Source organism: Arthrobacter sp. Y3225209 (genome assembly GCF_059090685.1).
In genome coordinates, this window is record NZ_JBNHFW010000002.1 from 169489 (window position 1) to 225687 (window position 56199).

The window sequence follows — 56199 nt, forward strand, 5'->3', positions numbered from 1 at the left end:
TGTGTGAGTACAGATAGCAGACACAAAGGACTACTCAACGTTAGGTGACACCCGGGCACCAGTCAAACCGGCGGTCCACCGGCTGTGCACGCGTATTTTTCAACACCTGTGGACAACTGCTGTGGGTATCCTGCCGCACAGTCGCCTGTGAGAGAGCCGACAGCCCCTTGATCCGGCGGATTTCCAGCTACCACGACGGTAAATCATCCTTTAGGCTTGGCGACGGGTACTTTATCCACCAACTGTGTATAACTCTGTGGATGAAGTGCCATGGGTCCCCGCCGGGATCCCTGGTTTTCTTAGACAGCCGCGAGGCGTCATGAGAGGTTTTTGTGGGTACGGACGAAATCAACGATGTTGGCAGCTCCTGGCGCAAGGTCATTCGGACCCTGGAGACGGATGACCGGGTCACCCCGCGACAGCGTGGATTCGTTGTGCTTGCCCAGGCCCAGGGCCTGATTGGGACCACCCTGCTGGTAGCTGTTCCCAATGAGCTCACCCGGGAAGTACTGCAGACCCAGCTGAAGAACATCCTTGACGAAGTACTGCGCGGGGTCTTCCAGGCGGACATCCAGTGTGCCTTCGTTATTGACGCCGATCTCACACCGGTCGCGGAACCGGAGCCCGAACCGGAAGAACAGCCCGCCGCTCCGAGCCCCGTGCCGTCCGGGGAAAGCGCGCCGTCGCCCACTCCGCCCAGCACGAGCCAGGAATTCGGCCGGCTGAACCCCAAGTACATCTTTGAGACGTTCGTCATCGGTTCCTCCAACCGCTTCGCCCACGCCGCGGCCGTAGCCGTGGCCGAAGCTCCGGCCAAGGCCTACAACCCGCTGTTTATCTACGGTGACTCAGGGCTGGGCAAGACCCACCTGCTACATGCCATCGGCCACTATGCCCGGCACCTCTACACCGGTATCCGGGTCCGGTACGTCAATTCGGAGGAGTTCACCAACGACTTCATCAACTCCATCCGGTATGACGAAGGCGCCAGTTTCAAGCAGCTCTACCGCAACGTGGACATCCTGCTCATTGATGACATCCAGTTCCTGGCCAACAAAGATGCCACCCAGGAAGAGTTCTTCCACACCTTCAACGCACTGCACAACCACAACAAGCAGGTGGTTATCACCTCCGACCTTCCGCCCAAGCAGCTCTCCGGGTTTGAGGAACGGATGCGGTCCCGGTTCGAATGGGGCCTGCTGACCGATGTGCAGCCGCCGGAACTGGAAACCCGCATCGCCATCCTGCGGAAAAAGGCCATTGGGGACAGCCTCAGCGCGCCGGACGACGTACTTGAGTACATAGCCTCGAAAATTTCCACCAACATCCGCGAACTCGAGGGTGCCCTGATCCGCGTGACGGCGTTCGCCAGCCTGAACCGCCAGCAGGTGGACGTCGGACTTGCCGAGATTGTGCTTAAGGACCTGATTACCGACGACGGCGCGCAGGAGATCACTGCCGCGTCGATCCTGGGACAGACGGCTGCCTACTTCCAGATCAGCCTGGAAGAGCTTTGCAGCAAGTCGCGGACGCGCACCCTGGTGACCGCACGCCAGATCGCCATGTACCTGTGCCGGGAGCTGACGGATATGTCGCTTCCGAAAATCGGGCAGGAGCTGGGCGGGCGCGACCACACCACGGTTATCCACGCCGACCGGAAGATCCGCGAACTGATGGCTGAGCGCCGCGCCATCTACAACCAGGTCACGGAGCTGACCAACCGCATCAAGCAGCAGCAGCGCGAGGCCTGAACCACGGGGAAGGAGAGCCCCGCAGGGGCTCAAAATTAACATTTGTGGACAAGGGTGTGGATAACTCGGTGGACAACCCGTGGTTACCCACACTTCCCTGTGGATACGCGGAATCCCAAAAAAGTTTCCAACAGCCCCGCGGACAGCCCGTGCGGCGGATCCACAGGTTATCAACAGGCTTAAACAGCCGGGACGCGGCGCTGAGGCAGGTTATCCACAGTATCCACAGGAGTTATTAACACTACGGATCTTAAGAAATTCGGTTCCACCAAATAACAACTAAGCTCAAGCACCCCTCGGACCAACCGACACGCACACCAAAAAACGCCTGGACGGGACAGACCCCTTTGTTCCGCAGGTCCACCTGCTGCAGGTAGAGGAACTCCGGTGCGGTCCGGCACCGGACCGGGCTAAGCTGTCACAGAGTATGGTTGTCATTCGCATGCACCTCGGTACGGCTCTTACCCGCCGCACCGCATCGCGGATGCTGCCCCAAGTACCACCCACCACAGCTCAAGATGAGCTGGAGACACATTCAGTTGTACTGAGAAGTACGTTGCGAAAGGCGGCACCCTTCAGTGAAGTTCAGAGTTGAGCGGGATGTCCTGGCTGAGGCCGTTACGTGGACAGCACGTTCCCTGTCCCCGCGTCCGCCGGTTCCGGTCCTTTCGGGGCTGCTGATCAAGGCTGAAAACGGTTCACTGAGCCTTGCAAGCTTCGACTACGAAATCTCAGCGCGTCTGCAGATCCCTGCGGATGTGGCCGAAGAAGGCACCATCCTGGTGTCCGGGCGCCTGCTCGCCGAAATCTGCCGCAGCCTTCCCTCCGCTCCCGTTGAGGTGGAAACCGACGGTGCAAAGGTGACGCTGACCTGCCGCAACAGCCGGTTCAATTTGGCTACCATGCCTGAGGCCGAGTACCCCGAACTGCCGGCGCTGCCTGATGTCAGCGGCGTAGTCGACGGCGATGCGTTCGCACAGGCTGTCTCCCAGGTGATCATCGCTGCCAGCCGCGATGACACCCTGCCGATCCTCACCGGCGTCCGGATGGAAATCGAAGACGATCTGATTACCTTCCTGGCCACTGACCGATACCGGCTGGCACTTCGCGAACTGGCCTGGAAACCCACCACACCGGGCATTTCCACCAGTGCCTTGGTCAAGGCAAAAACCCTGAACGAGGTAGCCAAGACCCTTGGCGGTGCAGGCGACCTGAACATTGCCCTCTCCGAAGACAGCGAGCTGATCGGCTTCGAAAGCGGGGGCCGGCGGACAACGTCTCTGCTGGTGGACGGTGACTACCCGAAGATCCGTTCCCTTTTCCCGGAGAACACACCCATCCACGCAACGGTGGAAACCCATGCCCTGGTGGAAGCTGTCCGCCGTGTTTCCCTCGTAGCCGAACGCAATACGCCGGTACGGCTGGCCTTTACCGACGGTCAGCTCACCCTTGATGCGGGTACCGGTGAAGACGCCCAGGCTTCGGAAGCCCTGGAAGCAGCACTGGTGGGCGACGACATCACCGTGGCCTTCAACCCGCACTACCTGAGCGAGGGTCTGGGTGCGTTCCCGAGCAAATACGTTCGTTTTTCCTTCACGACACCTCCCAAGCCGGCGGTCATTTCGGCGCAGGAAGAACTCACTGGTGATGACCAGGCTGACTACCGTTACCTGCTGATGCCGGTGCGCCTGCCAAACCAGTAGTCCGCCGCGGCGCATAACCGCAGTCCCGGGAGCCAAACAGAGAGAAGCTGACATGCATATCGGCCTCATTGGACTCGGGAAAATGGGCTTCGGCATGCGCGAGAGATTGCGACGTAACAATGTCGACGTAACAGGATTTGACAGGGACCCGGTCCATAGTGACGTTTCCTCGCTCACGGAACTGGTGGATGAGCTCCCTGTCCCGCGGATTGTCTGGGTGATGGTTCCGGCCGGGGATTCGACCGCCGGCACCATCACCGCGTTATCCGAGGTCCTGAGCCCGGGGGACCTGGTGATTGACGGGGGCAACTCCAGATTCACCGACGACAGCGAGAGCGCCCGGATACTTGGAAACCGGGGCATACGCTTCCTTGACTGCGGCGTCTCCGGAGGCATTCGGGGCCGGGACGAGGGCTATGCGCTGATGGTGGGCGGTGCTGCCGATGATGTACAGCGGGCAATGCCGCTCTTTGACGCGCTGCGGCCGGACGGCGAACGCGGGGACAGCTTTGTCCACGCCGGGAAAACCGGTGCCGGGCACTACGCCAAAATGGTTCATAACGGGATCGAATACGGTCTGATGCAGTCCTACGCCGAGGGATACGAACTCCTGGCAGGACAGGATGTGGTTGATGATGTTCCCGGGATCCTGGCCGCCTGGCAGCACGGCACCGTAGTGAGGTCCTGGCTGCTGGAACTTGCCGTCCAGGCCCTGAAGGAGGATCCGGATCTGGCCGGCGTCGGCGGACACATTGAGGATTCGGGGGAGGGCCGCTGGGCGGTGGAGGAAGCCGTTGCCCGCGGCATTCCCGCACCGGCCATAACGGCCGCCCTCTATGCACGGTTTGCCTCCCGCCAGCAGGACGCGCCGGCCCTTCGCATGGTCGCCGCGCTGCGCCGCCAGTTCGGCGGACATGAGGTGCGCCGCCCGGAGCACGGCGGGCCGGACGCGGGATAAGCAGTCCGCGTACAGTGGAAAGGGAGCCTGCACAGGCCACGGGGACGGGAAAGGACGAAAGAAGCACAGATGTATGTTGACCACCTGTCCCTGACCGGATACCGGAGTTATCCCCAGCTGGACGTCCGGCTTGAGCCCGGAGTGACCGTGTTCGTCGGGCCCAACGGCACCGGCAAAACGAACATTGTTGAAGCGATCGGCTATTTGGCCGGGCTTTCCTCGCACCGTGTCAGCAGTGACGCGCCGCTGGTCAATTTCGATGCAGCGCAGGCACTGATCCGGGCGCGGCTGGTCCGCGGATCCCAGGCCACCGGCGTCGAACTGGAAATCAACCCCGGACGCAGCAACCGCGCCCGCATCAACCGGGCCAATCCCGTTCGTGCCCGGGACATTCTGGGTCTGTGCAAAACGGTGCTGTTTGCCCCGGAGGACCTTGCCCTGGTCAAGGGCGATCCAGGGAGCCGACGGCGGTTCCTTGATGAGCTGATCGTTTCCCTGGTCCCCCGCCACGCCGCAACCCGTTCGGACTATGAACGGGTCCTTAAACAGCGCAACGCCCTGCTGAAATCGGCACGCGCCGCCGGCCGTTTCACCTCTGCCCATGAGGCAACGCTCGAAGTCTGGGACCAGCACATGGCAGTTGCCGGCGCCCAGCTGGTGGCGGCACGGCTGGAGGCACTGCAGCGTCTGCAGCCGCACCTGTCAGACGCGTACCGGGATCTGACGGACGGCTCGAAAACTGCCCGGGCGGTCTACCGGTCCACGCTGCAGGGTTCGGTCAATGACGACGGCGCCGTGGAAGGCGAACAGGATCCGGACGAGCTGTACGGCCTGGACGTGCCCGCCCTGACCGAGCGGTTCCTGGCTGCCTTCACCGCAAACCGGCGGCGCGAACTCGACCGGGGCATCTCCCTGGTGGGTCCCCACCGTGACGAGCTGGAACTGATCCTGGGCCAGGCGCCGGCGAAGGGCTATGCCTCGCACGGGGAAACCTGGTCCTTCGCCCTCGCGCTGCGGCTGGGCTCGTATTACCTGCTCACCAGTGACGATCCCACTCCGGGCGCAGGCCCCATCCTGATCCTGGACGATGTTTTCGCCGAGCTGGACGTGCAGAGACGGCGCAGGCTTGCCGGAATCGTCGCCGGCGCCGAACAGGTCCTGGTCACTGCTGCCGTGGGAGATGACATCCCCGAAGCACTGGCCGGCCGGATCATCACTGTGGTTCCCGGAGGCATCAGTGTGCCCGTTGCCTGAGGCTGATCCGCCGCTGCCCCCGTCAGGGGCGGGCGGTTCCCGGTTTGAGGACGCCGATGACCGGCCGGACGCCGCGCGGGAACAGCTGAACCGGATGCGCCAGGCCGCCCAGGCGCGCGGAAACCAGCGCACCCCGGCGACGCGGCGCAAGACCGGCCGCCGCCAGCAGATGCCTTTTGTCCCCGGCGAATACGTGGGACGGGACCCGCAGGGCCTGGGCAAGGTCTTCACGCGTTTTGTCAGCGAACGCGGCTGGAACTCCCCCGTGGCGGTGGGATCGGTCATCTCCCGCTGGGAGGAACTCGTGGGCAGCGAGGTCAGTGCCCACTGCACGCCTGAATCGTTCTCCGACACCACCGTGCAGGTCCGCTGCGATTCCACCGCCTGGGCCACCCAGCTGCGGCTGTTGCGGGACACCCTGATTGCCCGGTTCGATGCGGAACTCGGTCCCGGCGTCGTCACGAAAATAGACGTGATTGGCCCGGCCGCGCCAAACTGGCGCAAGGGCCTGCGCAGCGTCAAGGGCCGCGGTCCACGGGACACCTACGGATAAACCTGCGGACAAGCAGGAACAGCTTCCGGGCACCTGGCGCAGTCCGGCGGGCCGAAATCAGTGCCCGGACAGGAGCCGCCTGGGGGCCGGGAAACCCCCTGGAGCGTATCCGGCCCTATCCAGGGCGCTCCAATTCGCTGCAAAGCGTCATTATTGGCTTGTCAGAGGGTGTTTTGGACATGTTTGCCGCCTCTGGCGCGGTAGAATTGAGAGTGGAGATGCCTGTCCGCTGGGGAGGCTCAATTCTGACGAACACAAGAGGAGTCGACAGCACCTGTGGCTAACGACAATGAGATGGACAACTCAGAGGTAACACCAGAGGACCATAGTGCCCCGGAAAAGGCCACCCCCGTGGAATACGGCGCTAATGAAATTACGGTCCTTGAAGGCCTTGAAGCCGTCCGTAAGCGCCCCGGCATGTACATCGGTTCCACCGGCCCGCGCGGCCTGCACCACCTGGTCTATGAAGTGGTGGACAACTCGGTGGACGAGGCGCTGGCGGGCTACTGCGACCACATCGAGGTTGTTCTGCAGGCCGACGGCGGCGTGCGCGTCACGGACAACGGCCGCGGCATTCCCGTAGATATGCACCCCACCGAGGGAATTCCCACGGTGCAGGTGGTCATGACCATCCTGCACGCGGGCGGCAAGTTCGGCGGCGGCGGCTACGCTGTGTCCGGCGGCCTGCACGGCGTTGGCATCTCCGTGGTCAACGCCCTCTCCGCCCGGGTGGAGACTGAAGTGCGCCGGCAGGGCTTCGTCTGGCGCCAGAGCTTCGCCAACGGCGGGCATCCCGTGGGCGAGCTGCGCAAGGGCGAGCAGACCGAGGAAACCGGCACCACCCAGACGTTCTACCCGGACCCGGAGATCTTCGAGACCACCGAGTTCGACTTTGAAACCCTGCGCGCGCGTTTCCAGCAGATGGCCTTCCTGAACAAGGGCCTGCGGATCCGGCTGACCGATGAGCGCACGCTGGAAGAGGAAGCCGAAGAGATCACGGATGCTTCCGAGACGGCCGAAGATGCTGCGCCGAAGCACCGCAGCGTGGATTACCTCTACGCCGACGGTCTGCTGGACTACGTCAAGCACCTGAACTCCTCCAAGAAGGTCGAGGTTGTACACAACGACGTCATTGCCTTCGAAACCGAGGATTCGGATAAGAAGATGGCCGTGGAAATGGCCATGCAGTGGACCACCGCGTACTCCGAGAGCGTCCACACCTACGCGAACACGATCAACACCCATGAAGGCGGAACCCACGAAGAGGGTTTCCGCGCCGCCATGACGTCCCTGATCAACCGGTATGCGCGCGAGAAAAACATCATCAAGGAAAAGGATGACAACCTCACCGGTGACGACATCCGTGAGGGCCTGACCGCCGTTATCTCGGTCAAGCTTGCCGAACCGCAGTTCGAGGGCCAGACCAAGACCAAGCTGGGCAACTCCGAGGTCAAGGGCTTTGTGCAGCGCGTGGTCACCGACCAGCTCGGTGACTGGTTGGAGCGCAACCCGGGTCCGGCCCGCGATGTCATCCGCAAGTCCATCCAGGCCTCCCAGGCCCGGCTCGCGGCCCGCAAGGCGCGCGAATCCACCCGCCGCAAGGGGCTGCTGGAATCCGGCGGCATGCCGGGCAAGCTCAAGGACTGCTCCTCGAAGGACCCCTCGAAGTCCGAAATTTACATTGTGGAGGGTGACTCGGCCGGCGGTTCCGCCGTTCGCGGCCGCAACCCCGAAACCCAGGCCATCCTGCCGTTGCGCGGCAAGATCCTGAACGTGGAGCGCGCCCGTCTGGACCGCGCGCTGAGCAACGCCGAAGTCCAGGCCATGATCACCGCCTTCGGCGCGGGAATCGGCGAGGACTTTGACGTGGAGAAGGCCCGCTACCACAAGATCGTGCTGATGGCCGATGCCGACGTTGACGGCCAGCACATCACCACGCTGCTGCTCACGCTGCTGTTCCGCTACATGCGCCCGTTGATTGAAAACGGCTACGTGTACCTGGCCCAGCCGCCGCTGTACCGCATCAAGTGGTCCAACCACGCCCACGATTACGTCTACAGCGACCGGGAGCGGGACGAGGTTATTGCCCGCGGCCTGGCCAACAACCAGCGCCTGCCCAAGGACAACGGCATCCAGCGTTACAAGGGCCTGGGCGAGATGGACTACACCGAGCTCTGGGACACCACCATGGACCCGGATCACCGCACGCTGCTGCAGGTCACCATGGATGACGCGGCCGCCGTCGACCAGGTCTTCTCGGTCCTGATGGGCGAAGACGTGGAGTCCCGCCGCAGCTTTATCCAGCAGAACGCCAAGGACGTGCGCTTCCTGGACATCTAGCAGTACCGGGAACCGGCCCCGCAGCCGGTGGGCAAGGACTTAGCGAACTTAGAACGGAAGCAGAACCAATGAGTGATGAGACTCCCGAGGTAACCGGGGACGAGACTCCCCTGGCCGGGACCGCACTGACTGACCGAGTCGAGCAGATTGACCTGCAGACCGAGATGCAGCGCTCCTACCTTGACTACGCCATGGCGGTCATCGTCGGCCGCGCCCTGCCGGACGTAAGGGACGGCCTGAAGCCCGTGCACCGCCGCGTGCTCTACGCGATGTTCGACGGCGGCTACCGCCCGGACCGCTCCTTCAACAAGTGCGCCCGCGTGGTCGGCGAAGTCATGGGCCAGTACCACCCGCACGGCGACTCGGCGATTTACGATGCCCTGGTCCGCCTGATCCAGGACTGGACCATGCGCTACCCGCTGGCGCTGGGCCAGGGAAACTTCGGTTCCCCCGGTAACGACGGCGCAGCCGCCCCGCGGTACACGGAAACCAAGATGGCCCCGCTGGCCATGGAAATGGTCCGGGACATCGACGAGGAAACCGTCGACTTCCAGGACAACTACGACGGCCGCAACCAGGAACCGACCATCCTGCCCTCCAGGTTCCCGAACCTGCTGGTCAACGGTTCCTCCGGTATTGCCGTGGGCATGGCCACCAACATTCCCCCGCACAACCTGCGGGAGGTGGCCGACGGCGTGCAGTGGTACCTGCAGAACCCGGACGCCCCGAATGACGTCCTGCTTGAGGAACTGATCCGCCGCGTCAAGGGTCCCGACTTCCCCACCGGCGCCACGATCCTGGGCCACAAGGGCATTGAAGACGCCTACCGCACCGGCCGCGGCTCCATCACCATGCGCGCCGTGGTCAACGTGGAGGAACTCCAGGGCCGTACCTGCCTGGTGGTCACCGAGCTCCCCTACCAGGCCAACCCGGACAACCTTGCAGTCAAGATTGCCGAACTGGTCAAGGACGGCAAGATCACCGGCATCGCCGACATGCGCGATGAAACCTCCGGCCGCACCGGCCAGCGCCTGGTAATTGTGCTCAAGCGCGACGCCGTGGCCAAGGTGGTGCTGAACAACCTCTACAAGCACACCCAGCTGCAGGAAAACTTCGGCGCCAACATGCTGGCCATTGTGGACGGCGTGCCCCGCACCCTGTCCCTGGACGCCTTCATCCGCCACTGGGTCACCCACCAGCTCGAGGTCATTGTCCGGCGCACCCGCTACCGGCTGCGCAAGGCCGAGGAAGCAGCACACATCCTGCGCGGCCTGCTCAAGGCCCTGGACGCCCTGGACGAGGTCATCGCCCTGATCCGCCGCTCCTCCACCGTGGAGGATGCCCGCACCGGCCTGATGGGCCTGCTGGAGATCGACGAGATCCAGTCCCAGGCCATCCTGGACATGCAGCTGCGCCGCCTGGCCGCACTGGAACGCCAGAAGATCCAGGACCAGCACGCCAAGCTCGAAGCCGAAATCGCCGAATACAACGTCATCCTGGCCTCCGAGGAGCGCCAGCGGGCGATTGTCAGCGAGGAACTGCAGGAAATCTCCGACAAGTACGGCGATGACCGGCGCACCAAGATCCTCATGGGCTACGACGGCGACATGAGCATGGAAGACCTCATTCCCGAAGAGGAAATGGTGGTCACCATTACCCGCGGCGGTTACGTAAAGCGGACCCGCAGCGACAATTACCGCCAGCAGGCCCGCGGCGGCAAGGGCATCCGCGGAGCCCAGCTGCGCGGCGACGACGTCGTTGAGCACTTCTTCGTCACCACCACCCACCACTGGCTGCTGTTCTTCACCAACCTGGGCCGCGTTTACCGGGCCAAGGCCTACGAACTGGCCGAGGGCGGCCGCGACGCCAAGGGGCAGCACGTAGCCAACCTGCTGGCCTTCCAGCCGGATGAGCACATTGCCCAGGTCCTCGCCCTGCCGGACTATGACACCGCCCCGTACCTGGTGCTGGCCACCAAGCGCGGCCTGGTGAAGAAGACCCGCCTGGCGGACTATGACACCAACCGCTCCGCCGGCGTCATCGCCATCAACCTGCGTGACGGCGACGAACTGGTCTCCGCCCAGCTGGTCTCCGAAACCGATGACCTCATGCTCGTTTCAAAAATGGGCCAGTCACTGCGCTTCACCGCCACCGATGAGGCGCTGCGGCCGATGGGCCGGGCAACCTCCGGCGTCACCGGCATGAAGTTCCGCGAGGATGACGAACTCCTGGCGGCCGACGTCGTCACCGAGGACTCCTTCGTCTTCACCGTGACCGAAGGCGGCTACGCCAAGCGCACCAGTGCGGATGAATACCGGGTCCAGGGCCGTGGCGGTCTCGGCATCAAGGTCGGCAAGCTGGCCGAGGACCGCGGACACCTGGTCGGTGCCATGGTGGTACAGGAAGAGGACGAAGTCCTGGTGGTGATGCAGGGCGGCAAGGTGGTCCGCTCCTCCGTGACCGGTGTGCCTGCCAAGGGCCGCGACACCATGGGAGTTATCTTCGCCAAGCCGGATAAGAATGACCGCATTATCGCAGTTGCCCGGAACTCCGAGCGGGACCTGGCGGTAGTGGAGGACGAGGACGGCGAGGGCGTAACTTCCGAGCCGGCTCCGACATCCGAGGGTGTGGAACCTGTAGCCCCCTCGGGCGATGAAGTACCGTTGTCTACAGACAAAACGGCTGAGCCAGATGCACAGCCGGAACAAGATGGAGGTAACGAGTGAGCTCGACCAACTCAAGCCCTAGGTCGTCCTCGGGCGGCGGACCGCGGGTGAAAACCCCCGCCCGTCCCGCCCAGCGTCCTGGAGGCGGTCAGAGCGCCTCGGCCAACCGCCAGCCGCTGGTAAAGCCCGTTCCGAAGGCCAAGGCCCGCAAGGCGCGCCTGCTGGTCAGCAAGATCGATCCCTGGTCCGTCCTGAAGATGGCGTTCCTGCTGTCCGTGGCCCTCGGCGTCGTTACCGTGGTGGCAGCCATTGTCCTGTGGACCGTCCTGGACCTGACGGGGATCTTTGACCGTGTCAATACCCTGTTGGGTGAGATTGCCGGTAGCGAATCCGGCGGATTCGACCTGCGTGACTTCGCCTCCCTGGGTCAGGTGGTCTCCTTTGCAACCATCATTGCGGTGGTCAACGTTCTGCTGCTGACGGCCCTGTCCATGCTCGCTGCAGTGCTGTACAACATCGCCTCCACTCTCGTGGGCGGCATTGGCGTCACCCTGACGGACGACTGATTGTGCCGGTTCCGGACGGGCTGTGACAGCCCGTCCGGAACCGAAAAACACCTCGATTTGGCGCCGCGCGGAAGGTGCGGTAAAGTCATATCTCGGCCCGAAGAGGTTCGGGGCGTATAGCTCAGGCGGTTAGAGCGCTTCGCTGATAACGAAGAGGTCCCAGGTTCAAGTCCTGGTACGCCCACGGAACACCTTGAAAAAGGTGGACCACAACGGTAAGGAGAATTCCGTGAAAAAGTTGCTCGCACTAGCGGCGGCAGCGGCCGCGGGAATCTTCGCTTTCAAGAAGTGGCAGGAAGCTGCCGCAGAGAAGACCGTATGGAAGGAAACGACCGACAAGGTCGAATAACTTCGAAGAATTATCTGGCACACAGACCGGAAACGGTAGGTTATACTGGATAAGTTCTCATTTCGGGGGCATGGCGCAATTGGTAGCGCACCTGCTTTGCAAGCAGGGGGTTCGGGGTTCGAGTCCCCGTGCCTCCACCGAAACAGAAGGTCCCCGCTCTCCGGAGCGGGGACCTTCTGCGTTAAACGGCAGACCCGGAATCCCGGCCCCGGCAACGCGCTGCACTGCACTACTGTTGGCCTGTGAATATTTTCCTCGCCCTGGTGGGCGTGCTGGGTGTCTCAGCATCCGGGCCCATCATGGCGGCTACCGCCGCACCGGCCCTGGCCATCGCTTTCTGGCGCAACGCCATCGGCGCCGTATTGATGGGTGCCCCTGCGGCAGTTGTCCACCGGCGCGCCTTCCGGGCGCTTACCGGGCGGGACTACAAATGGACGGCCGTGGCAGCCATTGCCCTGGCCCTGCACTTCGCCTGCTTTATCACTGCCCTGCAGATGACCTCTGTGGCTGCGGCAACGGCACTGGTGTGCCTGCAGGCAGGGTGGATCGCCCTGTTCAACGTGCTGCGCGGCATCCGGGTGGCGCCCGTGGTGCTGGTGGGGCTGGCAGCGGCCTTCGCCGGCGTCGTCGTCATTTCCGGATTCGACCTGGGACTATCCCGTGAAGCGCTGATCGGTGACCTGCTCGCCGTTGCCGGCGGCGCCCTGGCCGGCGTCTACACGATCGCCGGGGGCAAAGCCCGCGAAACGATGGCTACGGGGACGTACACCACGCTTTGCTACGGAGCCTGCGCCGTACTCCTGCTGGGCCTCTGTGCGGCCTTCAGGCAGCCGATAGTCGGTTTTCCACCGGCAGCATGGCTGGGGATCCTGGCCGTCACGCTGGTAGCCCAGATTCTGGGGCACACCGTGTTCAACCACCTGCTGGCAGTGATCAGCCCGCTGGTGGTGTCAATGATCATCCTGCTGGAAATCCCGGGGGCTGCCATCCTGGCGGCAGTGTTCCTCCACGAGCAGCTGCCGGCAGGCACCTATGCGGGGCTGGCCCTGATTCTGGCCGGTCTTGCCGTGGTGGTGGCCGGACAGGGCCGCAACCGCAGGCGCGCCGCCGCTGCCGCCCCCGCGGTTCCCCCGGCGCCGCCGGCCCTGGGCGGAGAGCTCTAGGGCGGGGGGCTCTAGGGCGGGGGGCTGCAGACAGAGAAGGAGGGCCCCGCAGGCGGGACCCTCCTTCTCTGTGTCTGCAGTTACCGTGTCTGCAGTTACCGGCGAACCGGCAAGCTGCGGACTACTTCTTGCCGGTGTTGTTCTCCGAGTGCGCGCCGGAAGGCTTTACAGCTTCCTTGGCTTCGCTGGCAGCTTCCTTGGTGTGCTTGCCGGCTTCGGAGACCTTGTCGCCGGAGCGGGAGGCAGCGCGCTCGGCTGCTTCCTTGATGCTCGCAACGGTTTCCTTGGTCTCGGAACCTGCGGTCTTGAGGTTCTCTGAAGCCTTGTCGGCTGCCTTGTCAGCGGGCGCGGCGGCGGGCTTCGGCTTGGGTACCTCAACGGGGGCCGGAGCAACCGGCTCGGCGGGCTTGGGCGCGGTAGCCGCCGGGCTGGAGGCCGGGGACGTGCGGGCCGGCTGGGGAGCCGGAGTCTTCCACGGGTCCTCGACCGGACGGGAGGCACGCCAGGCGGCAACGCCGGCTGTGAGGGCTGCGGCGATGATGCCGAAGATCAGCCAGCCCTTTCCACCCTTCTGGTTCTTCCGTGCCTTCTTGGCAGCCTCGGCGGCGGCCTTCTGTGCGCGCTTCACAGCCTTCTTGTTACCGGTCACCTTGGCGACGGCGGTCTGTACCGGCACGTTTGCGGCCGTGAGGCTGCGCGAGACGTTGTCGGCAGTTTCACCGATGCGGGTGGACAGGGTCGGAAGGAAATCATCCACCACACGGTCCTTGGCGGTGTTCAGCGCCGGAGTTGCCCGGTCCAGAGTGCTCTGGATCCGAGGGGTGGCTTCATCCACGGCATGGCTGATGCGCGGGCCTACCTTCTCCAGTCCGCCCTGAATACGGGGCGTGACGGTGGCAACGCCGTGGGCAATCTCGTCAGCGGCGCGCTTGATGCCGTCTTGGATTTTGGGAGAAGCAGTCTCTATCCCCTTCTCGATGCGCGGAACGGCCCAGCCTTTGGCTGCCTCGACCTTGGGCGTTGCCCAGTCCCGTGCGGTGCCAAGGCCTGCGGCGACGTTGGCTTCCAGATCATGCGTGATGCGGTCCTTCTTCAAAACTACCTCCCGGGATAGTGTCGTTTCAGCCTTAGCCTACGTGTTCCCGCGACTCTCTGCTATTGACAGCCCCAGCGAGGCCCGGTTTTCACTGTGCGCTGAACAATGCCGTTTCCGCCCATGTAAACAGGCGTCGTGGAAGAATGTCCTTATGACTGCTATTCCTACAGCAAAAGCAACCATCCACACGTCCATGGGTGACATCCGTGTCAACCTGTTCGGCAACCACGCGCCCAAGACGGTCAAGAACTTCGTCGGCCTGGCCACCGGTGAAATCGAGTGGACCGATCCGGCGACGGGTGAGAAGACCAGCCGTCCGCTCTACGACGGAACGATCTTCCACCGGATCATCAAGGACTTCATGATCCAGGGCGGCGATCCCCTCGGCCGCGGCACCGGCGGTCCCGGTTACCAGTTCGACGACGAAATCAATCCTGATCTGGACTTCTCCGCGCCGTACAAGCTGGCCATGGCCAACGCCGGAGTACAGATGGGCCGGGGCACCAACGGTTCCCAGTTCTTCATCACCTCCGTGCCCACCACCTGGCTGCAGGGCAAGCACACCATCTTCGGTGAAGTGGCCGACGACGAGTCCCGCGCCCTGGTGGACCAGCTCAACGCAGTAGCCACCGACGGCCGCGACAAGCCGACCGAAGACGTGGTCATCAACAGCATCACCGTCGAGCAGCTCTAGCCTGTCCGGCACTGCCCCGGCCGGATTCTCCGGCCGGGGCATTTCCTCTATCCGGGAGTTCTGAGCAATGTCATATGGTGTGCCGGCCGAGGTGCCGGCGTCGAAGGTACCTGTATGCCCCCGCCATCCGGATCGGGTCAGCTATATCCGCTGCCAGCGGTGCGGGCGCCCGGCCTGCCCGGAATGCCAGCACAATGCCGCAGTAGGCGTCCAGTGTGTGGACTGCTTCAATGCGCAGAAAAAAGACCAGCCGGTCTACCGCACCCCGTATGGAGGACAGGTAGCCCGGAACGGAAAACCCGTTGTCACCATCACCATCATGGCGGTCTGTGCAGCCGTATTCCTGCTGCAGCAGGTGGTGCCGTCCTTTACCTCCGCCTTCCAGTACGTTCCCTGGGCGACTGATGCCGAGCCGTGGCGGATGCTTACATCCGCGTTCCTGCACTCCCAGACCGGGATAGTCCACATCGCGTTCAACCTGTATGCGCTCTGGTTCCTGGGCCGCAGCCTGGAACCGCTCTTCGGCCGGACCAGGTTCGCGCTGCTGTACCTGATCTCGGCCTTCGGCGGTTCCGTGGGCGTGATGTACCTGGCCGCGGCAAACGTGGCCGTGGTGGGAGCTTCCGGGGCGGTCTTCGGGCTCTTCGGCGCGCTCTTTGTGGTAATCCGCCAGCGCCGCGGTGAACTTCGCTCCCTGCTGATCCTGCTGGGACTGAACCTGGTCATAGGTTTTGTTTTCCCCGGAATTGCCTGGCAGGCCCACGTGGGCGGCCTCCTTACCGGCGCAGCCTGTGCCGCCGTGCTGGCCTACGCACCCAAAGGCAAACACCGGACCGCGATCCAGTTTGCCGGGCTGGCAGCCATTGCGCTGGTGCTGGTGGCCGCTGCCGTGCTGTGGGCACCGCCGCTCTGGGTTTCACCGGTCTGAACCGCCGTACGGTCCCCGCTGTGCCCGCCGGTCAATCCGGCGGGCACAGCTGTTTAAGCCGAGGGAAGCCCGCAAAAGTTATCCACAGGGATACCCACAGTGTTAATAACTAACAGTGGTGTAGTTCTGGTTCGGTGGAGACCATCCACAGGGTTATCCATAGCCTGTGAAGACTTACACACATGTAATTCCACAGGTGTGGATAACCTCGATCCCTTTATTTGCAAGGAAGTTGGCAAAGTAACCCACAGAGTTTCCCACACCTGTGGATAACTCCGTGCACAAGCTGTGAACAACGTGGTTTAAGGGGATAGTGCGTGCCTGAGGCACAAAAAAACTCCCCGACGCCCGTTAGGGCACCGGGGAGCAGGGGTCCGCGAAGGGCTATCGCCAGCGGGTTGTCATAAGGAACCCGACGATGGCGATGCCGAATCCGACCAGAATGTTGCTGGCGCCCAGCGCCGGGATCGGGAACTGTCCCTGGGTGATGTAGTAGGTGATGATCCACAGCAGGCCGACGATCATCAGGCCGAACATGACGGGTTTGTACCAGACAGGGTTCGGCTTGGGCGCTGACGGTGCAGCAGCGGGGGCAGCAGCGGCCTTGGCGGACTTCTTGCGGGATTTGGACTCAGGCACGGATCCTCCTGGGGAACCGGCTTACACAAATGCCGGTGGTTTTGTAGTCGCGGACTGGGACGGGGCCGGTGCGCAGCGAGGCATTGCTGGTCAACACTGTCTGCGATGCGGCCTGCTCGGATGCTCCCCTTCCTGCCATCCTAGCGAATTCCCGGCGCAGAGTATCCTTGGTTCGTCGGACGGTGCCAGCTGTCCGAAACTAAGGAGAGTCCTTGGCCGAGTCCCCAGCCACCGAACAGGCCCGTCGCGGTGCCCGCAGCACACCTCCCCGGTACCGCAGGCAGTCCGGGGGCAAAGTGCGCATGGCCGTTCAGGTGGCCGGCGAACTGCTGATTACGGCAGGACTTATCCTTGTCCTCTTTGTGGCCTGGCAGCTGTGGTGGACGAACATTGAGTCCGGCCGTGCCCAGCAGGACGCCATCCGGGACCTGGTGCAGGATTTCGAGCTGCCCGCGGACGATCCGGCACCGGCCGGCCAGGACTACGGTGATCCGGTGGTTCTTGCTCCGGTGGATACCGAGGGCGACACTTTTGCCATTGTTTACGTTCCCCGGTTCGGTTCTGACTATGCCGTGCCGGTCAGCAGCGGGGTGGGCACAGCGGTCCTGGACCGGCTGGGACTGGGACACTACCCCGCCACGGCCATGCCCGGTGGCATAGGCAACTTTGCGGTGGCCGGCCACCGGCAGACCCACGGTAAATCCCTTGACGCCATCCACACCCTGGTGCCCGGCGACCGGGTTTATGTTCAGACCCGGGACGGGTATTACACCTACGTCTACCGCAATACCCAGGTGGTGCTGCCCAACCGGGTGGATGTGATCGCGCCCGTCCCTACGGATCCTGCCGCCGTACCCACCGAACGGTTCCTTACCCTGACCAGCTGCAACCCGCGCTTCGGTTCCCAGGAACGCATCATTGCCTATGCGGCGATGGACTCCTGGCTGCCGCTCTCCGCCGGTCCCCCGGCCGAGATAGCGGACACGGTTGCCGCCAACACCACCGGAGGTCGCTAAAATGTATGGATGGATCTTCCGGCACCTTCCGGGTCCGCTGTGGGTCCGGATTCTCCTGTCCGCGGTGCTGATAGCAGCGGCCGTGCTGGCGCTCATGGAGTATGTCTTTCCATGGCTCGCGGAGAACAGCTTCTTCCCCTCCTCTGAGGACTCAACGATTGGCGGTTCCTAGCACTATGAGCACCCGTATCCTGGTGATCGATAATTACGACAGTTTTGTCTATACCCTGGTGGGCTACCTTCAGGAGCTGGGCGCCGACACCACTGTTGTCCGCAACGATGACCTCAGCATCGGGGACGCGGTAAAGCTCGCTGCCGAACACGACGGTGTGTTGGTCTCCCCCGGGCCGGGTACACCTGCGGAGGCCGGCGTCAGCGTGGAGCTGATCCGCTGGTGCGGGGACACGGGAACACCCATGCTGGGGATTTGTTTGGGGCACCAGGCACTGGCAGAGGCCTACGGCGGGACGGTTACCCATGCCCCGGAACTGATGCACGGGAAAACCTCCCGGGTGGAACACGGCGGCCGGGATGTGTTTGCCGGACTGCCCAGTCCCCTGACCGCCACCCGGTACCACTCACTGGCTGCGGTGGCGGACAGCATTCCCGCTGATTTGGAAGTAACCGCACGCACTGCCAGCGGAATCATCATGGGCCTGCGGCACGCGGCGGCCCCCCTGTCCGGAGTGCAGTTCCACCCCGAATCAGTCCTGACCGAAGGCGGGTACCAGATGCTGGGCAACTGGCTCGAATCCGCCGGCCTCAGCGGGGCAGCGGCCCATGCCGCCACCCTCAGCCCGCTCATTTCAACCACCGCAGCGTCGGCGTAGGAGAAATCCTGCGGCCGCCGCCGTCGGTTGGCGGCGGCCCCGCCAGCTTCAATTAGCGGCGGCGACCCTGGGATGCGCTGGTGGACGCCGGCGTGCTGGAAGCTGACGGCGACGGGCTGGGGCTTTCCTCCGGAGCAGGTGCCTTCGCCACTGACAGGAAGACCGTGCTGCTGGGCGCTATCTTGGTGCCCGGCGCAACGCTCTGTTCTATGATCGTGCCGGGTTCAGCATCTGCGGACTCAACCTCGGTGAGCTTGGGAGTGAGGAGGAAATCCGGGCCCAGCAGGGTGTCTTCCGCCTGCTCCGCCGGCATTCCGAGCACATCGGGAACGCTGACCAGACCGTTGGAAAGCACAATATCCACTTCCGATCCAACCGGTACCGAGGTGCCGGCCGCCGGCTCGGTTCCCAGGACCCGTCCGTCCGGCACGGTGGAGCTGTCAGCTTCGGTGGTTGTTCCGCCCTTGAGGTTGAGGCTGCGCAGGGCATCCCGCGCCGCTGATTCGGTCATGCCGGCAAGGTTTTCCGGGATCACGGCGCTGGAGGGCCCCTTGGACACGAAGAGAGTGACGCTCTCCTCCAACGGAACCTTGGCACCTGCTGCCGGGGACGTGCGGATGGCCAGTCCCGAGGCCACGTCGCCGCTGTATTCCTCAGTGATGGTGGGCGGTCCGAAACCGGCTTCAATGATGGCGTTCATCGCGTCGGTCTGGGATTTCTCCTCCACAGCCGGCATCACCGCGGTGGGCGGCGCCGGAGGCTCGGCATTCAAGGTGTTCCAGCCGACGAATCCGACGACGCCGAGAACCAGCACCAGCAGGACAACAAAGACCGTGGTCCACGCCGTGCGCCGGGCTTTCTGCTGCGGATCACGGTCACCGGTGGAACCGATGGCAAGGGCCGGGTGGTCCTCCCCGTCGGAATCGTCGTGGTTGCCGTCTGCGGTCAGCGAACCACCGGCAAGGACCTTCGCCATGGCCCGGGTGCGGGGTTCTTCCACCGGTTCGGAGGAAACGGCTTCGGTTACCGGCCCGGTGCTGCCGGCCTGCCCTTCACCGCGCGAGCGGTCCCCCGCCGGAACGCTGATGGCCTGTGTGGCCGCTGTGGCGGGCCCGCCGTCACGGACGGCCAGCAGGGCCTCACGGAATTCACGGGCCGTCTGGTAGCGGTGGTTACGGTCCTTTGCCAGACCGCGCTCCAGGATGCTGTCCAGGGCGGCGGGAACCTCCGGATTCAGGCTGCTGGCGGCAACCGGCTGTTCGCGCACGTGCTGGTAGGCAACCGAGACGGGACTCTCGCCCACAAAGGGCGGCCGTCCGGTCAGCAGCTCAAAAAAGAGGCACGCAGCAGAATACAGGTCACTGCGGGCATCAACGGTTTCACCGCGCGCCTGCTCGGGAGAAAGGTACTGGGCGGTGCCGATGACGGCCTGCGTCTGGGTCATGGTGGCAGCTGAATCTGCCATGGCACGGGCGATGCCGAAATCCATGACCTTGACTCCGCCGTCGGTCGTAACCATCACATTGGCGGGCTTGATATCGCGGTGCACAATCCCCGAGCGGTGGCTGTAATCCAGGGCTGCAAGCACACCCAGGACGTACTCTACCGAGCGGTCGATGGTTAGCTCGCCGCCCTTGATCAGGTCCCGCAGGGTCCGGCCCGGCACGTACTCCATCACGATGTACGGCAGCCGGACATCGTCCCGGGTGGCCGGCGACTCCTGGTCGCCGGTGTCATATACCGAAACCACTGAGGGATGGTTTAGGCCCGCTACGGCCTGGGCCTCACGGCGGAACCGGGACTGGAAGAGCGGGTCCCTGGCCAGATCCGGACGCAGCACTTTGATGGCAACCGTCCGACCCAGCCGGATGTCCCGGCCGAGGTAGACGTCCGCCATGCCTCCGCGCCCAATCAATTCACCAACCTCGTAACGTCCGTTCAGGACGTTGTCGGTGTTGAGGGTGGGCTGCCCTCGAAGGAAGTCTGCGCTCATGTTCGTTAGTTGCCGATGGTCGAGTTGACGGAAGGCAGGGACTGCGTGGAGAAGTTTGAACTTCCGATGCTGGCACCGCCGTTGCTATCCGGGGTTTCCGCCGTCGTCGGCGTGGGCTGAGGCGTCTGGGTAGGCGCCGGAGCCGCTTCCGCAGCAGTGTAGTAGGTGACGTTGGAACCCTGCGGAACGGCGGTCCCCTCAGTGGGATTCACGGCAACAACCGTGCCGGGCCGCTCATTGGAGGGCTGGGTACCCCCGTTGACCGGGACCAGCCCGGCGTCCACAATCCGCTGCCGAGCCGCGGCCTCGGTCTGGCCCTGCAGCGAGGGCACGGAAACCATTTCCGGTCCGGAGGAGTACACCACCGTCACGGCATCCCCGCGGCTAAGCAGGCCGGAGGGATTGACCTCAATGACGAGTCCCTCGGGAATGTCCGCGTCGGAGACGGGGAGGCGGTTCACCTGCAGGCCCAGGTTGCTGAGCTCGTTTGCCACCTCGTTTACGGGACGCCCCTCGTAGGAGGCGGAATCGATGCTGATTTCCTCGTCACTGGGACTCGGCGTCTCGGACGGGGTCTGCGACGGCGAGGCGGTTCGCGACGGACTGGGGGCAGAGGAGGAAGTAGCCGGGGCAGGGTCCTCCGCCTCGTCATCGGACCCGCTAAGCACAAAGAACGTCACGACGCCGGCCAGGATCAGCACCAGCAGGGCGATCAGCGGGATGGTCCACGGGCTGCGGCCCCGCTTCTCCTCAACGTCATCCGGGGTGTCGCCGTCGTAGTCAACGTCGTCCTCATCAGACCAGTCACGGGATGCCTCGAGCTGGCCCGTCCGGGCGTCGTCAGCTGCGACTGAGGCGCCGGCGACGGTCGGCAGGGCGGAGGTGGACGGAGAAGTGTCCACTACCCGGGTGGCAGCGGTTCCGGCAGTAGGCACCGCTTCGGTGGCCGCCGAAGCGGAGGTGCCGAAGAGCAGCATGCCAGGCACTGCCTGCTGCGCCGCGTTGATGTCTCCGCGGCGGATGGCAGCCACGGCCACGGCCAGGGCTTCGGCATCAGCCGGCCGGTCAGCCGGATCCTTAGCCAGCATGGACATGATGAGCGCGCGGACCGGTTCCGGAATGGATTCCGGCAGCGGCGGCGGCGTGTCATTGACCTGCGCCAGGGCAATGGCGATCTGGGATTCGCCCGAGAACGGACGGCGCCCGGCCAGCAGTTCGTACCCGATGACGCCGAGCGCGTAGATATCGCTGGACCCCGTGGCCTGCTGCCCGGTGGCCTGCTCCGGCGCCAGGTACTGCGCGGTTCCCATCACCTGGCCGGTGGCGGTCAGGGGAACCTGGTCTGCCAGGCGGGCAATGCCGAAGTCGGTGATCTTAACCTTGCCGTCGGGCAGCATCAGCAGGTTGCCGGGTTTGACGTCACGGTGGACCAGGCCCTGGTTGTGGGCAACGGCCAGGGCGGTGGCAGTCTGGCCGATGATGGACAGGGTCCGGTCCGGGGAGAGCACCTTGTCACGTTCAATGATGGTGGACAGCGGCTGGCCGGGGACGAGCTCCATCACCAGGTAGGCGGAGCCCTCTTCCTCGCCGTAGTCAAAGACATTGGCAATCCCCGGGTGGTTCAGCAGTGCCGTGTGCCGTGCTTCGGCCCGGAACCGGTTCAGGAACCCCGGATCGCCGGTGTACTCCTCCTTGAGGATTTTAATGGCGACAATGCGGCCCAGGACCAGGTCCCGTGCCTTCCAGACTTCACCCATACCGCCAATGGCAATACGATCGGTGAGCTGGAACCTGCCGCCTAAGGTGATACCCGATGTAGGCCTCACTTATTCAACACCGCCTCTAGGAGTTTCTGCGCGCTTGGAGTGGTTAATTGGGCACCGGTGGTCAGGTCCACGTCTTCCATGACGACGGAAATGACAACCTGGGGATCGTCGGCCGGTGCGAAGCCGGTGAACCAGGCATTGTCGCCCCGACCCTCGACTTCCGCGGTTCCGGTCTTGCCGGCCACTTCGACGCCCGGAATCCGGGCGGCACTTGCCGTGCCGTTCTCGACGACGCCGACCATCCATTCAGTGAGCTGACGCGCAGTCTCGGGGCTGACGGACTTGTTTAGTTCGGTGGGCTTCGGCTCGTCGATCACGGACAGATCCGGAGCGCGGACGCTGCGGATCAGATTGGGGGTCATCTGCACGCCGTTGTTGGCGATGGCAGCGGAAATCATGGCCACTTCCAGAGGAGTGGCGGTCACGCTTCCCTGGCCGATGGATGCCAGGGCCAGCTGTGCCTGGTCCTCGTTCTCGGGGAAGTGGCTGGCAACCACCTCGGTGGGGATGGACAGCGGCGTATCAAACCCGAACTTTTCCGCCTGTTCGGCCAGCGCGTCCTGGCCCAGGTCCAGAGCCACCTGTGCGAACACCGTGTTGCAGGACTGGGCGAGGGCAAAAGCGAAGTCAGCCTCGGACCGGGCCGAACAGGCACCCGTTGTGAAGTTCGGGAGCGAAATGTTCGTCCCGGGCAGCGGGAACGCTGCCGGGTTGGGAATTACGGAATCGGCGTTGTACTTGCCGGTTTCCAGTGCAGCGGCGGTGTCCACGAGCTTGAAGACGGATCCGGGGGCCAGCAGGGACTGGGTGGCCGGATTGGTGTAGGGGGACAGGCCGGGAACCGACGTGAGTTCTTCCATGGTGGCACCCAGCACCGCGGTGTCATGGACGGCCAGGGCATTGGTGTCATAGGTCGGCTTGGAAACCATGGCCAGGATGTCGCCGGTTTTGGGATCCATCATGACGATTGAACCCTTTTGGCCGTCCGGAATCAGGTCATAGGCCAGCTGCTGCAGTTCCGGGTCAATGGTGAGTTCCACCGAGGCACCCTGGCTCTGGGCACCCGAGAAGACCTGGACCAGCCGGTCGTAGAACTGGCGGTCGCTGTTGCCCGAAAGCTCCTCGTTCATGGCCATTTCCAGCTGGCTGGTTCCGTTCAGGTTGAAGAACCCGGTCAGGTGGGAATACAGCTGGGGGTTGTTGTAGACCCGCTGGAAGTTGAACTGGTCATCCGAGGGAACGGACTCGGCAATCGCCTTGCCGTCTACCAGGATGGAGCCGCGGGGCTCGCCGAAATCCCGGTAGAGTGCCCGGCTGTTGTTCGGGTTTTCATTGAGTTCTTCGGCGGCGAAGAACTGGACATACGTGAGCGAGCCAAGGATGAGCACGAACATTGCCAGGGCTACCACCCAGCTGTTACGGATTGCCTGGTTCATTCGACTCCTTCCTTCACGTTACGGCGGTTGCGGGCCGGGGCCCCGATGGGGGATTCCGACATGGCAGGAACCATGTCGGTTGAGACCGGACCGGAGGCAATGGGACGCCGGGAGGCGTCCGAAATCAGCAGCAGCAGCGCAACGATGATCCAGTTGGCCAGCAGCGAGGAACCGCCGGCGGACATAAACGGGGTGGTAAGGCCGGTAAGCGGGATCAGCCGCGTAACGCCGCCGATCACCACAAAACACTGCAGGGCAATGGTGAAGGACAGTCCGCATGCCAGCAGCTTGCCGAAACCGTCCTTGGTGCCGAGCGCCGCGCGGAAACCGCGGGACACCAGGAGCACATACATCAGCACAATGGCGAAGATGCCGATCAGGCCCAGTTCCTCCCCCAGGGCGGCAATAATCATGTCGCTGTTGGCAAAGGTCACCAGATCAGGCCGGCCCTGGCCCAGGCCGGTTCCCACCAGCCCTCCGCTCGCCAGCCCGAAGAGTCCCTGGACCACCTGGTAACTGCCGCCGAGCCCGTTGTAGACCTCCGGATCGAAGGCGTTGAGCCAGCCATAAATACGCTGCTCCACATGGCTGAACAGCTGGAGGGCAACAAACCCGCCGGCGGCAAGCAGCCCGACGCCGATGAGCACCCAGCTCACGCGGCTGGTGGCCACGTAGATCATGGCCATGAACAGCCCGAAGAAGAGGATGGACGAGCCAAGATCGCGCTGGAACACCAGGACCCCGATGCTGACCAGCCATGCCACGATCATGGGACCCATGTCCTGCATCCGGGGGAACTGGAGCGGACCGACCTTCCGGCCGGCCAGGAGGATCAGGTCCCGGTTGGTTGATAGATACCCGGCGAAGAATATGGCCAGGGTAATCTTGGCGACCTCGCCGGGCTGGAAGGTGCCAACCCCGACGTTGATCCAGATCCGTGCACCGTTGATGGTGGTACCCAGAGGAGTCAGGGGCAGCAGCAGGAGGATTGCACTGACGATCAGCGAGATATAGGTGTAGCGGCGCAGGATCCGGTGGTCCTTGATGAGGAACAGCACACCAATGCCCGCGGCCACCGCTACGGTGCTCCACAGCAGCTGCCGGTCGGCAGCAGTTTCCCCGGTGGTGATATCCAGCCGGTGGATCATGGCCAGGCCAATACCGTTCAGCGCGGTCACAATGGGAAGTATTACCGGATCGGCATATTTAGCCCGGAAGCGCAGGACAATGTGGAAAAGCACCACCAGGCCCATCAGCGTGCCGGCCTGGACCCAGAAGTCGGAGTCAAAGGCGCGGTCCTCATCGAGGCCCACAATCATATTGGCGCCGACTCCCACAAGAAGGGCCACCAGCAGCAGCAGGGCTTCAATGTTGCGGCGGGGTTTGGCAACCGTGGGGACGTCCGACATTACTGCTCACCTCCACAGGCGTTGTTCCCCGGCGGCTGGGCCGAGGCAGTGGCTGAGCCTGCATCCGGTGCCGGGTCCGTCGGCGGGCAGAGGACGGCCTTGGCGGTATCCCGGAGCTCGTTCACAATCTCGCCCGCATGTTCCAGGTCCCGTGCCGGAAGGGTCTCCTCCACCCGGTTGCGGTGGTATTCGGAGAGGCTGTCCACCGGAATGTCCGAGATGTCCGTGACATGGGACAGCTGGATGGGTCCCACGGTCTGCGAAACGCCGTTGTAGATGGCCACACGGTTGTCATAGGAACCCACGTAGTAGCGGGTCTGCGTCCAGGTGTAACCCAGCCACACGACGGCGACCAGCAGCAGGGCGAGCACGGTGAGGAAGGTTGGCAGCAGCCAGCGCCGCCAGCGGGGCTGCGCGTCCTGGTCCGGCTGCGGATCCTGCTGGTCCTCGTTCTCCGCTTTGTGCGTGAGCATGCGTGCGGCACGGCGTTCGGCGGAGCGCTGGGTCACAATCGGAATCTGGCCGGTTTCGGTGGCCAGGGAGGCGGCTCCCACCAGGACGTGGGGACGGGAGGACAGATCCTGCCGGATCAGTGCCGCGCGTTCCCGCTCATCCGCATCCGGGTCGGTGTCGGTACTTTCCCCGTCAGCGGAACCCGCGGTGGAGGAATCCGGAGCGGTGGCCGATGCCGCGGCGGCTGTCCGGGGCAGGGCGGCTACGGAGGTGGTGCGCGGTGGTTCCCCGGCTGCGGACGGCTCGGTGTCGACGTCGGCATCCTCGTCGATCTGGATGACCGCCACGGTGACGTTATCCGGCGACCCGCCGGCAAGCGTCAGTTCCACAAGGGTGTCAACGCACTCCTGCAGGTCGGGGGTACCCCGGAGAATGCCTTCAATGTCTGAATCCCGCAGCACGGCGGTGAGGCCGTCGGAGCACAGCAGCCAGCGTTCCCCCGGTTCCACTTCGAAAGTGGCCAGATCCAGTTCCGGGCTGGCGTCAACGTCGCCCAGGACGCGCATCAGTACGTTTTTGTGCGGGTGGACCTCGGCTTCTTCAGGCCGGAGGCGGCCTTCATCAATCAGCCGCTGCACAAAGGTGTGGTCAATGCTGATCTGTTCGAATCGGTCATTCTTCAGCCGGTAGGCACGCGAATCACCGATATGGGCCAGTGCGAGGCGCCGGTCATGGAGCAGCAGGGCAGTGACCGTGGTGCCCATGCCGGAGAGCTGCGGGCTGGTGGTGACAAGTTCGGACAGCAGGGAGTTGGCTGCCTGGATCTCGTCCGCCAGGACGGTCAGGGGCTCATCGTCATGGACCTGGCTGTCCAGATGGACGAGGTCGAGCACGGTGGATGCGGAGGCAACGTTGCCACCGGCGTGGCCGCCCATGCCGTCTGCAACGACGGCGAGGTAGCGTCCAACGTAGGCGGAATCGTCGTTTTTGAAACGAACCATTCCAACGTCAGAGCGTGCTGCGTAGCGGAGGACCAAAGCCACGGTCAGGGCCTCAATTCGATGACCGTCTTACCGATGCGGATGGGTACACCGGGTTCGACGGGCAACGCCCGGGTGAGCTGGCTTCCGCCAAGGTAGGTTCCGTTGGTGGAGCCGAGGTCTTCGATGAACCACCGGCTGCCCTGCGGAAAGAGACGTGCGTGGCGCCCGGAGGCATAGTCGTCTTCCAGGACCAGGGTGGCTTCCTGGGCGCGGCCCAGCAGGATGGGGCTGGCGGCCAGATCCAGAGTGGTTCCGCGCAGCGGCCCTTCGGTGACCACGAGTTCCTTCGGGGTGACCTTGGCGGGTGCCGGTGCGCGCTTTTCCAGCTCCGGATTTTTCCGGATCTGGCGCGCAGTAGGGGTGCCGGTCCGGTTGCGGGTTCCGACGGCGAGATCGCGGCGGATGGCTCCGACCACACTGACCACCATGATCCACAGGAGGACCAGGAAACCGTATCGCAGGAGTGTTTCGCTTAGAACGCTGAGCACTAACGTCCTCCGGTCCGGACGGGGAGTAACCGGAACACAATCCTGGTGCGTCCCATGGCAATGGTGGATCCATCGGTTAGCACTGCTTCACCCTGAACTTTCTGGCCGTTGACGAAGCTGCCGTTGGTGGAACCCAGGTCAACGGCACGGCTTGTTCCGTTCTCCGTACGTATTTCCAGGTGCCTGCGGGAGACACCCGTGTCGTCGACGAGGATATCCGCCTCGGAGGACCTCCCCAGTACGACTGACGGTGCGTTGAGTGAATACCGCTGACCGTCAATGTCCAGAACGGGCTGCATACGGGCCGAAGGTCCCTGCCGGGGTGCCGGCGGAGAGGGCATACGCGGCGTGGACCGGGGAGCGGGTGACTTCTCGGTGGAGGAGTCCACCTCCAGCACGCCTGCCTTCAGGGAAGCGTCGCGGGTAAAGGAAACCCGGACTGCGCCCTGCAGGGTGTAGGACTGGCTGCGCGCGTGCTTGATCACCACGTCGCAGAGTTCCTCCGCCAGCGGAGCGCCCCACTGCTGGGCCTGGGCGAAGTCCGACGTGGAGAGGCGCACCGTAAAGACATTGGGTGCGAGGGTTCGTCCCTGGCCGAGGACCATTGAACGCTCATCCAGTTCCCGGCGGAGGGCAATGGCGAGTTCCAGAGGTTCAACGCGGCCGGATGAACCGGACGCGAAAGCACCGCGGACCATCTTTTCGATGCCGCGTTCGACATTGTCGAGCAAGCCCATGTCCGTCTCCTCCCGCGTCCTGTCCAGTGAATTCCTATGGCTGCATTGCCTGCCCTCCTGCACATCGGTGCGGGCGGAATGGTGCACCGGGACTGGGCTTGGGACCGGTTCCGGTGGTTCACAGGTACATACGTCCACTTCGATACTACTGGCGCACGCTGAAAAATGTCTTACCGCAGCCCCGGCAGCGGCGGCCCGTCAAGCCCCGGGGGTGGTTTTCGTACCCCGCACGCCAATGTGTTCCCCCGCCTTCACCGGCAGGCCGAACGTGCTCTTTTCGCGGAACGACGGGGTTTTTGGCGGCTTCACCAGGCCGTTTAGGTGTTTCGGCAAATTGCCGGTATGCTTGATTCTGCTGTTCCCGAGGAAACGCGACGGGGATGTCTTAGATCATCTGAGATTGTCCGCACACCGTTGCCTTGGGAAACCATTTATGCGCGAGTGGCGGAACGGCAGACGCGCTGGCTTCAGGTGCCAGTGTCCGAAAGGGCGTGGGGGTTCAAATCCCCCCTCGCGCACAAGTACTAAAGAATGACCCCGGCTTAGCGGCCGGGGTCATTTTTTATGTCCTGACACGACCGGCCGCAGCCCGGCAATAGACATTGGACCCCGGCGGGATCACCCCGGCGGGATCACCCCGGAGGGCCCGCGGTTCAGGCGGGCCCTCCTCGATCCGGGGCGCAAAACGGGCCGGGACGGCGGCAGCAGGAGTCCTGCGGAGCCGGCGGACGACTAGGCTTCGTCGGCCTGCGTAGTGCGGGGGGCTTTCTTTGCCTGGGCTTCCTTGACCCGCTGTGCCTCGGCGCGGACGGCGGCGAAACTCGCGCGCTCCTCCACCAGCCAGGCCGGGGGCTCAGCCAGCAGTGCCTTGATTTCCTCGGTGGTCAGCGGCTCGGTAATCCCGGAGCGGGTCAGGCCGCCGATGGAGATGTTCAGCTTCTGGGCAACCACCGGGCGCGGGTGCGGGCCGGTACGGCGGAGTTCAGTGAGCCATTCGGGCGGATTGGACTGCAGTTCATCAAACCGGGCCCGTGAAATAGGCCCGTCCTGGAAGTCCTGCGGCGCTGCGGGCAGGTATATGCCCAGTTTCTTGGCTGCCGTGGCAGGTTTCATGGATTGGGAGGATTTCTCGGAGGTCATATTCCAAGGGTATCCGCCGCCGGAGGCAGGGCCGGTGGGCTAAGGTGTTCTGATGCCCACAGACACTTCAGCTCCCCATGACGGGCCGGCCCCGCGGCCGCTGACCGTGGCCTACGTTCCGGGTGTCACGCCGGGCAAATGGATTACCCGCTGGCGTGAACGCCACGAGACCGAACTGCGGACCTTCCAATGCGAGGAGGGAGCCGCTCTCGAGGAACTGGCGTCCGGGCGTGCTGATCTGGCATTTGTCCGGCTCGCCCCGGAGGGGTTCGTCCGTCCGGACGGAATGAACCTGATTCCCCTATATGAGGAGCAGCCGGTGGCTGCGGCGTCGAAGGATCACCCGATCGCGGCGTTTGATGAGATTGACCTCGCGGACCTGGACGGCGAAGCCCTCCTGGACGCGGATGAAATGGGCGGCGCCGCCGTCGCACTGGAAGTAGCGGGATCCGGCGCCGGCGTGGTTCTGCTGCCCATGTCCGTGGCCAGGCTGTATTCCCGCAAGGATGTAGTGGCCCGGCCGGTCAGCGGCGTGCCGGCAACCCGAATCGGTATCGCCTGGCTTCAGGACCGGGACGGCGCCGACGTCGAAGAGTTCATTGGAGTGGTCCGCGGCCGCACCGCCAACAGCTCCCGCCAGCCCTCGGTCCTCGCGGAGCAGAAGTCCACCGCCCGGCAGCGGACCAAGGCCCGCCAGTCCCGCAGCGAGGCAAAGCCGGCGGCCCGGTCCGGCGGCGCGGGCAAAGCGAAGGGGTCCGGTAAGGCGGCCGGCAAGGGCAACGGCAGGAACGGCAAGCCCCGCCGCAGCCGGTGAGTTGCGGCGGCGAAGCCCGCTGTGCTGACGGCTCCGGGTTTCAGGGGTAGTCTTTCGCGATGCGTATCAAGATGAGCAGTATCCACGTGCTGGACCCGGAGCGGGCCTACGAGTTCTATACCGGGACGCTGGGCCTGGAACCGCTGATGGCCATGCCGGAGTACAACCTGTTCATTGTCTGCTCGGCGGAGGAGCCCGGCGGACCGGGTCTCCTGCTTGAACCCAGCGACAACCCCGTGGCCGAGGCATACCGGTCCGGGCTTTATGCCCAGCAACTCCCGGTCCTTGTGCTCGGCGTTCCCGATGTACGGGCGGAATATGACCGGTTGAAGGCGCTGGGGGTCGAATTCCTGGGCGAGCCCACCATCGATGCGATGGGATCCCAAGCTGTTTTCGACGACGGCTGCGGCAACTATATCCAGCTGCACCAGGACTGAACGGCCCGGTCCTGCCGGAAACCGGCGCCTAGGCGTAGGGGGACCACCCTGTGAGCGCGGTGAGCGCTGCGACAGTCACGCCGAAAATGGCATACACGGTGACCGGCACCATCAGTGCCCATTCCCGCCAGGAGCCGGCCGCACCGATCAGCGGAATCGAAAAGCAGCCGCTGCTGCGCCAGAGCTTGTTGACCACGGGGAAGCGTGCCAGGGACCGCGGACGCTTGATGTGGATGGGCCACAACACCATCACGCCCTGATGTGTCAGGAGGTCCCCCAGGATATGGACGCCGACGCCGAGGCCCACCGCCACGGGCAGCCAATCATTGTTCTCGGGTGCGTAAATGGCGATAAACGCCGAAAACACCAGGGCCAGGAACCAGCTTCGACCCGGCCCGCCGGCAATCTTCAGGGCCTTGAAAGCGAATCCCATCAGGAGTACTGACAGAATTCCGGCACCCACGGCGACGGAACCGAAGACGGGTACCTCGGCAGTGAAGGTTCCCAGGGCAGTGGCCAGCACCACGAAGACGGCCAGTCCGAGGAGAGAATGTGTGCCCCGGCGGTGCCCGCCGCTGACCGTCTCCGTGATGCGCGCCAGGATCCTGGTCACCGGCGGAAGGGAATGGGCGATGGTGCCGCTGTGATGGTCCAGATCCGGCAGCAGTGCTGCTCCGGCAGTCAGCAGGGCACCGGTAACAACGCCCAGCGGTGTGACCGGGTACCAGCCCAGGGCGTGCGGTGCGGTGGAGGCTACGGCAACCCAGGCCGCGGCGCCGCTAGCGGCGTGGTGACCACCCATCATGGTGTGAGAATTCCTTCCAAAGGGCGGTGCCGGCGCCGAATATCTTTTAAGCAGCTATCCATTTTTCCATGGAAAGCGGCACAGTCCGTCCAACGGTGAGGGGCCGGGCGGGTAGCCTTCAGGCGGGCTGGAATCCCAGGTGCTGCAGCACGGCGTTCACAATTTCCCCGGGGGCGGAGCTGATATCCAGGCGAAGACCGTCTTCATCCGATGAAAGGGGTTCCAGGGTGCTTAACTGCGAGGGCAGCAGGGAGGGCGGCATGAAGTGACCGCTGCGGGTTTTCATCCGCTCTGCCAGCAGATCACCGGAGCCGTCGAGGTGGACGAAGGTGACCCGGCCCGGGGCCTGCGCCAAGATGTTGCGGTAACTGCGCTTGAGCGCCGAACAGGTGACAATGGTGCAGCGTCCGTTACCGGCCTGGGTGCCCATCCAGTCACGGATCGCGTAGAGCCACGGCCAGCGGTCATCATCATCCAGGGGCGTGCCCGAGGACATTTTTGCAATGTTGACGGCGGGGTGAAACTCGTCAGCTTCCGCGGCAATCCAGCCCAGCCGTTTGGAGAGCATATTGGCAATGGTGGTTTTGCCGGAACCGGAAACACCCATAATGACGAGATGCTGATCAATGGAGGACATTTCCATCTCCTTGGAGGACGCCGTTGTCACAGGTCCGGCGTAATGGCCGAAAAATAATTAGACACAAAGGTATCACCAAAGGCATCATGAATTGCGCGCCATAAGTACGGGAAAAGAGGGACATGGTCGAGGTCGATGCCGCGGATATCAGTCCGCCCGCCGCTGTCCTGAATGAACGGATTACGGAGACGCTGGGACAGGACATTGCCTCCGGCCTGCTTCGGCCGGGGGACCGGCTGACCTTGGATGGACTGCAGCAGGAATTCGGTGTTTCCCGCACCGTGGTGCGGGACTGCATGCGGACCCTCGAATCGATGAACCTCGTATATTCCAAACGGCGTATAGGAATTGTGGTGCAGGAACAGGAGCGGTGGAATGTTTTCGACCCGCGCATCATCCGGTGGCGCCTTGCCGGTCCGGGCAGAAACACGCAGTTCCGTACGCTGACCGAATTGAGGGTGGGCGTGGAGCCCGTGGCCGCGGCGGGCGCGGCGCGCCATGCGGGCACAGCTGAGCGGGCCCGCATCGTAGAGCTGGCCGGTCGGATGCGGAGACAGGGTGAAGCAGGGGAGCTGGAAGCATTCCTGCAGACGGATATAGAATTCCACACCCTGCTGCTTCGGGTCTGCGGAAACGATATGTTCGCCTCACTGCAGGATGTGGTGGCGGCGGTGCTGACCGGTCGCACCAGGCAGGGGCTGATGCCAACATGTCCCCGGAAGGAAGCCCTGGAGCGACACGAGCTGGTGGCAGCCGCAGTGGCGGCCGGGGACAGCGGTGCCGCACTGGCGCATATGAGCGCCCTGCTGGAAGAAGTCCGTCGGGCCGTCACCAACTGAGCGCCGCACGGCCGGCGTGCTTCGGAAAGCGGACGCCGGCCGTGAACGGAAGCTGCTGCTAGCGGGTGGCTTCCTGATTGCTGTCTTCGGGGTTGACCACGTCCGCGGTGGCGGAAATGTTTTCTGCATCCACCATCCACGCGTACTGCTCAAGCTTGGCAATAAAGCCGTGCAGGATGTCAGCGGTGGTGGGATCTTCCTCATCCACCTGGTCATGGACCTTGCGCATGGTCCCGACTACGCCTTCCAGCATGGCCACCACATGGGTGACGGTGTCGCGGGTGTCCACCAGTCCGGCAGGGAAGGGCGGAAGGCTGGTGCCTTCGGCAACGGCCACGCTGCGGCCGTCAGGAACAGCCCGCAGCGCACGCATCCGCTCGGCCAGTTCATCAGCGAAAAGCCGTGCATCGTCAATAATCTCGTCAAGCTGCAGATGCAGGTCGCGGAAATTCTTGCCCACCACGTTCCAGTGCGCCTGCTTGCCCTGCAGATGCAGTTCAATCATGTCCACAAGCACAGCCTGCAGGTTGGTGGCCAGTTCTTCTGATGCCTTCATGTTTTCCTCCAAGGTTGACGAAAAATGAGAACCCGATAAACCGTCCGAAAGCAGGGTGTCAGGCGTTACCTTCACCCGCCGACGGGCGGCTTTCCTCCTTCAGCGTATCCCCGGTCCGATGTCCGGACCACACAGAAACGGTTCCGGCGGGTATCACTGTAAGCAACCTTACTTCCGGTTGATCCGGGTTGTCCTCCTGTGTACGGTGAGGACATCAGGGCCGGTGGTAAACGGCCCGTCCAGATGCAGGATTCGCACTATCGGAGGGACAGTATGACCACCGTAGAAGAGTCAATTGATGTAGCAGTTCCGGTGACAACGGCCTATAACCAGTGGACGCAGTTCGAATCATTTCCGCATTTTATGAGCGGCGTCGTCTCGATTGCCCAGCTCACGGATACCACCAACCACTGGGTGACGAAGGTCGGTGGAGTCGAGCGGGAGTTCGACACCGAAATCACTGAGCAGCATCCGGATGAGCGGGTGGCCTGGAAGAGCACCGATGGCACCACCCACGCCGGCGTCGTGACCTTCCACCGGCTGTCCGAAACGGACACTCGGGTGACGGTGCAGCTGGACTGGGCCCCGGAGACCTTCGTGGAGAAAATCGGTTCCGTTGTAGGTGCTGATGACCGCCAGGTGAAGGCGGACCTGAAGCGGTTCAAGGAGTTTATGGAAAGCCGCGGCTCCGAGACCGGTTCCTGGCGCGGGGATGTCGACGCGCCGGGCAACGCCGCCACCGGCGCGGGCGGCAGCACACCCACGTCCACAAACACCGCAGGGCTGGCAGCAGCCCCGGCAGCGGACCCGGCCCTGGATGATCCGGAATCCGGCGGACCGCGGGCCGGTTTGTAGCTTGGACCGCCTGTAGCGCGGACTGCCGCAAAAGTACCTGCGCAAACGGAACTGCGGATGCCTTCGGGCATCCGCAGTTCCGTTTTAACCGGCGCAGCGCCGACTGCGGACCGGGCGCAGCCTAGGCCCGGTCAAGGTCCTTGACGGCCGGCCCTTCCAGCAGCGAGCCGGTGGCGGAGAAGCGCGAGCCGTGGAGCGGACAGTCCCAGGACTGCTCGGCATCGTTCCAGTTCAGGACACCCTTCAGGTGCGGGCAGATGGCAGATACCCGGCTGGTGGTGCCGTTGACCGTGCACGTGCCCACCGGTTTGCCGTTTTCCCTGGATACCACGCCCTGCCCTTCCGGCGGGGCTTCCTCAGTGCTCCGGGCCAGGCCTGACGCCCAGCCGGTGAGCATCTCCAGGCCCACCTCCGCGTTATCCCGCAGCGTCGAGGCAGCATCGAGGGGAGCCACCCGAGGCTTGTACAGTTCGCGGGCCCAGGGGTTCTCGCCGCCGAGGATTTCGGCGCTCAGCGCCAGGGCGGCGGCGACACCGTTGGTCATGCCCCACTTGTTGTAGCCGGTGGCAGCGTAGATGTTGGTTCCCAACAGGGGCAGCTGCCCCACATAGGGAAGGCTGCCGGCCGGTGCATAATCCTGGGCGGACCAGGCAAAACTGGCGGCAGTGCCCACCTCAAAGTTGTCCACGGTCCAGCCGACCAGGTCATCCACCAGTTCCTGCGTGTGTTTTTTCCGTCCCACGGTGTGCCCGTTGCCGCCGGCCAGCAGGTATGAAATGCCGTCCGCCTCGGCGGTGCGCAGGGACCGGGTCGGTGAATCCACGGACAGGTACATGCCCTGCGGCACGTCACCGGTCACGGGCAGGGCCGCAGCATAGGACCTTTCAGGCTTCAGTACCGAAAAGTACCCGCCGCGGTCCAGGATGGGGATGCCGGTGGCCAGTACCAGGTTTCGTGCGGATACCTCCCCGTCACCGGTCAGGACCTTGATGCCCAAGCCGTCCTCGTGGCTGGCTCCGGTCACGCGCACTCCTTCGGCCAGGATGCCGCCATGGTCCCGGAAGTCCTTCGCCAGTCCGGCCAGCACCGTCAGGGGGTGGAGCTGTGCCTGATCACGCAGTCTCAGGGCGCCCGTGACGGGGAACGGCAGTTCTGTTTCCGTGCTGAATTCGACGTCCAGCCCGGCAGCGGTGGCCGCCTCCTGCTCCTTGCGCAGGCTCCTGAGTCCCTGGGCGGTGGTGGCATAGCTGTAGGCGTCGCGGACCTCGTAGCTGATCCCGTTTTCGTCGCAGAAGCGAAGCAGCCAGCTTTGGCCCTGCCGGTTGGCCTCGACGTACTGCCGCGCAATCCCGGCATTGTGGTGGGAGGTAATGCTGGAAAGCTGCGTCCCCTGCAGCAGTGAAAGCTTGGCGGTGGTATTGCCCGTGGTGACGGCCCCCACGGACCGTGCTTCCAGCACGGCCACCCGTTGTCCGCTGCGGGCCAGCAGCGCAGCGGTGGTGAGTCCGGTCAGGCCGGCACCCACGACCACTGAGTCATAGGATGCGCCGGGTTCGAAGGAGTCGCTGGGGATATGGGGTGCACTACTGAGCCAAAGAGATAACACGTCAGCCTTCCCGCCGGATGGATGCGGCGATACGGGCGCCGGAACGGACAAAGATCCTGTCGCTGATGAACCTGCTCCGGCCGGAATCGGAACCGGCACCTGCGGCCGGTATCGGGCTAAAACTCATTCGTTCCCCCTCAGGGTCCTTGGAAAGTCAGTATGCTTCCCACCTTGCCCCAATTGTGCAAGAGTTTAAAGTCCCTGATCACCTAATCCTCCCGGCCCGGCCTCCGGTTCCGCGGAGCAGAGGAGTCATCATGGCCTACCCCAGTTACAGTTCTTCAGGCGGCCTTTCCGCCCGTCGGACCAGCGCCCAGATAGCCGCAATGGTTTTCGGAATTGTTTTCCTGCTCATTGGCGTCCTGGGGTTCATCCCCGGGATCACAGCGAATTACAACGCACTATATTTCTCCGGCTATGAATCCGAAGCGGTTCTGCTGGGCGTCTTCCAGGTCTCAGTGCTGCACAACGTGGTCCACATGCTGCTGGGCTTTGCCGGCCTGGCCATGGCCAGGACCAATTCCTCCGCCCGCCTTTACCTGGTGGGTGCGGGCATCCTGTACGCCGTCCTCTTCATTTACGGCCTGCTGATTCCGCTGGATTCAAGTGCGAACTTCGTCCCGTTCAATACGGCCGATAACTGGCTCCACGTGGTCCTGGCCGTCGTAATGATCCTGCTCGGGCTCATTCTTGGGCGGGACACCGAACGGCGTCCCTCGGCTGGCGGGGGACCCTCGCGCAGCAGCGGAAACCCCGGGGAGGGCTCCATCCCGAACTAGGGCCGGCTGCACCTTGTATTTGACCGCCGGTGCCTCACTGCTGGCACACTGGGTTCCCTAACTCTGTCCAGCCCGGACAGTCCGTGAAGGAAGGAACCCGGTTGTGTCAGCCGCACTGATGGTCATTGACATGCAGAACGCCTATTTCGAAAGCCCCGCTCTGCAACAGCATCAGGAACGCCTGGTGGAGAAGACCAACGAGCTGATCCGCGAGGCCAAAGCCGCCGGAGTTCCGGTGCTGATGGTGTGCACCGAACATGAACGGGACAAGTCCACCTGGACGCTCAGCATGCTCGACGACGATCAGGGATTCATCTTCAGCGGCAGTAAGCAGGCGGACTTCGTTCCCGGCCTGGAGTGGAATGACCTGCCCCGGCTGGTGAAGACCAGGGACAGCGCATTCATCGGTACCGATGTACTGCTGCGGCTGAGGAACTGGAACGTTGAAACCCTGATCCTGGCCGGCGTTGCGACGCACAACTGTGTTGCCCAGACAGCCGCAGACGCGTTCGCGAACAACTTCCGCGTCCGGTTTGCGCGCGAGGCGCTGGCCTCCACCGACAGCGAGTACGAGGAGACCATTCTCAGAATGCTCTCGGATGAATACCGCCAGCCGGTGCAGGACTCGGCCGAACTCAAGGACTTTCTGCGCAGCTGCAGCTCGCAGGGATGACCTTCCGCCGGGCCGGGTGCTGGTAACCCCGGCCCGGCGCGGTTAACGTTGGGGCATGGACGCACAGGACATTCAGCATCGGATCCAGGAACTCGTTACGCAGGAGCAATCCCTGCGGGATACGGACCCGGCAGAGACACCGGAAAAACATGCGGAAGAGCTGCGCCGGGTTGAGGAACAGCTGGACCAGTGCTGGGATCTGCTGAGGCAGCGCCGGGCCAAGCTGGATGCCGGGCAGAATCCTGATGAGGCACAGCCCCGGCCGATCAGCGAAGTCGAAGGCTACCGCCAGTAGCCGGCCGGGCTAAGCACTCGCCGCCCTCCCCTGGGCTGACTTCACTCCGTTCTCCGGCCTGGCCGTGATTTGGCTCAGCAGCGTTGCTGCGCCGATGCTGCGCCGGAATCCGCTTTCACCGCGGAAGGTTTCGCCCAGGGCCCACAGCAGCAGGCAGGCCTTGCTGAGCGTCTTCAGCTGGTCCGTACGCCGCGGCGTCAACGCCATCATGGAGGCGAGGCCGAAGACACCCCAGCCGATGATGGGTGCATTGGGCACCTCGATAACCGTCTGCCTGCCGAACTGATCCGTGAAGAAGTTGCGTGATGCCATAGGACTCAGGCGCCTTTCCTGGTTTTGGCGGTGCTCTTGGAACTGGCTGTTTTGGACTTGGCCGGAGCCTTTTTGGTGCTCCCGCCCTTGGAACCGGCCGACTTTGAGTCCGCACCGCTCTTTTTGTCCCGGTTTTTCTCCACACTGCGCCGCAGTGCTTCCATCAGGTCCAGGACCTTCCCGCCCTCGTCTTCGGATTCCGCGCCGAATGTCTCTTCGGTATCCAGGGATTCGCCCTGTTCAAGCTTGGCGTCGATGAGCGTCTTGAGCTGTTCCTGATAGTCGTCAGTGAACTCAGAGGGATCAAAGTCCGAGCTGAAGGAATCCACGAGTGCCGAGGACATCTCCAGTTCCTTGGCTGAAATCCGTACTTTTTCATCCAGCGACGGGAAGGAGGCCTCCCGCACTTCGTCCTCCCAGAGCAGGGTCTGCAGGGTCAGGACGTCCCCGCGCACGCGCAGGGCGCCCAGCCGGCTCTTCTGCCGCAGCGAGAACTGCACAATGGCGGTGCGGTCGGTGTCCTCCAGGGTCCGGCGCAGCAGCACATAGGACTTGGTGGATTTCGAATCAGGTTCCAGATAATACGTACGGTCGAACAGGATCGGGTCCACCTGGTCGCTGGGAACGAATTCCACGACGTCGATCTCCCGGCTTCGTTCAACCGGCAGGGAGGCCAGGTCCTCATCCGTGAGGACCACCGTCTGCTCGCCGTCGTCGTACGCCTTGGCTATGTCCTTGTACTCAACGACTTCGCCGCAGATCTCGCACCGGCGCTGATAGCGGATGCGCCCGCCGTCCTTGCCGTGCACCTGGTGAAGGCTGACGTCGTGGTCCTCGGTGGCGGAATAAACCTTGACCGGTACGTTAACCAGCCCAAAGGCAATAGCGCCTTTCCAGATCGCTCTCATGTAGACCAGTGAACACTAAACTCCGGTGCCGTTGCCAGAGCCCGGTTTCCCTGATTCCGTCTCCTGCAGGTGTTCCCAGAGGAGCCGGTAAACACTCGGGTCGGAAAAATATGCCTGGTGCGACTCGGGAAAGGGCTTACCCGACTGCACCTCGCTGTCGGTGATCCTGCCCATCCGCCCGGCGAAAACACGTTCGGCGCAGAAAGCGAACAGGTCACGCTCGTCCCAGAAGTTCAGCCAGGGTGCTGCGGGAGCGTTGCCCCCGCGTCCCGGCCCAAGGTGTGCGAGGGCATCAAGCTGGTAGAACCACGGGGCAGGCGAACCGAGCGTGACCAGCAGGTCCACCCGGCTGCCGGTGAAGTCCGGCGAGCTCAGCAGGTCAACGGCCGCCACGGACCCCAGACTGTGCGCGAACAGGACCACCGGGGCATCCTGGTCGGTACTGCCCAGGGCATCCGCCAGGACGGTGCGGGCGCCCTCTCCCTGCCGCAGGTAATAGGCGACCTTGCTGAAGAAGTCTCCGGCTGCGTCGGTCAGGCGGATCCGATGCCGGACGGCGGCGTCTGTCACCACACCCAGGACCAGATCCTGCAGCGTCTCGCCCAGCCGCGCGGCCTCCGGCACGGACGGGACGGCCCCGGCCACGGAGGCCTGGCGAACCGGGTCCGCGGTGCTGACATCGGCCCCGAACAGGGCCAGGGCCAAAGATGCGTCCGAAAGGGCAGGCGGGTCCTCCGCCGAGTACCGTTCCGGCAGGGCGGGAACACCGCTCACGTTCTCGGCCGCGGCAGCGGCCCACTCAATGGTTTGGACCGACCAGCCGGAGAGCCCGGGAACTGTGTTCACCTGTTCCCGGACCTGGTCTGAGAGCGCCGGGTTGGGCCGGCCGGTACCCGGCAGGAAGAGCAGTGTTCCGGGTTTCTCCTGCGGGCCGAGCGGTACACCTTCCATCGGGGCCTCCTCTGCGCTCCGGCGCGGCCGGGGAAAATCACTACGGACACTTTCACACGCCCGCACGCTGACCGCCAGTACCTACGACGACGGCGGTTTACGCCCGGGCGTCCGGGGGCCGGGGCGCCCGCGGAATGCGCCCGCGGGATAATGGGGTGCAGCGAGGGAAGGGGCAGGTGTGGATACCAGAGCAGCAGGGACACCGTCCGGCGGCCCGGAGCCTGGGGGAACGTCGCCTGAGCAGAGGGATCACGGCGACCACGGCGAGGCGGCGACTGATGAGCTGACGGCCGGGCGCTCGGAGCTGTCAGTGGGGCAGGTAGCGCAGCGCAGCGGTGTCAGCGTCTCCGCGCTGCATTTCTATGAGCGTCAGGGCCTGCTTTCCAGCCGCCGGACCCAGGGAAACCAGCGCCGGTTTGACCGCTCCGTGCTGCGGCGGGTCGCTGTGATCCGCGCAGCGCAACAGGCAGGCATCCCGCTGGCCGTCATCAGCCGCGCCTTTGGCGAACTGCCGCCGGACGGAGTGCCGGACCAGGCCGACTGGCAGCGCCTCTCCGCAGCATGGCGGCAGGAACTGGATTCCCGTATCCGGCACCTGCAGGCGCTGCGTGACCGTCTGGGCGGCTGTATCGGGTGCGGCTGCCTGTCGCTGGCCGAATGCCGGTTTGTGAATCCCGATGACGCCTCGGCGGATTCCGGCACCGGTGCACGTGCCTTTGACGTCTAATCGCGGATTTGACCTCAACAATGGTTGAGGTTTTACCGTTGGAACATACCCTCAACGGGCTGGTCTGCGGAAGGACTCATTAATGGCGCACAATACTGCTCTGTGCGAGCGGGATGTAACGGAAGCATTCAAGGACGCCTTCCGGGCACATCCTGCGGGGGTGGCAATCATCACGGCCAACGGCAGCAGTGGACCGGTGGGCCTGACGGCGTCCTCGGTCTCCTCGGTATCGGCTGAACCGCCCATTCTTTCCTTCTCCCTGGCCTCCATGCACGGAACGGCAGGTGCCATCGCCGGCGCCGGAACCGTAGTAGTGCACCTGCTGGGTGCGGACAATGCCGAGCTGGCCGGGATCTTCGCCCGGCAGGGCGCTGACCGGTTCGGTTCCGCGAGGATCCGGACGCTTCCCGGCGGAGAACCCCTGCTCGAAGACGCGCCCGTGGCGCTGCTCTGCCGGATCGACGGCCGGGTGCCCGTGGGCGGATCCATTCTGATTGCCGCATCCGTCCTGTCGATTCTCCCGGGCAGCACGGGACAGGACCCGCTGGTTTACCACAACCGCACCTTCCACCGGCTGGGCGAGCACTCGGCACTGGGCTAAGGTTCTCCAGCCCGGACCCGCGCCGCCCTCCGGCTGTGAAAACAGGGGATAATCGGGGGAGAACCGGTGGCAGGAAGCCGTCCGGCGAAGGACCCGAAAGAGGACGCAGCAATGGCCAAAAAGAAGTTCAAGGACCTGAGCACGGGACAAAAGAGGGGACTCGGAGTCCTGACAGGCCTGCAGTTCCTGCTTGCCGGCGCTGCCCTCCGGGATATCCGGCGGCGGCCCGCCACCCTGATCCGCGGCAGCCGCACGCTGTGGATGCTGGCCTGCGGCATCAACTTTGCCGGTCCCATTGCCTATTTCCTCTTCGGCCGGCGCACGGCCTAGGCATGGCGCGCAGACCCCCAGGAGCCGGAACCAAAGCGCCGGTGCTGGATCCGGTACGCCTGCCTGAACTGGCCAGCGGCACCGGTGTTCCTGTGGGCGGCCATCAGGAGGCCGTGGCATATGCCGATGAATCATTTGCCGGCCTGGAACTGCGCGGTGCGGTTTTTTCCGAATGCAGTCTCACCGGGGTTTCACTGGATGGTGCGGACCTCGCGGCTGCCCGTTTCCTGGAATCCCGGCTGGAAAACCTTTACGCTCCGGTATTCCATGCCTCCCGGACCACCTTCCGTGATGTGGAAATCACCAATCCCCGGCTTGGATCTGCCGAGCTGTATGGCGGGACCTGGAACTCCGTCCGGGTGGACGGTGGCAAAATCGACTTCCTGAATCTGCGCGGATGCACGCTTAACAACGTGCTTTTCACCAACACCATCATCGGTGAACTGGACCTGGACGGGGCACGGCTGAACCGGGTCGCCTTCCGCGACTGCCGGATCGATTCCCTGCTGCTGGGCGCAGGAGGCTCGGCGGTGGACGCTGACCTGCGCGGAACTGAATTCCGCAGCATTACCGGCCTTCCCGCGCTCAAGGGCTTCACCATCGACGAGGAGCAGTTGCTGCTCCTTGCCCCCTTATTGGCTGCCCAGCTGGGACTGCGGGTGCAGTCCTAAGGCTGTCCGGCGTACTGGTCCCACGGGACGTTCCAGTCACCGAATCCGTCATCCACGGAAACCGGTCCGGCTTCGGTGTTCAGCACCTGCACCACGTCGCCCGGCTCGAAGGTGTCATAGAAGTACTTGGCGCCCTCAGCAGACATACCAACGCAACCATGGGACACATTGATCCGGCCCAGGGCGCCCACTGCACCGTCGAGGGCCTGATGGACAAACACGCCGCTGTTGGTCAGCCGGCTGGCCCAGGAAGCATCGAAGGGCTCGTAGTAATCCGGATCACCGGGCTTCAACCCGATGCTTTCGGCCCGGAAAGGCAGCTTCTCATGCTGGCTCACCACTACCTGGTATCCGGAAGGGGAAGGCCAGGTGGGTTCGCCGAGCGTCACGGGGAACGTCCGCACCAGCTGCCCGTCAATGAAAACCTGCATGGTCTTGGTGGCATTATCAACCACGGCCAGACGGGTGTTGTGGGTATTGAACGTCCGGGTCTCGTTGAAGTTGCCGATCATTCCGTTGCCAAAGTCCACCCCGAAAAGCTGCATATCCACCGTGATGGCACTATTCGGTGCCCAGAAGGCCTCCGGACGGTACCGCACCTTGTTGTCGGTGATCCAGTGGAAGGCTCCGGTCTGTCCGGAGGTGCTGGTGATCTTGATGGCCTGCTCCACCGCGTCCTTGTTGGTGACCGGCTCGCTGAAATTGATCTCGATCGGCTGGCCGACACCCACTACTGAGGCGTTCTGCGGGTACATAAACGCGTTGGCTTCATTGGCGGGCTTCACCGTTTCGAAGCTCTGTGACCGGGTGCTTTCCTTACCGGCCTGGTCAATGAGTACTACCTCCATGGCGTACTTGGTGTTGAACACCAGCGGCGCATCGGCGGTCCAGGTGGCCGCATCCGCCGAGAGGACACCGGGGACGGATTCTCCACCGGCCTCGGGCTTCAGGCTCACCTTCCTGATGGTTGCATTGGTGGCAGTGACGGTGGGCATGGTGGCCGGGTTTACTTCCACTGCTCCGTCCGCCGGCGTGGCGGTGATGGAGACCGGCGCGGCGGAAACGGACGGGGAGGCCGATGCGGTGGCCGTGGGGGACTGGTCACTGGCAGCCGGACCGACCATACCGGTGGCAAACGCCGCACCTATGCCGCCGCCCACCACGAGTACACCCGCAACAACGGCGGCGATGATCCACTTACGGCTCTTTTTATCTTGGCCTGCGTTGTCCTGCACTGCGACGGTCCCCTCAAAGTACAAGCCGTCAGCACCTTCGAAATCCCTCTTCGAAAACCGGCGGCGTCATCCAGGCTGTACCAGCTGTACCGGCGCCCTCTGTCCTACCCGATGATATTCGATCCCCGGGCAGCGGTGTGCGGCGTTACCGAACTGCGGCCCGGGCCGCAGGCCTTTGTTTACGCGGGCTCCGTCATACGGGCTGCCTGGCGGGTGATGTTCCTCGCCATGGACGGAAAGATGAGGCCGTGGAACGGGGCAATCAGCCACCAGTACAGGCGTCCGGCCAGTCCCTTGGGGAAGTAAATGGCCCGCTGCCGGTACAGGCTGCCGCCCTCACCGTCCGGCTCCACGCGCATTTCCAGCCAGGCTTTGCCCGGCACCCGCATCTCGGCCCGCAGCCGCAGCAGTGTTCCGCGCTCCAGCAGTTCCACCCGCCACCAGTCGACCACATCGCCGGTGAACAGCGTGGTGGGATTGCGCCGGCCGCGGGTCAGCCCGGCACCGCCCACTGTTTTGTCCAGTACCCCGCGGATGGCCCAGGCCATGGGCAGGGAGTACCAGCCGTTGCGGCCGCCCACGCCTTCAATAACCTTCCAGACGGCGGCCGGGTCCACGGCGGAGCGGCGCTGCCGGGAATCCACATATACGGTCTGGCCGGCCCAATCGGGGTCGCTGGGCAACGGGTCCGATGCCAGGTCCGAGGACGCCGAGGCATTTGCCCAGGTGGTTTCCACCTCGCCTCGCTTTTCCTTGCCCAGGGCTCGCCGGACGGCGTCGTGATAATCCGTGAGGCCGCCTTCCGGAAGCGGCACATACCGGTCAATGTCGTGTTCCTTGGCAACGGCGTCGTGCTGCAGGGATTCCACCAGCGGCAGGGACATGGAGCGTGGAATCGGCGTCACCAGGGCCACCCAGTGCCCGGCCAGCCGCGGCGCCGGGAGCGGCAGCGCATAGATCCGCCGCCGGGGCAGCCCGGCCTCCTCGGCATATCCGTTCATCAGCTCGGCGTAGGTAAGCACTTCCCGGGACCCGAGGTCGAAGGTGCGGTTGACCTCGGCGGGGATATCCACGGCACGGACCAGATAGTGCAGCACATCGCGGACGGCAATCGGCTCGATGCGGCGGCGCACCCAGCTCGGTGCCGGCATCACCGGCAGTGTTTCCGTCAGGTGACGGATCATCTCAAAGGAAGCGGATCCGGAACCGATGACGACGCCGGCCTGGTAAACCACCGCGGGCACCTCGCCTTCGAGCAGGATCCGCCCCACCTCGGTGCGGGACTTCATATGCGGGGACAGCTCGCCCTCTTCCGGATGCAGTCCGCCGAGATAGACAATCCTTTTCACACCGGCCTGGGCCGCGGCGTCGGCCACAATATGCGCGATGGCGGATTCCTGGTCGCTGAACCCCTTGCCGGAGGCCATGGAATGCACCAGGAAATAGAGGGTGTCGATCCCGGAGAAGGCCTCCACTGCGGATTCCTTCTCGGAAAGATCGCCCTTGACCACCTCCACGTCCGAGGCCCAGGGCACGTCGGAGAGCTTTTCCGGAGAGCGGGCGAGGACGCGCACATCATGCCCGTCTTCGAGCAGCAGGGGAACAAGGCGTCCGCCGATGTAGCCGGTGGCGCCGGTGACCAGGACATGCTGGCGTTCTGTCATTTTCCCAACATACACACGGGGTGTCGCCATTGGTCAGGGAAGCGGAACGCTCTGCGCGAAACTGCCGGAAACGGGATCATGGATTATCAGCCCCCTGATGAAATACTGGCGTTTGCCCCGTATCCCGGTAAGACTAGGGGACATGGCGACAGGCGGAGGAAAAACGCAGGAAACCGTCAGCGTGGAGGGACACCGGCTCCGCCTGACCAATCTCGACAAGGTGCTGTACCCCGAAACGGGGACCACCAAAGCCGACGTCATTTCCTATTACGCCGCCGTGGCGGATTACATGCTTCCGCATTCACGCAACCGTGCGGCCACCCGCAAACGGTGGGTGCACGGCGTCGGTACACCGGAGGAGCCGGGACAGGTGTTCTTTCAGAAGAACATCGAGGACTCCGCGCCGTCGTGGGTGAAACGGTTCCCCATTGAGCACAAAACCTCGACCAACTATTACCCGGTGGTCAATGACCTGGCCACCCTCACCTGGCTGGCCCAGTCAGCGGCCCTGGAGATCCACGTGCCGCAGTGGCAGTTCGGCCCGCGGGGCAAAATCGGCGCTGCGGACCGGATGGTGCTGGACCTGGATCCCGGAGAGGGCGTCGGGCTGGCTGAGTGCGCCGAAGTAGCCCGGCTGGCCCGGTCCATCCTCTCTGATATGGGCCTGGATGCCCGGCCGGTCACCAGCGGGTCCAAGGGAATCCACCTGTACGCAGCGCTGGACGGCAGTCAGACCTCGGATGAGGTCAATGCGGTGGCCCACGAGCTGGCCCGGGCGCTGGAGGCGGATAACCCGGACCTGGTGGTCAGTGACATGAAGAAGTCATTGCGCAGGGGCAAGGTACTGGTGGACTGGAGCCAGAACAACGGCAACAAAACCACCATCTGCCCCTATTCGCTGCGCGGGCGCTTCCAGCCGACCGTGGCTGCGCCCCGGACCTGGGCGGAGCTCGAGGATCCCGGCCTGGCTCAACTGGATTACGAGCAGGTGCTGGAACGCCTCGATGATCCGGACCCGCTGGCCGGGATGGCGGACGGAACCTTCGCGGAGAAGGCCTTGGAAGAGGCGGTTGAAGAGGAAGCGGGCGGCAGCCGGTCCGCGGACCGGCTGGGGAAATACCGGAGCATGCGTGACGCGGCCAAAACCCCGGAGCCGGTCCCGGAAGAGCCGTCCACCCCCACGGAGGGGAACAGCTTCGTTATCCAGGAGCACCACGCCCGCCGCCTGCACTGGGATTTCCGGCTGGAACACGACGGCGTGCTGGTTTCCTGGGCGCTGCCCAAAGGACCGCCGTCCACCACCGGCAAAAACAACCTGGCGGTGCAGACCGAGGACCATCCGCTGGACTACGGAACCTTCGAAGGACATATTCCAAAGGGGGAATATGGCGGAGGAGACGTCAAAATCTGGGATCACGGCACCTACGAGCGGGAAAAATGGCGGGACGGCAAGGAAGTCATTGCCGTTCTGCACGGCCAGCCCGACGGCGGCCTGGCGGGACAGGGGGCGGCGGACCGGCGTTTTGCCCTGATCCACACCGGCTCGGGCGGTGATAAGGCAAACAACAACTGGCTCATTCACCTCATGAAGGATCAGCCAAAGCCCGGTGAAAAAGGCAGGGATGACGAGTCCGACGGCGGCGGGAAGGTAAAGCCGGAGGCGGGGAGGCCCCGGCCCGCGACGCCGCAGGCCGCCGTCGCAGCGGCGGCGGAGGCTGATACCGGTCCTGCACCGACCGTGCCGGAGGAAGGAACGGATAACTCCGTCCCGGTGATCGAACCGATGCTGGCGACGGCGGGCAGCCGCGCCGAAATCAACAACGATGACGAATGGGCCTTCGAGATGAAATGGGACGGCGTGCGCGCCGTTGTGACCGTAACCCCGGAAGGGACCCGTCTGATCAGCCGCAACGGCAAGGATATGACCGCCGCCTATCCGGAACTGGCAGATCTCAGCGGGCACCTGAACGGGGAGCGGGCCGTACTGGATGCGGAAATAGTGACGCTTAACAAGGCCGGCCGTCCGGACTTCGGGTTGCTGCAGCCGCGGATGCATCTGAGTAAGCCGCGGGAAATAGCCGCCGCGGCGCAGCGGACGCCGGCGCACCTGATGGTCTTCGATCTGCTGTGGCTGGACGGCAAGTCCCTGGAGGAGCTGGACTACGAACAGCGCCGGGAAATCCTCGAATCCGCGGTGGAAGCCACCCCGGACGGGCACCTGCAGGTGCCCCCGGCGCTGGACATGGGTATGGATGAAGCCGTCGCCGCCAGCAAGGAACTCGGGCTGGAAGGAGTGATGGCCAAACGGCGCACCAGTACCTACAGCCCGGGCCGGCGCTCGAAAAACTGGCTGAAGCTAAAGAACCAGTTCACCCAGGAAGTGGTGGTGGTGGGCTGGCGGCCGGGCCAGGGCAACCGGCAGAACAAGGTGGGCTCCCTGCTGGTGGCCATTCCCGACGGCGTGGACCTGAAATACATCGGCCGGGTCGGCTCAGGACTGAGTGAAAAGGACCTGGCACTGATCGGTCCAAGGCTGAAGAAAATGTCCCGCAAAACCCCGCCGCTGGACGATGTGCCCGGAGCCGACGCTTCGGATGCCCAATGGGTACGTCCGGCACTGGTGGGGGAAGTGACGTTCTCCGAGCGCACCGGCAGCGGAAAACTGCGCCACCCCGTTTGGCGCGGCCTGCGCCCGGATAAAAAACCCTCCGACGTCGTGGTGGAGCCGGCCTAGCCGCGCGTCCGCCGGATCCCGTGAAAGGACCCCGAACATGACCGAGAGCAGCACCGCAGGAACCGGACACCTTCCCGCCGACGAACGCATCCCCGGCACCGAGCCGCACCACGACGGCGAGCTCGCCGGCGTGGACGCGTGGTGGCGGGCGGCCAACTATCTGTCTGCGGGCCAGATCTACCTGCGGGACAATCCGTTGCTGCGCCGGCCGTTGGAGGCCTCCGACGTCAAGGCGCGGCTGCTGGGCCACTGGGGCACCACGCCGGGACTGAACTTCATCTATGCCCACCTAAACCGGCTGATCCGCGAACAGCAGCGGAAGGTCCTGTTCATCACCGGGCCCGGGCACGGCGGACCGGCCAACGTGGCCAACGCGTGGCTGGAGGGCACCTACTCGGAGATCTACAGCCACGTTGGCCGCGATGAGGACGGGCTGCGCACCCTGTTCCGGCAGTTCTCCTACCCCGGCGGGGTGCCCAGCCACGCCGCCCCGGAAACCCCGGGATCCATCCACGAAGGCGGCGAACTGGGCTATTCCCTCGCCCATGCCTACGGTGCCGTCTTCGACAATCCGGATCTGATTGCGGCCACCGTCATTGGCGACGGCGAAGCGGAAACCGGCCCCCTGGCTGCCAGCTGGCATTCAAACAGTTTCCTGGACCCGGCCGTGGACGGCGCGGTACTGCCCATCCTGAACCTGAACGGCTACAAGATTGCCAACCCCACCATCCTGTCCCGGATGCCCGAGGAACAGCTGCTCAAACTGCTGGAGGGCTACGGATACCGGCCCTATGTGGTGACCGTGGAGGACCCGGCGGCGGTTGGGCAGGCGCACGAGGACTTCTCCGCCGTGCTGGAAACCTGCCTTGCCGAAATCACCGCCATCCAGGCGCCCTACCGCACGGGGGAGCGCACCGCGGTGCCGGCGGACGTGCCCGCCGCGGAAACCGACGAGGTGCATGCCCCGCGCTGGCCGATGATTGTGTTCCGCTCACCCAAGGGCTGGACCGGCCCCGGAATGGTGGACGGACTTCCGGTGGAGGGCACCTGGCGGGCGCACCAGGTGCCGCTGTCCGAAATCCATGACAACCCTGAGCACCTGGCCCAACTGCAGGAATGGATGCTCTCCTACCGGCCGGCGGAACTGTTCGACGCCGAGGGCAGGCTGGTGGCGGAGATCGCCGCGCTGGCCCCGCCCGGGGAGCTGCGGATGAGCGCCACCCCCTACGCCAACGGCGGACGGCTGCTGCAGGATCTGCGCCTGCCCGGGTACGCGGACCATGCGGTGAAGATCGATCATCCAGGATCGGAACGGGTGAGCCCGATGTTTAATCTGGGCGGCTACCTCCGCGAGGTGATTCGGCAAAACCCGTCCAATTTCCGGATCTTCGGTCCGGACGAGACGGCATCCAACCGCCTGCAGTCCGTCTACGACGTCACTGACAAGGCCTGGCAACAGCGCATCGATGAACTGGATGAGCATCTGGCCCGCAGCGGGCGGGTGGCCGAGGTGCTCTCCGAACACCTCTGCGAGGGCTGGCTGGAAGGTTATCTGCTGACCGGCCGGCACGGGGTCTTCAACTGCTACGAAGCCTTTGTGCACATTGTCGATTCCATGTTCAACCAGCACGCCAAGTGGCTGAAGGTCAGCCGCTCCCTGTCCTGGCGCCAGCCCATCGCCTCGCTGAACTACCTGCTCTCCAGCCATGTGTGGCAGCAGGACCACAACGGGTTCTCGCATCAGGACCCCGGCTTCATTGACCACGTGGTGAACAAAAAGGCGGAGGTCATCCGGGTGTACCTGCCGCCGGATGCCAACACGCTGCTGGCCGTGGCCGGACACATCCTGGCCAGCCGGGACCGGGTGAACGTAGTGGTCTCCGGCAAGCAGCCGGCGCCGGTCTGGCTTAATCCGGAACAGGCGCTGCTGCATGTGGAGCGCGGCGTGGGCATCTGGGACTTCGCCGGCAGCGAAGACACCGGCCCTGGCGGGAAGACCGAGCCCGACGTCGTGATGGCCTGCGCCGGTGACGTGCCCACCCTGGAAACCGTGGCCGCCGCGGCCCTGCTGAAGGAGCAGCTGCCCGAGCTGAAAATCCGGGTGGTCAATGTGGTGGACCTGATGGCGCTGCAGGATCCGCGCGAGCATCCCAGCGGCCTGCCGGACCGGGATTTCGACACCCTTTTCACAACCGGCAAGCCGGTGATTTTCGCCTATCACGGCTACCCGTGGCTGATTCACCGGCTGACCTACCGGCGCACCAACCATGAAAACCTGCACGTGCGCGGCTACAAGGAGGAAGGCACCACCACCACGCCGTTCGACATGGCCATGCTGAACCAGATTGACCGCTTCCAATTGGCCATCGACGTGCTGGACCGGGTAGCGTCGCTGAGATCGACGCAGGCGTCCTTCCGGCAGTATCTGCAGGACGAACGGGCACGTGCCCGGCAGTACACCCGCGACGAGGGGCAGGATCCGCCGTACATCACCGGCTGGAACCTGCAGGAAGCAGAGCAGGACACGCCCGGCTGAGGTTTGGCCAGGCGCGGTACGCACAGGCTTCGGCGCCGGCCCACCGGCCGGCCGCCGTGGAAAAAGTACTATCCATCCATCGAAGGAGAGTTCATTGACCACTGATCAGACGAGCGTTGTAGTTTCCCGGGTCATCGATGCCTCGGCCGCAGACATCTTCAATCTGTTGTCCAACCCCGAGCGCCACCATGAGCTGGATGGTTCCGGCATGGTGGTCTCGGACGAGAAGACCGACCGGATTACGGCTTCCGGCCAGGTTTTCACCATGAACATGCACAATGAAAAAATGGGCGACTACCAGACGGATAACCACGTCACGGGGTACGACCACAACAAGATCCTGGCCTGGCAGACCGCCCCGGCCGGCACCGAACCCAAGGGCTGGCAGTGGGTCTGGGAACTCCAGCCCGACGGCGCGGACTCCACCGAGGTCACGCTGACCTATGACTGGTCCCACGTCACCGACAAGGACACGCTGAAGCAGGTCTCCTTCCCGATGGTGTCCAAGGACGACCTGGAGGAATCGCTGAACAAGCTCGCGGCAGCGGTTTCCGGAGCGTAGCGGCTTTCCACAACATACGACGGCGGCCGGTTCCCTTTCATAAGGGGACCGGCCGCCGTCGTTATGCCGGGACAGCCGAACTCCGTCGAACCGAACTCAGTCGAACCGAACTCAGTCGAACCGAACTACAACCTTGTCCGCAGCGCCAGGCGTCTTCGCCAGCTCAAGCGCTTCCAGGGACCGGTCGAACGGCAGGACATCGCTGATGATCAGGGCGTATTTCTGCCAGTTCTCGATGATGTCGTCGGTGACCTCGAAGATCTCGGTGGGGTAGCCCATCGCGAAGACAATGGTCAGTTCCGTGGTGAGGATGGAACCGAAGTCCAGCTCCACGGGGTTCTTGTGCACGGCAACCACACCCAGCACTGCACCGGATTTCGCCACGTCACCGACCGTCTTGGGAATCACGGGCGCACCAGCGGCGTCGAGGAAGATATCCGTGCCGGAGCGGGTGCCGCGGACAAGCATTGTGGCGCCGTCTCCGTGCAGCTCGACCAGCCGGGCTGCTACGTCCTCCTCCGCGGAGTTGATGACCGCGTCTGCACCGATCTGCAGGGCTTTCTCCAGACGGGACTCAATGATGTCCACAACAACGATGTGTGAGGCGCCACGGCGGCGGTAGCCCAATACGGCACCAAACCGATGGGACCCGCGCCGAAAACCACTACCTTGTCGCCGGGCTTGGGGTTGGTGCGGTTCACGGCGTGGTAGGCCACGGCCATGGGTTCGTTGAGCGCAGCGACCTCCCACGGTATTTCAGTGGGAATTACGCGGAGTTGGCGGCCGGGAACGGCGTCCTTGACCAGTACATATTCGGACAGTCCGCCTTGCGCACCGCCGCTGCCCAGCAGCCCGTCGGTAAAGGCCATGGTGTCGATAACCACGTGGTCCCCTACAGAGAATCCCTCGACCTCGGCGCCGACTTCCGCCACTTCGGCAGCCGGTTCATGTCCCAGCGGGGTAGCCCCCTGGCGCGGCGGAATCCCGCCGACGTGGCTGTAGAACGCATCGGAACCACAGATTCCGCAGGCTTTCATTTTCAGGAGGACGTCGCGGGGGCCGGGGGCCGGCCGGTCCACCTCCACCCATTCATTGGTGTCCGGACCGGTGACGTGGACGGATTTCATGGTGTTCTCCCTGATGGTGATGGTGATGGTGGTCGTGATGGTGGGTGCGGGATAGAGCGACGGCGGCCGGTCCCTTCCCTCGGGAAAGTGCCGGCCGCCGTCGTTTTGGGTGCGGTTGTTAGACCGCGGACCAGCCGCCGTCGGAAGGCAGGATGGCGCCGTTGATGTTGACGCCGTCGTCGCTGAGCAGGAACGTGATGGACGCCGCCAGGTCCTCGGCCGAGGCGAGGCCCGGGATGTTGACCCGGGCGGGGGAAAGGCGGGCCTCACCGTACTCGCTGGTCTTGCCGCCCATCGGAATGCCGGTGGCGACGCCGCCCGGAGCAACCGCATTTACACGTATGCCTTCACGGGCATACATAAACGCGGTGCTGCGGGTAATGCCCACCACGGCGTGCTTGGAAGCGGTGTAGGCCACACCGGAGGCGGAGCCGCGCAGGCCCGCTTCGGAGGTGATGTTCACAATGGAGCCCTTGCCGGCTTCGAGCATGGTCGGCAGTACGGCGCGGGTGAGGCGCATCAGGCCGTCCACGTTCACGGCGAAGATCTTCTGCCACATGGCGTCGGAGACCTCGTGCAGCGGGGAGAAGTCGTCATTGATGCCTGCCACGTTGGCCAGACCGTCGATCTGTCCGCCGGCAGCGGCAATGATGCGCTCCACGGCGGCGGCGTCGGTGAGGTCCGCAGCGACCGGGACAATGGCTTCGCCGGTCTGCTCCGCGAGCTCGGTGATCTTTGCCTCTGCCATGTCTACGGCGATCACGCGGCCGCCTTCACGGGCAATTCGGGAGGCGGTGGCGCGGCCGATGCCGGAGCCGGCGCCGGTAACGATCACGGTCTTGCCATCGAAGCGGCCGGCGACCGTGGGCAGCACTGCTGCTTCGGTTTCGGGCATAACGCCGCCGTTGGCCGCCTTCACGAGTTCATCCACGGCGGCCTGCGGGAACTGGCCCTGGCTCAGGTCCACCAGCTGCTGCAGCTTCAGGGTCAGCGCCGGGCCCAGGCTGGACTCGTCGCTGCCTGCCTGGGCAAGCATGCCGCGGATGGCGGGGCCGCCTGCCGGGTGGTCGAGCCACTGCTGGACGGTGTTCTGGGCGGTGATGGGCTGGTTAGCCATGGACCGGTCCTTTCCAATCGGGGGCGGCCGTGGTTTGGTGCGACCGCAGGTTGCGAGGCAGTCTACCCGTGCCGGTGGATTCGTCACTTACACGTGTAAGTTGCCTGTAATGTCAGACTACCGGAGAAATCCGACGGGCATAAGACGGAAAGGACGGCCGTGGAACGCAGGGCCACCTCGAGCGATGTAGCGAAGACGGCGGGCGTGTCCCGCGCCACAGTCAGCTATGTGCTGAACGGCCGGACAGGCCAAAGTATCTCCGCTGCCACCCGGAACCGGGTTCTCGCAGCAGCCCGGGAACTCGGCTACACGCCCTCCACTGCTGCACGCACGTTGCGCCGCGGACGCAGCGACTTGGTATTGATGCTGCTCCCGCCCGAACCCCTGGGCCGTGCCCTGGCCATGATTATCGACGCCGCGTCCGAACAAGTGGAACGGAACGGGCTGCGCCTGGTGGCCCACCGGGTACCGTTCCGGGGCGGGGCGGTACCCCTGGTGCAGTCCCTGGCACCCGCAGCGCTTATTTTGATTGCCCCGCTTCCGGACGCTGAGATCGCCGCCGTCCAGGCTGCCGGGATTACGGTTGTTTCGCTGCCGCAGACGGCGGGGGACCCGCTGGCTCCTGATCTGGGCATTGGCGCGATGCAGGTGAAGCACCTGGTGGAATCCGGGCACGAGCGGATCGGTGTGGCCGTGCCGCCGGAATCCGGGTACGCCTGGCGGGTGAAGGTCAGGCTGGCCGCGATCCGGGATGCCTGTGCCAGGTACGGCCTGCCCGCACCCGCCGTCGAGCGTCTCGGGCTGGAAGCAGCAGAGGCGGCGGCCGCCGTCGAGCGCTGGCTGGAGGGGGAACAGCGGGTCAGCGCGGTCTGCGCGTTCGATGACGACCACGCCTTCGCAGTGCTCTCCGGGCTGTCGGTCCACGGGCTGCAGGCACCCCGGGACCTGGCGGTGATCGGTGCCGAAGACATTCCGCTGGCCGGGCTGGCCGTGCCGCCGCTGACCACCGTCAGCGTGGATGCCCGCCGGCTGGGGGAGCATTTTGCCCAGGCCGCGCTGGCGTCCGCCTCCGGAGCAGGCGAGGACGGTGCGGCGCTGGCAGTGGCGGGACCGCCCGCCGTCAGCCTGATACTGCGCGCCTCGGCCTGAAACCGGGCACGCTCAGCCGGCGAGCTGCCGGAGGATGTACCGGTGCTATCCGTGCTACCCGTGCGGCCATGCCGCCACGGCCTTCTCCACAGCCCGCCGGGCGTTGGCTTTCAGCTGTTCCACGAGGTTGATCACCGGTTCGGCCGCCCGTTTGCCCCGGGGCGGCCGCCAGGTGCCCACCACCGTGCCGTCGAAAAGGACGGCCGGCCGGAAGATGCCGTTTTTGCCGGGCACCACCGCCTGCAGGGCGGCCGGCCCGGCCACCAGGGAGCGGTCCGCATACCCGAGGATCCACTCGTCGAAGCCCGGTACCAGTGTTGCGCCGGAGGGCTCCGGCTCCGATGCCTCCCCGATCAGCCACGCCGGGCGTCCCTGCACCAGCACTTCCTGAAGATCCGCCACCCCCGCAGCGGCGCGGCGCACCACGGTTTTGGGCAGCTTGGTCCACCAGGCCAGATCGGCCTCGGAGACGGGACCGCGGGCCAGCACGAAGCCTCGGACAAGAGCGCTGAGGTCCCCGCCGCCTGCGCCGTCGGGCTCCGTGAGGGTGGCAAGCTGTTCGGTGCCGGAAGGCGCAAACCGGCCCCAGTGGAACAACCCGTCCACCGCCAAATGCATCAGCAGGTGGTATCCGCGGCCGTCGCCCGTCCGGATCCCGGCGGCGGCCCAGAGGTCCATGACCTCGGCCCGCCGCAGCGGGCGCTCCTGCAGCGCCTCCCGAAGGGAGTCCCGGCCACGGCGAAGCACCGACTCCTCCAGCCCCAGTTCCGTCCGTCGCCGGGCCGTCGCGGTGTGGGTGCGCTCGGCCGTGAAATGAAGCAAAGCGGCCAGATGCCCCGGCGTGGTAGCGAACAGGGTGCCGCGCATGGGCCATCCCCGCACCAGATCGCCGCTGTCAAAGGCATCCCGGACATCCTGCACGGTGGTGCCGGGCCGTGACCGGATGGCGATGGCGCGTAGGACGGCGGGCAAATCCTGTCCCTGCAGGCCCACGGCCCGCCGCACCGCTTCGGCGGGTGCAAGGTCTGATCCGGTCAGCAGGTGGGACCGCAGGCGGAGTCTCCGCGCCTGCGCATCCGTGAGGTTCTGGGCCACGGTGCCCAGCCTGACCTACCCTGGCGGTACTGGCAAGGACTCAAAGCCCGCCCCGCTGCCGGGACCGGAGCGGAAAACGCCCGGAACGCGTGCGCAGCAGTGGTCAGGGCTGCTGGTCCTCTTCCCTGGCGCGGAAAATCTGCATCTGCCGGTAACGGCGGCCCAGGGACTCGCGCCGTGGCTTCACCGGGGCGTCTTCCGGCTCTGCAGTGAGGTCAATGTGCTTTTTGCCGAAGCGCCACAGGAGCAGGTCATCGAGCAGGCGGTCCGGGCCCGGGGAATACCGGTGGTCCAGTGCGGCACGTACCTTGGTGATGGCATCGGCCTGCAGCAGCCCGGCCAGGTCCATGGTGGTCTTCATGCCGTGGGCGGCCAGCAGTTCCGCCGCCCAGCCCCAGTCATCCCCGGATTTGCGGTTCACATGCGGCAGCAGGGTCAGCCAGACGTCGCGGATCCGGTTCGGGGTCAGCGGCGCGCTGCCCTCACCGTCTTCATCCCAGAAACCGGTCACCGTCTCATACCGTTCATGCAGCTCGGCAAAAGCGGTCTCCACGGTTTCCAGCATGGCGGCCGTGGCGGTGAACTGGCGGTCAAAGTACGGGCTCCAGGCCCGCGGGTCGCCGGCCTTGAAGCGGATGTCATGCTCAATCTCGGACCAGGCATGGGCCAGCACGGTGCGGATCTGCACTTCGAAAAGGTAGCTGCCGTTGGGGCGCTGGTCCGGTTCCAGCAGTTTGTGGAACTGCCGTACGGTCTCGTTCTGGATGGTCCGCAGGATCAGGTGGCGGCTGGAGTAGCCGTAGGTGCCGGATTCGATGGACCCGATGTCCTTCTCCCGGTCGCCGCGGCAGTCGAATTCCGCCCGCTGGCGCTTGATCAGGTTGGCTGCTTCATCCACTTCGTGCGGCAGGGTCATGATGACGCGCAGACCCACCAGGTCCGTGAGGTTGCGCATCGGGTCGGGAAACAGGAGCGAGGGCAGCTCACCGGGGTTTTCCGGCGGCAGCATCCGCGAGGCCTTGTCCCGGAAGGACTCCACGGACTTGGTGCGGGAGGCGACGAAGAGCGGCTTCACCGGGCTGTCCGCGAAAACGCTGCGCAGATTCGCTTCCATCTCAGCGGTCACTGCCTCCAGCCCGGGGCGTACCCGGGC

At 64.5% G+C, this 56199-nt stretch carries 53 protein-coding genes, 3 tRNA genes and 1 pseudogene (1 of these 57 only partly in view); 33 read left to right on the top strand and 24 right to left on the bottom strand.

The genetic code is table 11. The features are described from left to right. Positions 1–332: 332 nt before the first annotated feature. The 12 genes from dnaA to AC5RVB_RS02325 all read left to right on the top strand — a co-directional run bounded on the left by dnaA (position 333) and on the right by AC5RVB_RS02325 (position 13303). Entirely contained in the window at positions 333–1751 is a 1419-nt protein-coding gene (gene dnaA, locus AC5RVB_RS02270) for a chromosomal replication initiator protein DnaA (RefSeq protein WP_227903121.1), read from the top strand. A 578-nt stretch (positions 1752–2329) separates the two neighbouring features. Next, complete coding sequence (gene dnaN, locus AC5RVB_RS02275; RefSeq protein ID WP_227903122.1) at positions 2330–3454, top strand: DNA polymerase III subunit beta; 1125 nt, start codon at positions 2330–2332, stop codon at positions 3452–3454. 52 nt (positions 3455–3506) lie between these two features. Continuing rightward, positions 3507–4412: a phosphogluconate dehydrogenase (NAD(+)-dependent, decarboxylating) gene (gene gnd, locus AC5RVB_RS02280; protein WP_494141847.1), complete on the top strand. Its 906-nt coding sequence runs from the start codon at positions 3507–3509 to the stop codon at positions 4410–4412. Between the two features lie 69 nt (positions 4413–4481). Continuing rightward, positions 4482–5666, top strand: a complete 1185-nt coding sequence (recF, locus tag AC5RVB_RS02285; protein ID WP_227928127.1) for a DNA replication/repair protein RecF — start codon at positions 4482–4484, stop codon at positions 5664–5666. Next, positions 5650–6219: a DciA family protein gene (locus AC5RVB_RS02290; protein WP_423724602.1), complete on the top strand. Its 570-nt coding sequence runs from the start codon at positions 5650–5652 to the stop codon at positions 6217–6219. The genes recF and AC5RVB_RS02290 overlap by 17 nt, the downstream gene beginning before the upstream one ends. A gap of 294 nt (positions 6220–6513) precedes the next feature. Then, a complete protein-coding gene (gyrB, locus tag AC5RVB_RS02295; RefSeq protein WP_227903257.1) occupies positions 6514–8559 on the top strand; it encodes a DNA topoisomerase (ATP-hydrolyzing) subunit B in 2046 nt (681 codons plus the stop codon). Positions 8560–8627: 68 nt separating this feature from the next. Further along, positions 8628–11285 (top strand): DNA gyrase subunit A, encoded by a 2658-nt coding sequence (gyrA, locus tag AC5RVB_RS02300; protein WP_227903125.1) that lies wholly within the window; start codon positions 8628–8630, stop codon positions 11283–11285. After that, positions 11282–11791, top strand: a complete 510-nt coding sequence (locus AC5RVB_RS02305; RefSeq protein WP_227903126.1) for a DUF3566 domain-containing protein — start codon at positions 11282–11284, stop codon at positions 11789–11791. Before gyrA ends, AC5RVB_RS02305 begins: the two co-directional genes overlap by 4 nt. Positions 11792–11901: 110 nt before the next feature. Then, positions 11902–11975: transfer RNA gene (locus AC5RVB_RS02310), tRNA-Ile, on the top strand. Positions 11976–12020: 45 nt separating this feature from the next. Continuing rightward, positions 12021–12140, top strand: coding sequence for a DLW-39 family protein (locus AC5RVB_RS02315; RefSeq protein ID WP_494141848.1), 120 nt, complete (start codon positions 12021–12023; stop codon positions 12138–12140). A 64-nt stretch (positions 12141–12204) separates the two neighbouring features. Further along, positions 12205–12277, top strand: a tRNA-Ala gene (locus tag AC5RVB_RS02320). A gap of 105 nt (positions 12278–12382) precedes the next feature. Then, positions 12383–13303 carry a DMT family transporter gene (locus tag AC5RVB_RS02325; RefSeq protein WP_494141849.1) on the top strand — a complete coding sequence of 307 codons (921 nt, stop codon included), beginning with the start codon at positions 12383–12385 and terminating at the stop codon, positions 13301–13303. Between the two features lie 121 nt (positions 13304–13424). Here the strand turns inward: AC5RVB_RS02325 and AC5RVB_RS02330 are convergent, their stop codons facing one another. Beyond that, entirely contained in the window at positions 13425–14399 is a 975-nt protein-coding gene (locus AC5RVB_RS02330; RefSeq protein WP_227903129.1) for a hypothetical protein, read from the bottom strand. Positions 14400–14550: 151 nt separating this feature from the next. On the opposite strand from AC5RVB_RS02330, the gene AC5RVB_RS02335 reads away from it, so the two are divergent. Further along, positions 14551–15093 carry a peptidylprolyl isomerase gene (locus tag AC5RVB_RS02335; protein WP_227903130.1) on the top strand — a complete coding sequence of 181 codons (543 nt, stop codon included), beginning with the start codon at positions 14551–14553 and terminating at the stop codon, positions 15091–15093. Positions 15094–15310: 217 nt separating this feature from the next. Then, positions 15311–16021: a rhomboid family intramembrane serine protease gene (locus tag AC5RVB_RS02340; protein ID WP_494141850.1), complete on the top strand. Its 711-nt coding sequence runs from the start codon at positions 15311–15313 to the stop codon at positions 16019–16021. Between the two features lie 384 nt (positions 16022–16405). On the opposite strand, the gene AC5RVB_RS02345 is transcribed toward AC5RVB_RS02340, so the two are convergent. After that, positions 16406–16660 carry a cell division protein CrgA gene (locus AC5RVB_RS02345; RefSeq protein ID WP_227903132.1) on the bottom strand — a complete coding sequence of 85 codons (255 nt, stop codon included), beginning with the start codon at positions 16658–16660 and terminating at the stop codon, positions 16406–16408. Between the two features lie 302 nt (positions 16661–16962). Here AC5RVB_RS02345 and AC5RVB_RS02350 point away from each other — a divergent pair, with 302 nt between their 5' ends. From AC5RVB_RS02350 to AC5RVB_RS02360, 3 genes are read left to right on the top strand one after another with little or no spacing between them, the layout of a single operon-like run. After that, positions 16963–17676, top strand: a complete 714-nt coding sequence (locus AC5RVB_RS02350; protein WP_290244814.1) for a class E sortase — start codon at positions 16963–16965, stop codon at positions 17674–17676. A gap of 1 nt (position 17677) precedes the next feature. Further along, positions 17678–17848, top strand: a complete 171-nt coding sequence (locus AC5RVB_RS02355) for a hypothetical protein (protein WP_227903133.1) — start codon at positions 17678–17680, stop codon at positions 17846–17848. A gap of 4 nt (positions 17849–17852) precedes the next feature. Further along, on the top strand, positions 17853–18506 hold the full coding sequence (locus AC5RVB_RS02360; RefSeq protein ID WP_227903134.1) for an aminodeoxychorismate/anthranilate synthase component II: 654 nt from the start codon (positions 17853–17855) through the stop codon (positions 18504–18506). Between the two features lie 52 nt (positions 18507–18558). Here the strand turns inward: AC5RVB_RS02360 and pknB are convergent, their stop codons facing one another. The 7 genes from pknB to AC5RVB_RS02395 are packed head-to-tail and all read right to left on the bottom strand — an operon-like array spanning position 18559 to position 27891. Next, the gene (gene pknB / locus AC5RVB_RS02365; protein ID WP_494141851.1) at positions 18559–20499 is read right to left on the bottom strand and encodes a Stk1 family PASTA domain-containing Ser/Thr kinase; all 1941 of its coding nucleotides are present in this window, start codon (positions 20497–20499) and stop codon (positions 18559–18561) included. A gap of 5 nt (positions 20500–20504) precedes the next feature. Then, complete coding sequence (locus AC5RVB_RS02370; RefSeq protein ID WP_494141852.1) at positions 20505–22325, bottom strand: protein kinase domain-containing protein; 1821 nt, start codon at positions 22323–22325, stop codon at positions 20505–20507. Next, positions 22322–23761: a peptidoglycan D,D-transpeptidase FtsI family protein gene (locus AC5RVB_RS02375; RefSeq protein WP_227903137.1), complete on the bottom strand. Its 1440-nt coding sequence runs from the start codon at positions 23759–23761 to the stop codon at positions 22322–22324. The genes AC5RVB_RS02370 and AC5RVB_RS02375 overlap by 4 nt, the downstream gene beginning before the upstream one ends. Beyond that, a complete protein-coding gene (locus AC5RVB_RS02380; protein WP_227903138.1) occupies positions 23758–25170 on the bottom strand; it encodes an FtsW/RodA/SpoVE family cell cycle protein in 1413 nt (470 codons plus the stop codon). The genes AC5RVB_RS02375 and AC5RVB_RS02380 overlap by 4 nt, the downstream gene beginning before the upstream one ends. After that, entirely contained in the window at positions 25170–26624 is a 1455-nt protein-coding gene (locus AC5RVB_RS02385; RefSeq protein WP_494141898.1) for a PP2C family protein-serine/threonine phosphatase, read from the bottom strand. Before AC5RVB_RS02385 ends, AC5RVB_RS02380 begins: the two co-directional genes overlap by 1 nt. Positions 26625–26668: 44 nt before the next feature. Next, a complete protein-coding gene (locus AC5RVB_RS02390) occupies positions 26669–27154 on the bottom strand; it encodes an FHA domain-containing protein FhaB/FipA (protein WP_423724600.1) in 486 nt (161 codons plus the stop codon). Further along, on the bottom strand, positions 27154–27891 hold the full coding sequence (locus AC5RVB_RS02395; RefSeq protein ID WP_227903139.1) for an FHA domain-containing protein: 738 nt from the start codon (positions 27889–27891) through the stop codon (positions 27154–27156). Before AC5RVB_RS02395 ends, AC5RVB_RS02390 begins: the two co-directional genes overlap by 1 nt. 435 nt (positions 27892–28326) lie before the next feature. Between AC5RVB_RS02395 and AC5RVB_RS02400 the strand changes: the two genes are divergently transcribed. Further along, positions 28327–28409, top strand: a tRNA-Leu gene (locus AC5RVB_RS02400). 214 nt (positions 28410–28623) lie between these two features. On the opposite strand, the gene AC5RVB_RS02405 is transcribed toward AC5RVB_RS02400, so the two are convergent. Next, complete coding sequence (locus tag AC5RVB_RS02405; RefSeq protein WP_494141853.1) at positions 28624–29031, bottom strand: DUF5997 family protein; 408 nt, start codon at positions 29029–29031, stop codon at positions 28624–28626. Positions 29032–29083: 52 nt separating this feature from the next. On the opposite strand from AC5RVB_RS02405, the gene AC5RVB_RS02410 reads away from it, so the two are divergent. Then, on the top strand, positions 29084–29845 hold the full coding sequence (locus AC5RVB_RS02410) for a LysR family transcriptional regulator substrate-binding protein (protein WP_494141854.1): 762 nt from the start codon (positions 29084–29086) through the stop codon (positions 29843–29845). A gap of 59 nt (positions 29846–29904) precedes the next feature. Then, entirely contained in the window at positions 29905–30282 is a 378-nt protein-coding gene (locus AC5RVB_RS02415) for a VOC family protein (protein WP_227903142.1), read from the top strand. A 28-nt stretch (positions 30283–30310) separates the two neighbouring features. Here AC5RVB_RS02415 and AC5RVB_RS02420 read toward each other — a convergent pair whose 3' ends face one another. Continuing rightward, positions 30311–31087 carry a metal-dependent hydrolase gene (locus tag AC5RVB_RS02420; RefSeq protein WP_227903143.1) on the bottom strand — a complete coding sequence of 259 codons (777 nt, stop codon included), beginning with the start codon at positions 31085–31087 and terminating at the stop codon, positions 30311–30313. 118 nt (positions 31088–31205) lie between these two features. After that, entirely contained in the window at positions 31206–31724 is a 519-nt protein-coding gene (locus tag AC5RVB_RS02425) for a gluconokinase (RefSeq protein ID WP_227903144.1), read from the bottom strand. A gap of 122 nt (positions 31725–31846) precedes the next feature. On the opposite strand from AC5RVB_RS02425, the gene AC5RVB_RS02430 reads away from it, so the two are divergent. After that, complete coding sequence (locus tag AC5RVB_RS02430) at positions 31847–32563, top strand: FadR/GntR family transcriptional regulator (RefSeq protein ID WP_494141855.1); 717 nt, start codon at positions 31847–31849, stop codon at positions 32561–32563. A 58-nt stretch (positions 32564–32621) separates the two neighbouring features. Here the strand turns inward: AC5RVB_RS02430 and AC5RVB_RS02435 are convergent, their stop codons facing one another. Continuing rightward, complete coding sequence (locus tag AC5RVB_RS02435) at positions 32622–33119, bottom strand: Dps family protein (protein WP_227903146.1); 498 nt, start codon at positions 33117–33119, stop codon at positions 32622–32624. 273 nt (positions 33120–33392) lie between these two features. Between AC5RVB_RS02435 and AC5RVB_RS02440 the strand changes: the two are divergent. Continuing rightward, positions 33393–33839: pseudogene (locus tag AC5RVB_RS02440) on the top strand (SRPBCC family protein); the annotation flags it as partial. A 256-nt stretch (positions 33840–34095) separates the two neighbouring features. On the opposite strand, the gene AC5RVB_RS02445 reads toward AC5RVB_RS02440, so the two are convergent. Next, positions 34096–35580 (bottom strand): FAD-dependent oxidoreductase, encoded by a 1485-nt coding sequence (locus tag AC5RVB_RS02445; RefSeq protein ID WP_494141856.1) that lies wholly within the window; start codon positions 35578–35580, stop codon positions 34096–34098. Between the two features lie 257 nt (positions 35581–35837). Between AC5RVB_RS02445 and AC5RVB_RS02450 the strand changes: the two genes are divergently transcribed. From AC5RVB_RS02450 to AC5RVB_RS02460, 3 genes are all read left to right on the top strand, one after another. Continuing rightward, positions 35838–36359: a DUF4383 domain-containing protein gene (locus AC5RVB_RS02450; protein WP_423723743.1), complete on the top strand. Its 522-nt coding sequence runs from the start codon at positions 35838–35840 to the stop codon at positions 36357–36359. A 103-nt stretch (positions 36360–36462) separates the two neighbouring features. Beyond that, positions 36463–37032: a cysteine hydrolase family protein gene (locus AC5RVB_RS02455; RefSeq protein ID WP_494141857.1), complete on the top strand. Its 570-nt coding sequence runs from the start codon at positions 36463–36465 to the stop codon at positions 37030–37032. Between the two features lie 55 nt (positions 37033–37087). Further along, positions 37088–37327 (top strand): DUF2630 family protein, encoded by a 240-nt coding sequence (locus tag AC5RVB_RS02460; protein ID WP_494141858.1) that lies wholly within the window; start codon positions 37088–37090, stop codon positions 37325–37327. 9 nt (positions 37328–37336) lie between these two features. Here the strand turns inward: AC5RVB_RS02460 and AC5RVB_RS02465 are convergent, their stop codons facing one another. From AC5RVB_RS02465 to AC5RVB_RS02475, 3 genes are read right to left on the bottom strand one after another with little or no spacing between them, the layout of a single operon-like run. Continuing rightward, positions 37337–37639 (bottom strand): hypothetical protein, encoded by a 303-nt coding sequence (locus AC5RVB_RS02465; RefSeq protein ID WP_494141859.1) that lies wholly within the window; start codon positions 37637–37639, stop codon positions 37337–37339. Between the two features lie 5 nt (positions 37640–37644). Then, positions 37645–38547 carry a non-homologous end joining protein Ku gene (gene ku / locus AC5RVB_RS02470; RefSeq protein ID WP_227903151.1) on the bottom strand — a complete coding sequence of 301 codons (903 nt, stop codon included), beginning with the start codon at positions 38545–38547 and terminating at the stop codon, positions 37645–37647. Between the two features lie 15 nt (positions 38548–38562). Next, the gene (locus AC5RVB_RS02475; RefSeq protein WP_494141860.1) at positions 38563–39498 is read right to left on the bottom strand and encodes a hypothetical protein; all 936 of its coding nucleotides are present in this window, start codon (positions 39496–39498) and stop codon (positions 38563–38565) included. A gap of 178 nt (positions 39499–39676) precedes the next feature. On the opposite strand from AC5RVB_RS02475, the gene soxR reads away from it, so the two are divergent. The 4 genes from soxR to AC5RVB_RS02495 all read left to right on the top strand — a co-directional run bounded on the left by soxR (position 39677) and on the right by AC5RVB_RS02495 (position 41827). Next, positions 39677–40225, top strand: coding sequence for a redox-sensitive transcriptional activator SoxR (soxR, locus tag AC5RVB_RS02480; protein WP_341482213.1), 549 nt, complete (start codon positions 39677–39679; stop codon positions 40223–40225). 82 nt (positions 40226–40307) lie between these two features. Next, positions 40308–40826, top strand: coding sequence for a flavin reductase family protein (locus AC5RVB_RS02485; RefSeq protein WP_227903153.1), 519 nt, complete (start codon positions 40308–40310; stop codon positions 40824–40826). A gap of 111 nt (positions 40827–40937) precedes the next feature. Beyond that, positions 40938–41156, top strand: a complete 219-nt coding sequence (locus tag AC5RVB_RS02490; RefSeq protein WP_227903154.1) for a PLDc N-terminal domain-containing protein — start codon at positions 40938–40940, stop codon at positions 41154–41156. A gap of 2 nt (positions 41157–41158) precedes the next feature. Then, on the top strand, positions 41159–41827 hold the full coding sequence (locus tag AC5RVB_RS02495) for a pentapeptide repeat-containing protein (RefSeq protein WP_227903155.1): 669 nt from the start codon (positions 41159–41161) through the stop codon (positions 41825–41827). Here the strand turns inward: AC5RVB_RS02495 and AC5RVB_RS02500 are convergent. Both AC5RVB_RS02500 and AC5RVB_RS02505 read right to left on the bottom strand, forming a co-directional pair. After that, positions 41824–43086: a L,D-transpeptidase gene (locus tag AC5RVB_RS02500; RefSeq protein ID WP_494141861.1), complete on the bottom strand. Its 1263-nt coding sequence runs from the start codon at positions 43084–43086 to the stop codon at positions 41824–41826. The two genes, AC5RVB_RS02495 and AC5RVB_RS02500, sit on opposite strands and share 4 nt — an antisense overlap. 155 nt (positions 43087–43241) lie before the next feature. Beyond that, a complete protein-coding gene (locus AC5RVB_RS02505; protein WP_227903157.1) occupies positions 43242–44726 on the bottom strand; it encodes an SDR family oxidoreductase in 1485 nt (494 codons plus the stop codon). A gap of 142 nt (positions 44727–44868) precedes the next feature. On the opposite strand from AC5RVB_RS02505, the gene AC5RVB_RS02510 reads away from it, so the two are divergent. From AC5RVB_RS02510 to AC5RVB_RS02520, 3 genes are all read left to right on the top strand, one after another. Next, positions 44869–47460 (top strand): ATP-dependent DNA ligase, encoded by a 2592-nt coding sequence (locus AC5RVB_RS02510; protein ID WP_494141862.1) that lies wholly within the window; start codon positions 44869–44871, stop codon positions 47458–47460. A 37-nt stretch (positions 47461–47497) separates the two neighbouring features. Next, complete coding sequence (locus AC5RVB_RS02515; RefSeq protein ID WP_494141863.1) at positions 47498–49996, top strand: phosphoketolase family protein; 2499 nt, start codon at positions 47498–47500, stop codon at positions 49994–49996. Between the two features lie 94 nt (positions 49997–50090). Next, positions 50091–50558 (top strand): SRPBCC family protein, encoded by a 468-nt coding sequence (locus AC5RVB_RS02520; protein WP_227903160.1) that lies wholly within the window; start codon positions 50091–50093, stop codon positions 50556–50558. 111 nt (positions 50559–50669) lie between these two features. On the opposite strand, the gene AC5RVB_RS02525 is transcribed toward AC5RVB_RS02520, so the two are convergent. The 3 genes from AC5RVB_RS02525 to AC5RVB_RS02535 form a co-directional block, all read right to left on the bottom strand. Next, a complete protein-coding gene (locus AC5RVB_RS02525; RefSeq protein ID WP_494141864.1) occupies positions 50670–51146 on the bottom strand; it encodes a zinc-binding dehydrogenase in 477 nt (158 codons plus the stop codon). Then, on the bottom strand, positions 51065–51685 hold the full coding sequence (locus AC5RVB_RS02530) for a zinc-dependent alcohol dehydrogenase (protein WP_494141865.1): 621 nt from the start codon (positions 51683–51685) through the stop codon (positions 51065–51067). The genes AC5RVB_RS02525 and AC5RVB_RS02530 overlap by 82 nt, the downstream gene beginning before the upstream one ends. A gap of 118 nt (positions 51686–51803) precedes the next feature. Further along, positions 51804–52802, bottom strand: coding sequence for an SDR family NAD(P)-dependent oxidoreductase (locus AC5RVB_RS02535; protein WP_227903162.1), 999 nt, complete (start codon positions 52800–52802; stop codon positions 51804–51806). A 159-nt stretch (positions 52803–52961) separates the two neighbouring features. Between AC5RVB_RS02535 and AC5RVB_RS02540 the strand changes: the two genes are divergently transcribed. Continuing rightward, complete coding sequence (locus AC5RVB_RS02540; RefSeq protein WP_494141866.1) at positions 52962–53951, top strand: LacI family DNA-binding transcriptional regulator; 990 nt, start codon at positions 52962–52964, stop codon at positions 53949–53951. A gap of 54 nt (positions 53952–54005) precedes the next feature. On the opposite strand, the gene AC5RVB_RS02545 is transcribed toward AC5RVB_RS02540, so the two are convergent. Together AC5RVB_RS02545 and AC5RVB_RS02550 are read right to left on the bottom strand one after the other, a co-directional pair. Continuing rightward, the gene (locus AC5RVB_RS02545) at positions 54006–55046 is read right to left on the bottom strand and encodes a winged helix DNA-binding domain-containing protein (protein ID WP_494141867.1); all 1041 of its coding nucleotides are present in this window, start codon (positions 55044–55046) and stop codon (positions 54006–54008) included. Positions 55047–55149: 103 nt separating this feature from the next. After that, positions 55150–56199, bottom strand: partial view of a GTP pyrophosphokinase gene (locus AC5RVB_RS02550; protein WP_227903165.1) — the 3' portion only. The gene runs 66 nt beyond the window's last position; the window shows 1050 of its 1116 coding nt (coding positions 67–1116); its start codon lies off the right edge, out of view — the gene reads right to left on this strand; the stop codon is at positions 55150–55152.

What these genes read in the sequence shown, in the direction of transcription:
- AC5RVB_RS02425 (WP_227903144.1), bottom strand. Translation starts at nt 31,724, where the DNA reads ATGTCCTCCATTGATCAGCATCTCGTCATTATGGGTGTTTCCGGTTCC.
- AC5RVB_RS02410 (WP_494141854.1), top strand. Translation starts at nt 29,084, where the DNA reads ATGCCCACAGACACTTCAGCTCCCCATGACGGGCCGGCCCCGCGGCCG.
- AC5RVB_RS02380 (WP_227903138.1), bottom strand. Translation starts at nt 25,170, where the DNA reads ATGTCGGACGTCCCCACGGTTGCCAAACCCCGCCGCAACATTGAAGCC.
- AC5RVB_RS02515 (WP_494141863.1), top strand. Translation starts at nt 47,498, where the DNA reads ATGACCGAGAGCAGCACCGCAGGAACCGGACACCTTCCCGCCGACGAA.
- AC5RVB_RS02430 (WP_494141855.1), top strand. Translation starts at nt 31,847, where the DNA reads ATGGTCGAGGTCGATGCCGCGGATATCAGTCCGCCCGCCGCTGTCCTG.
- gnd (WP_494141847.1), top strand. Translation starts at nt 3,507, where the DNA reads ATGCATATCGGCCTCATTGGACTCGGGAAAATGGGCTTCGGCATGCGC.
- AC5RVB_RS02415 (WP_227903142.1), top strand. Translation starts at nt 29,905, where the DNA reads ATGCGTATCAAGATGAGCAGTATCCACGTGCTGGACCCGGAGCGGGCC.
- AC5RVB_RS02435 (WP_227903146.1), bottom strand. Translation starts at nt 33,119, where the DNA reads ATGAAGGCATCAGAAGAACTGGCCACCAACCTGCAGGCTGTGCTTGTG.
- AC5RVB_RS02460 (WP_494141858.1), top strand. Translation starts at nt 37,088, where the DNA reads ATGGACGCACAGGACATTCAGCATCGGATCCAGGAACTCGTTACGCAG.
- AC5RVB_RS02375 (WP_227903137.1), bottom strand. Translation starts at nt 23,761, where the DNA reads ATGAACCAGGCAATCCGTAACAGCTGGGTGGTAGCCCTGGCAATGTTC.
- AC5RVB_RS02450 (WP_423723743.1), top strand. Translation starts at nt 35,838, where the DNA reads ATGGCCTACCCCAGTTACAGTTCTTCAGGCGGCCTTTCCGCCCGTCGG.
- AC5RVB_RS02405 (WP_494141853.1), bottom strand. Translation starts at nt 29,031, where the DNA reads ATGACCTCCGAGAAATCCTCCCAATCCATGAAACCTGCCACGGCAGCC.
- AC5RVB_RS02485 (WP_227903153.1), top strand. Translation starts at nt 40,308, where the DNA reads ATGGCGCACAATACTGCTCTGTGCGAGCGGGATGTAACGGAAGCATTC.
- gyrB (WP_227903257.1), top strand. Translation starts at nt 6,514, where the DNA reads ATGGACAACTCAGAGGTAACACCAGAGGACCATAGTGCCCCGGAAAAG.
- AC5RVB_RS02360 (WP_227903134.1), top strand. Translation starts at nt 17,853, where the DNA reads ATGAGCACCCGTATCCTGGTGATCGATAATTACGACAGTTTTGTCTAT.
- pknB (WP_494141851.1), bottom strand. Translation starts at nt 20,499, where the DNA reads ATGAGCGCAGACTTCCTTCGAGGGCAGCCCACCCTCAACACCGACAAC.
- ku (WP_227903151.1), bottom strand. Translation starts at nt 38,547, where the DNA reads ATGAGAGCGATCTGGAAAGGCGCTATTGCCTTTGGGCTGGTTAACGTA.
- AC5RVB_RS02495 (WP_227903155.1), top strand. Translation starts at nt 41,159, where the DNA reads ATGGCGCGCAGACCCCCAGGAGCCGGAACCAAAGCGCCGGTGCTGGAT.
- AC5RVB_RS02490 (WP_227903154.1), top strand. Translation starts at nt 40,938, where the DNA reads ATGGCCAAAAAGAAGTTCAAGGACCTGAGCACGGGACAAAAGAGGGGA.
- AC5RVB_RS02395 (WP_227903139.1), bottom strand. Translation starts at nt 27,891, where the DNA reads ATGGGCTTGCTCGACAATGTCGAACGCGGCATCGAAAAGATGGTCCGC.
- AC5RVB_RS02530 (WP_494141865.1), bottom strand. Translation starts at nt 51,685, where the DNA reads ATGAAATCCGTCCACGTCACCGGTCCGGACACCAATGAATGGGTGGAG.
- AC5RVB_RS02355 (WP_227903133.1), top strand. Translation starts at nt 17,678, where the DNA reads ATGTATGGATGGATCTTCCGGCACCTTCCGGGTCCGCTGTGGGTCCGG.
- AC5RVB_RS02350 (WP_290244814.1), top strand. Translation starts at nt 16,963, where the DNA reads ATGGCCGTTCAGGTGGCCGGCGAACTGCTGATTACGGCAGGACTTATC.
- AC5RVB_RS02475 (WP_494141860.1), bottom strand. Translation starts at nt 39,498, where the DNA reads ATGGAAGGTGTACCGCTCGGCCCGCAGGAGAAACCCGGAACACTGCTC.
- AC5RVB_RS02335 (WP_227903130.1), top strand. Translation starts at nt 14,551, where the DNA reads ATGACTGCTATTCCTACAGCAAAAGCAACCATCCACACGTCCATGGGT.
- AC5RVB_RS02420 (WP_227903143.1), bottom strand. Translation starts at nt 31,087, where the DNA reads ATGATGGGTGGTCACCACGCCGCTAGCGGCGCCGCGGCCTGGGTTGCC.
- AC5RVB_RS02465 (WP_494141859.1), bottom strand. Translation starts at nt 37,639, where the DNA reads ATGGCATCACGCAACTTCTTCACGGATCAGTTCGGCAGGCAGACGGTT.
- recF (WP_227928127.1), top strand. Translation starts at nt 4,482, where the DNA reads ATGTATGTTGACCACCTGTCCCTGACCGGATACCGGAGTTATCCCCAG.
- AC5RVB_RS02510 (WP_494141862.1), top strand. Translation starts at nt 44,869, where the DNA reads ATGGCGACAGGCGGAGGAAAAACGCAGGAAACCGTCAGCGTGGAGGGA.
- AC5RVB_RS02505 (WP_227903157.1), bottom strand. Translation starts at nt 44,726, where the DNA reads ATGACAGAACGCCAGCATGTCCTGGTCACCGGCGCCACCGGCTACATC.
- AC5RVB_RS02535 (WP_227903162.1), bottom strand. Translation starts at nt 52,802, where the DNA reads ATGGCTAACCAGCCCATCACCGCCCAGAACACCGTCCAGCAGTGGCTC.
- AC5RVB_RS02385 (WP_494141898.1), bottom strand. Translation starts at nt 26,624, where the DNA reads ATGGTTCGTTTCAAAAACGACGATTCCGCCTACGTTGGACGCTACCTC.
- gyrA (WP_227903125.1), top strand. Translation starts at nt 8,628, where the DNA reads ATGAGTGATGAGACTCCCGAGGTAACCGGGGACGAGACTCCCCTGGCC.